Source organism: Mesorhizobium sp. M5C.F.Cr.IN.023.01.1.1, assembly GCF_003997585.1.
Classification (GTDB): Bacteria; Pseudomonadota; Alphaproteobacteria; order Rhizobiales; family Rhizobiaceae; genus Mesorhizobium; species Mesorhizobium wenxiniae.
Window position 1 is genome coordinate 1 of sequence record NZ_RZSU01000005.1, and the last position, 57,671, is coordinate 57,671.

Below are 57,671 nucleotides of genomic sequence, written 5' to 3' on the forward strand. Positions count from 1 at the left end.
ACCTGAATCAATGAACAGGGACGGTCGAAGCGGCCGCTCATGATCGCGTGAAATACCTGCTCACGATCAAATGAAATGAGCGCTCACCATCGCGTGAAATGGCTGCTCACAATCAGCGAAATGCGCATCCTTCCGCCAGAAGACGAGGCAAACGATCCAGAACTCTATGGCGCGATCACCGCGGAAGCGATCGCCCGCGCCGAGGTGCAGGCGCCGGAGCGCCGCCGCGCGATCGCAATGGCTGTGACAAGCGCCAGTCCGGCGCGTGGAAGGCCCACATCGTGGTCTGCCGCTATCGACCAACTCTGTTTCGAAGAGGAACAGCGACGCTTGATCGTTCTCTCTGCCGGCAACATCGGCGATGACCTCATGCCGGCCGAGCATTTGACGCGCAACGATCTGGAAGCAGTCGATGATCCTTCTCAGGCCTGGAATGCGCTGACGGTCGGCGCTTTCACAGAAAAGGTCGATATCATTGACACCGACTTTGCGGGCTACGCTCCGATCGCGCCGGTCGGCGAGCTCTCGCCGCGCAGTCGCACTTCGGTCGTTTGGGACAGGCAGTGGCCGGTGAAGCCCGAGGTCGTCTTCGAAGGCGGCAATCTCGCCCATGACGGTGTGTTGCCTGGCGAGCCGATCGACGATCTGCAGATATTGACCACTTTCTATCGACCCGAACTGCGCCACTTCACCACCCTCGGAGATACGAGCGCGGCAACGGCCCATGCCGCACGGATGGCGGGACTAATTCTATCAGCGCGCCCCGAGCTGTGGCCTGAAACGGTTCGCGCCCTGATCGTCCACTCGGCCGAATGGACTCCGGCGATGCGCGCACGCATCGATGCGTGCAACGGAGCGAAGGGCGAGATCCAGGCGCTCGTGCGGCGCTATGGTTATGGCGTGCCAGATCTTGGGCGCGCGCTTCTGTCAACGGTGAACGACCTCACGCTTATCGTTGAAGATGAGCTTCAGCCTTTCCAGCGCGAGGGCGGCGCGGCTGCCAAAACGCGTGACATGAAGCTGCATCGCCTGCCTTGGCCGAAGGAGCAGCTCGCGGCGCTCGGCGCTGCCCAGGTCGAGCTCCGCGTCACGCTGTCCTATTTCATCGAACCCAACCCCGGTGAACGCGGATGGACCCGCCGGCATCGTTACGCGTCCCATGGTCTTCGGTTCAGAGTAAAGTCAGCGACCGAGACAGTCGACGAATTCCGAGCCCGCATCAATCAGGCCGCTCGGGACGAGGAGGAAGGGGCGCCTGCTGGAGGCGGAGAAGAGTGGCTGCTCGGCACCTTCCGCGATCGCGGCTCGTTGCACGCCGATTTCTGGTCGGGCAGCGCCGCCGATCTCGCCGAGCGTGACGCGATCGGCGTGTTCCCGGTCGGGGGCTGGTGGAAGGAGAAGCCTTACCTGGAACGCGTCGACGCTCTGGCTCGGTACGCCCTGATTGTGACGATTCGGGCGCCTGGGGTCGATGTTGACATCTTCACACCCGTCGAAGCAGCCCTGACTGTCGAGACGTCGGTCGAGACCTGATGCAGCACTGTCCAAACCGGCCAACAACGGAGGTTTGACCAGCCTCTGGTGCCATGGCGGCTGGTGCTGGATCATCACGTCGGCAAGGAGGTGTCAGGGATCATGCGCGGAGGACGATAGGCGGGCAAAGGAGCGGGCCAAGCGTGTCATAATGGCGCCCATGGTCACGCCCACAAGCCGCGCCCCCTGCGTCCACGGAGAGGTGCGCGTCTGCTTAGGCGGCCGAGACATCGCTTACCTGATCAACGGGCTCGCCGTATTTGCGCCTGTAAGCGGCAATGAAATCGTCGTCGCTACAGATGCAGCGGCCGCTGGAGTCCTTGGCCTTCGGATCGTGCAAGTGAGAGCCAAGGGGGCGCAGAAGATTCACCCGAGTGCTCGTCGTCGGGCTCATGGGAAACCCCGCACTATGTTTGACCAAATCCGCGGCAAGCATAATCCCGGCAAGCACCGACTGAAAGGCCATCGGAACGACAGTTCGAACGCGGCGACTTCCTTCGCTAAGCTGGAACACCAGACCGCCGCAGATAGCCTGCTGATAAAAGGAGCGCAGGGGCTGGCCGACAAACGGGGCTAGCGGTTCAAACGGCACAGCCATCGCTGTAGCCACGCGAACTACAAAGTCGTTGGGAACTCCGGCATTGGTCTGCAGGAGCGTTTTCACCTGCTCGTGTGCTTCCGGTATTCCGAGTTCCTCGGCAATCAGCTGGTGCTCGTCCTTGGATTTTCCGGATGGCAGGTACATGCAACAAAGGCAAGCCTGGCCGTCATCGAAACCATGCCGGGAGATACCGAGATCGTGCTCCTGCGTCCAAGCGTTTGCGATCCATCGCGGCAGTGCACCTTGGACAGCCAGACGGTCGGCGGCGGTGTCAAGCGCCACACCCACTTGGTCGAAGACCCAATTGCCCCGGCGCGCAACATATTCTGCCCACGTCAGAGGGTGCGCCTCGACCTCAAGGGCAGTCGATCTAAGGGCGGTGGCTGCAAGAACCGCCTTGGACATACCAATCTCCGCCTGGCCGGCCAATGCGTAGCGCTGCAGGTTTGAGAGTTCGATCGCTTCGTGATCGATTACATGCAGACGACCCTTGAGATCGGGTTGTCTCGCTAGCGCCCAAAGCGAGCCATGGCCTATCGCACCGAGCCCAACGAGGTGGGTTTCGCCAAGGTCGACTGGAAAGTCGATCGGGCCAGCCTCCCCGGCTTTGGTCTTGTCGTAGCTGCATAGCGAGAGGTCGATGGTTTCGTCCAACTCGGCGCCGGTCAACTGGGCGGCGAAGATAGTTCGAAAGACGTTGGCGGCGCCGAAGCAACTGGCGGCGCCAGCTCCATAAGGCAGCAGACTTGGGCCAGAGCCCACCGGGTCCGTACGCGACAGCTTTGCCGCCCAACCGTCCGATCCCACGAAAAAGATCGGGCACCGGAGTGATGGGCGCGTTACCCCTGCAACGACGCAGACGGTGGCAGACTTGCCGGAACGCCGGATGCCGACTTTTGGATTGATCGACTTTGCCAAGCGCTCCAGCGCTTGGGCTTGAGAGCTCGCCGCGCTGTCCAGCGGGAGTATCGCCAGAACCGGGTAGAGCCTAGCGAGCAATCTCACCGCAAGATCTAATGTCGCCTGGCCTTCGGCGCAGGAAGCGGCCTGATGGTCGAAGGCGACTGCCACGACCTGCTTTTCAAGAGCTGCTTTGAAGTCTCCCAGATGAAAATCGGCCAGGACCTGAGATGCCGCCGTGGCGGCGCGATCGATGAAGTTAGCGAATGCCATTGTTCAACTCGATATCATGATCATTCGCGACAGTGCCGCGGGAGGGAGCGCATTCCATTTGGCCTTTTCGTCAAGCCGATAGGCGGCGACCCGAGCAAAATCGAAAGGCTCGCGGGCGAAATTCGGCACCACCAGCGACAGACACCCAACCGTGGTAGCAACCGCATAAGCGTCGTCCGTCGTCGAATGGTAGGCGCGGCCCGGATGGCTGTGAATCTGGGCCAAGAGTTTCAGGCCGCTTTTGTAGAGCCAGACATTGAGCCGGTGCAGTTCTTCGGCCGCAACGATCACGCAAACGCCATCGTTTGTTCGAATGTGACGCTGCGCCGGGATAACCGTCTCTGTTACGGCAAAGTGCCGGTCTTCCTGAACGCCGACCCAAAGTGCCATCCCCTCATTGCCCTCGCGACCAACTGAGCGCAGATGCCCATGCGTGGTCGAGATGCAGCCGCGCGGGAGAGTCACGATCGTTACATCTCTCAAACCAGTCATTCTTGTATCGCCTGAGGGGATACCACCATTCCTACGATTGTCGGTTGGAGTTGAATCTGCAACTGCTCTATAGGAACGATTCCGTACTTGATGATCTTGTCCAGGATGAAGGCCAAACAGCCTTCGCCAGAACCCCGATGAAGTAGCCATGGATCACCTGAATGGGCTGGATTGTCGTGGTATTCCCGGACGCCCGCCATGCACAGGAATGGTTCGTCCTCGGGACTGTTGGCCTGGATGAAGTCCGTCAGCGGCACGGCGTTCTGCTGGATGAGAGCTCCTATCATCTCCGGCGGCGTTCCGGGCAGCGGCGGACGTCTAAGCATTTTCAGGTATAGATCTTTCCGGGCAATCGGATCACGCGTAAACGGATCGACGAAGACCACGGACGGTGGTCTTAAGTCGTAGTCGGTGAAGTCGACCTCGCTCGCTGCGCTGACCACCCGTGGCTTTAACTTGGGGCTGGCGAAAATGAAGAAAGCGCGCGGAAAAGTCGCCTCGATCAAGAAGCAGCCCTGAGCCCGATAGACATCAGCATATGGCCGGAACCGGCCGATCTCCCGATCAAACTTCGCTCGGGAGACCTCCGGATCCACACTTTGGGGTTTAGGCACCTGCGACGCCCGCCTTCAGGCTGAGGAACAGGGTCACAGTATTCGGGAAACCGAAATCGCCAAGCTTCTTGTCGACGTCGAGCAAGTTGCCGGCCTCATCCTTGAATTCCCAATTCTCGGCTGGTTGGGCGACATTCTGCGTGTTCTCAAGGGCTTTGGTACGAATGACGTGAAGCGGCTGGTTGGGATTGGCTTCGACCTGCGTGGGCTGGCCGTTCACCACCACCGTGATCTCGATCTTGCCCGGTCCGCCGCCGTGATTATCGCCCTTACCCGAATCCTTCGACATTGTCCTACTCCTGTGGCTTGCCAACCGCCCCACGCCCTGGCACCCACCTGCGAGTGAGACCGGCGGTCTTCAATCGTTCACCCGGCGCCACGGCCGCGAGTACGCGAAAGACAGGGGATAAGCTACCGAATCGGTGCTTGCCTTCTTTTATGGGTGACTTGAGCCGCAAGTAAATGGTCTCAAATTGCTCCTCACAACTATAATCGATTAGAGCAATGCGAAAATATTGGCGACACGCCTATTCATCTGCTCTCTCACTCGCCTGCTCCGTGCTCGGCAAGGGGAGCTTTGATCTGCGTCACGCGTCCCCAAGCAGCTGATTGCGCCGGCAGCGCCATAGGAACCGTCGTTCAGAGTCTTCACCACTCAAGCACCCGCATGGATGCATGCCGACGCTCGTCTCCACAAAACAGCGCAAGTGGTGCCTTGTTGGATAAGGTCGCCTCGTACCTGGTGCAGCATCTCTCGGAACGCATGCCGCTGCGAGACCAGGCCTCATCATCGCGTCACATAGGAGCTGAAGCTTTCCGGATCGGGTATCCAATCGGCATCCAGTTGCTCGGCGATATGGTTGAATTCTGCCCTCAGGACAAGAGTGAGTAGAGCAGCCCCGCTACGAAAATCCCATCCTGGTTCGTTTGACGCATCGACTATTCAGATTGATTGGCGTGATACCCGGCGCGGCCGCAACACGCGAGGCCGTCAACCGCTGAGCAGAAAACCAGCCTTCGCCTTCCGCGGCGGCGGACCTCGTCAGCCTCTCGAAAGCTTGCCTGAGTAGGTTGCTCATGTGATCTGTGGAAGTGAGGATAGCGTGCACCCGTACAAACTAGACATTCATCGTGGCAGCTTGGCTGCAGGTGCAGCACGCCGTACCGCACGAGCAAGCGGACAGGCCGGCCAAGCCGGTTTTGAGCAGCACTTGGGCGAACTGCAGGCGGCGGACGAGTTGATGGGTGCGCCAGGCGAGGAGGTCCTCGTCAATGGCTCGCATGGTAAAGGTGAGTTGAGACCAACGAAGAGGCAGAGGATCCAAAGCAATCTGCAGCATGCTGTCACTGAGCGGCAACCAGGTGAGGTTGGCAACTCAGGCGCTCGCGTGATGATGCAACTCCCCACCCATCAGGTGGGTACATCGGAACGGGAGGCGCAACTTGTGATGCAGGGGGACGAGCACGAATACACCCCAGCACCGCATCTCGACGGGTCGATGCCCTCGACAGTGCAGCCGGATCGTCCAATTGTGGTCCCCGACGGTGCCGACAAGCGTCCTGTTTATTCCAACGATGCCACCGCCATCGAAGGGCTGAAGTCAGCACTCCTTGCGGGTAAAGCCAGGCCGGACACGGTCACTCGCAGCACAAATTCTCTTTTCGGCTTTAGTCGTTGGCTCTTTCAAAACAACAAGCCAGGGCTTGCTGCTCGGCTTTACCATCCGTCGCTGAGCCAGGATCTCGAGGAGTACGAGAGTAGGGGTGGTTCCTCCACCGTGGCTGGCGCACTGCGTCAATTGATGAAGTCGATGGGCGGAGCCGGCCCGATTGTGGGTCGCGCTGTCCTGAACCCCCATCCTGACGACGCCGCGCTCACCAGACATTTCAGATCCGCGAGCGGCTACGCAACTGCTCTTAACCATTTCAGTCATTACCTACGTCAAAATGACAAGCTCGGAATTGCGGGTCGCATTTACGATAAATCGCTGGATAAAGATGTTGAGAGCTACAAGGCCGCCTCCTCTAATGGTGGAGCTCCGATCGAATCTGCGCTGGTTTATCTCCGCAAGAACCCGCCGCGCGTTATACTCGGGAATCATCTGGAAAACGCGGTCAGCATGGAGGCTCGTCCCCGTGGCGACGCTGCTCAGCATACCGCACCACAGCAGGGATTCGATTGGCCAGAGGAGCTCCTGCCGGTAGGTTATAAGGAGGGCACCGATCTACCATTGTCTCTCGCCCCAACCGCACACCAACACCAAGCGCCCGACTTTGGAGAGGCCGTCCCTCACTTGAACTGGCGCCACGGCGACCAGGGCGCCCCGGAGGAGCTGGTAGCTGCACGGGACAGGAGCAGCCCGCTGCCAAGCGAGGCGGTGCCACATAAATCTGGACGGGGACTCGCTACGCAGCCCAGATTGTGGGCGGAGAAATCCGCCTCGCCAGAGCTCTTTCGACGGCGGGCGGAGCAGGCTCTGCCGGCGTCCGCCAGAGGTGTGGAGACATCCTCCGCGGTTGATGAAGCCGCGCAGGCCGCTCGCCAAGCTTTGGCTTGGTTGCAGCAGGAGATGGAGGGGATCGAACCGATGCAGGATCCTCATAAGGTGGCTACACCGGAATGTGAGGCGCAGCTCGTCAGGCAGAGGGATGAGCACGAATCCACCCCAGCACCGCATCCCGGAGGTGGTGGGTCGATGCCCTCGACAGTGCAGCCGGATCGTCCAATTGTAGTCCCCGACGGTGCCGACAAGCGTCCTGTCTATTCCAACGATGCGACCGCTATCGAAGGGCTGAGGGCAGCATTCCACGCGGGTAAGGCCAAAGCGAACACGGTCACTTACAATGTAAATTCTCTTTTCGGCTTTAGTCGGTGGCTCCTTCAAAACAACAAGCCAGGGTTTGCTGCTCGGCTTTACCATTCGTCGCTGGATCAGGATCTCAAGGAGTACGAGAGTACGGGTGGTTCCTCCACCGTGGCTGGCGCACTGCGTTACCTCAAGAAGTCGACAGGCGGAGCCCAGATTATGGCTCGCCCTGTCGTGATCCCCTATCCTGACGATGCCGAGCTCATTAGAAATTACAGAGCCGCTTCGACCAAGGAGTACCTGGCAGCGCCTGCGACCGGACGGAATCCAGATACCGTGGGCGGCTATACAAATTTTCTTAGACATTTTAGTCAGTACCTGCGTCAAAATAACAAGCTTGGGATTGCGGCTCGGATTCACGACAAATCGCTGGATAAAGATGTTGAGAGCTTCAAGGCTGTCTCCTATGGTAATAGGCTAAGTATCAGTTCTGCATTGGCTCACCTCCGGGATATCCTGCCGCGCATTGTGCTCGGGCGCGAAACTGTCCTTTCTGCTCATCCGGCAGACGCAGTCACCAGGCGCGTTGGGGCCGCTGCTGAAGCTGGGCCAGCGGCACCGGCAAGAGCTCCCCAACCCGCCTCGCCAGCAACCGCTAGGCTGCCAGGCACCTACCGCGGCCTTCCACTGGTTGATGTGACCACACTGACTACCAGTTCCTCTGGGGCTCAGATCGGGGCGCTCGATCCGACAGCCCCGTCCAACGTTGCAACGGGGCGGGTGCTCGGCGCCGCCGAATGGCTGAGCGACGCCCATATCCAGAGAGATTACAATTTGCTGGAGGGGCAACTGCAGGGGATCAATCCGGCGCTCGCTGCCCGGACTCGGCTGGTGGATCCTTCCGTATCCCATCTACTGCGACACACGTCGCCGCAAGACGCTCGAGGCATATTGCAGTCCATCTATAATCAAAACAACGCCACAGCCGACTTCCTGTTCTTGCCAGTGAATAATGGCACGGCTACTAGCCCCGGCACCCATTGGTCGCTGCTGCTCGTTGATCGCCGCGACCCGGAAAGGCGGTTCGCCTATCACTACGACTCCCTCCAGCGAGAGGGATATAACGACGTGCCTGCAAAACAGCTCGCAGGACTGCTGAATGCCACCTTGGCGCCAGCCCCCATGGCCAGACAGACGAACCATTATGATTGCGGCGTATTTGTCCTGGAGGGCACGTGGGCGCTGGTTGAACGATTGGTGAAAGGGCAGCGGCCAGACCACGAGCCGCTGCCCCTCGACAACCTCGTTGCCGATCGGCAGGCGCTGCAAGACCGGCTAAGGAGGCGCTTGCCGCACGAGGAAGAGCCGCGGCAGCTGCTGGAGGATGAACCCGCCTCCCCACCGATGATGGCATTCGAGCCAGGGGAACTGCGGCAACTGTTGGAGGACGAGCCTGCCTCCCCACCAATGATGGCGTTCCAGCCAGGGGAACTGCGGCAGCTGTTGGAGGATGAACCCGCTTCCCCACCGATGATGGCGTTCGAGCCAGGGGAACTGCGGCAACTGTTGGAGGATGAACCCGCTTCCCCACCGATGATGGCGTTCGAGCCAGGGGAACTGCGGCAACTGTTGGAAGACGAGCCTGCCTCCACTTGGGCACAAATCAATTCGACCCCACATGCGCGAGCGGACGGTGTTCATCAGCCAGCCCAGGCGCCGTGGCTCCCTGAACGCAGAAGATAACTTTGCGGAGGAGCGGTCACGCAACTGTCGGCGGCGCCGGGCCTCAGGGTGAATGGAAAGGATGGAGTGGCGGATGGTGTCGCGTGAAGGCGCAACACGCGTGCTGACCGACCTGATACGTAGGAAGTCGTTCATTGCTCCCAAATCGTATGTGAGGAACATTCCTGTCCCGGCTGCGCCGCGCGATGCTAGGTCGCGTTGTTCAGCGGGCCAAGCCGATGACACCTACGAAGCTACTGATCGGGCAGATCGCCGTTGTGTGCGCAATTGTCATTATCGGCGTATGGACGGCAACCCAATGGTGCGCTCAAATGCTGACCTACCAGACGCCTCTCGGCGCACCATGGTTTCTCTTCGCCGGCTGGCCAATCTACAAGCCGTGGAAGCTGTTTGAATGGTGGTTCCACTTCGATGCTTATGCGCCGGAGGTCTTCGACAAAGCCGGTACGCTTGCAGGCGCCAGCGGATTCCTGGGCTGTGCCGCCGCAATCGCTGGCTCGCTTTTGCGCGCGCGACAGCGCGGGTCGGTTACGACCTATGGGTCTTCACGGTGGGCCACGACTCATGAGGTCGAGACGGCAGGGTTGTTACGGCCGGCGGGCGTTTTCCTCGGTAGGCTGAACGATCGCTATCTGCGCCATGACGGCCCGGAGCACGTCATGGCATTTGCGCCGACGCGTTCGGGCAAGGGCGTGGGGCTGGTTGTTCCAACGCTACTTTCCTGGACCGGGTCTGCCATCATTCATGATATAAAAGGCGAAAATTGGCAGTTGACCTCCGGCTGGCGGTCGAAATTCTCGTACTGCCTTCTGTTCAATCCGACCGACCCGAGATCGGCACGCTACAACCCGCTGCTGGAGGTACGCAAAGGCCCAGATGAGATCCGAGACGTTCAAAACATCGCCGACATCCTCGTCGATCCCGAGGGCGCGCTGGAGCGACGGAACCACTGGGAGAAGACCAGCCATTCACTCCTAGTTGGCGCCATTTTGCACGTGCTCTACGCTGAAGAGGAAAAGACGCTGGCCCGCGTCGCCACCTTCCTGTCGGACCCGCAACGCTCGTTTGCCGCAACGCTACAGCGGATGATGACGACAAACCATCTCGGGACGGGGCATAACCCTCAGGTCCATCCCGTAGTGGCCTCGGCGGCTCGCGAACTCCTGAACAAGTCGGAGAACGAGCGCTCAGGCGTCCTCTCGACCGCCATGTCCTTTCTCGGGCTTTATCGTGATCCAACGGTCGCGACGGCCACTTCGTCCTGCGACTGGCGCATCGCTGACCTAGTGGATGGAGAGCGACCGCTGTCGCTCTATCTGGTCGTGCCGCCTTCGGATATCTCGCGCACCAAGCCTTTGGTGCGACTGATCTTGAACCAGATCGGCAGGCGGTTGACGGAGCGCCTGGAGGGGGACCCGAAGAAGAGCCGTAAGCATCAACTGCTCATGATGCTGGACGAGTTTCCGGCGCTCGGTCGCCTCGACTTCTTCGAGACGGCGCTCGCCTTCATGGCAGGTTATGGCATTCGCTCCTATCTGATCGCACAATCTTTGAACCAGGTTTCAAAGGCCTATGGCGAGAACAATGCTATTCTCGACAATTGCCACGTGCGAATTGCCTTTTCCTCCAATGACGAACGCACGGCCAAGCGCATCTCGGATGCCCTCGGCACCGCAACCGAACTTAGGTCGATGCGCAACTATGCGGGCCATCGGCTTGCGCCCTGGCTTTCGCATGTCATGGTGAGCCGCCAGGAAACCGCGCGCCCGCTCCTGACGCCAGGCGAGGTGATGCAATTGCCGCCGTCAGACGAATTGGTCCTGGTTTCTGGGTTGCCGCCGATCCGCGCCAAGAAGCTGCGCTATTATCAGGATCAGAATTTCACAGACCGGGTGCTGCCTGCGCCGGTGCTGCGCGACGGTCCCTATGCGGACTGCCCTGCATCACGCCCGGACGGCTGGACTGGACAAGTGTGCAGCGTCGATAGCCGACTTGCTGCGGACGACGAAAGCGCCGACGCGCCAGTTGAAGACGAGGGAGGCGTTCAGCAGCAACGCCATCCAAGCCTGCCCGTAGAAGACGTTGTTGTCTCTCAAGAGCCCGATCAGGCCGATCTGTTGAAGCCCGCAGACGATGACAGCGAAGCGCTCGCGGACAAGCGTGTCATGGATCGGATTTCCACTGCGGCCCGCGCCTACGGTATCAACGAGGGCAGGGGCGACGACAAGGATGTCATTCCCGGCTTCTGAAGTCCGCTGAGTTGCAGAGCGCATCTCAGCGTAGATAACGGCCATAAGCAATTTTGAGCGTCTGGCCGATCCTTCTCCCGTCGCCGGCGCAACGCCGGGCCGTCGGAACGAGCCGCATGAAGCCCCACCGCATTCGCCATCAGTTTCTGCTTGAGCCGGAGCTCAGCGAGAAACTGGACAACCTCAGTCGCGATCCGTCAACGACCAAATCAGCGATCGTGGCGAAGGCGGTCGAGGCGTTCATCGAGCGGCGTGGCGAGAACGAGTTCGATCGGCGCTACGGCGTAAGGCTTGACCGGCTCTCCCGCGACCTTGCCCACGTCAGGCGCGATGCCGAGGTGATCCTGGAGAGTCTGGCGCTCTTCATCCGCTTTTCGATCACGCTTCATGCCCACACGCCTGTGCCGGACAGGGCGACCCAGGCGATTGCCCAGGAGCGTTTTGACAAATTCGTTGAGCAGGTCGGCCGCCAGATCGCTTCCGGCAAAAGGTCGCTTAGCAAAGACAATGGTGGGGGAGGGGAAGGATGAGCTCTCATCCCGAGGCCGACCACCGGCGGCGTGTCATGCTGCGCACCGCCCTGGGTCCGGCAATCACCGAAGCCCTTGCCGATCCGTCCGTCATCGAGGTGATGGTCAATCCCGACGGTGCGCTGCGGCTCGACCGGCTGGGCGAGGGCCGAGTCAATACGGGCGTGCATCTGCACCCGTCCGAGGCGGAACGCATCATCCGCCTGGTCGCCTCCCATGTGCGGGTCGAGGCGCACGCGGACAATCCGATTGTCAGTGCCGAACTGCCGTCGGGCGAGCGCTTCGAGGGTCTGCTGCCGCCGGTCGTGCTCGCGCCATGCTTTGCCATCCGTAAACCAGCGGCAAAGCTCTACACGCTGGCCGACTATGTCGCGGACCGGATCATGCTGCCGCTGCAGGTCGATGTGCTCAAGAGGGCAGTCCGCGAGCGGCGCAACATCCTGGTCGCCGGCGGCACGTCTTCGGGCAAGACAACCCTTGCCAATGCGCTGCTGGCGGAGGTCGCAGAATGCGACGAGCGGGTGATCCTCATCGAGGACACGCGCGAACTGCAGTGCGCGGCCAGGGACTGCGTTGCCCTGAGAACGAGGCGGGGCTCGGTCACCCTTGCCGATCTCGTGCGCTCAACGCTGCGGCTCAGGCCCGACCGCATCATCGTCGGCGAAGTAAGAGGTGCGGAAGCACTCGACATGCTGAAGGCATGGAACACCGGGCACCCCGGCGGCATCGCCACGGTTCACGCCAATTCGGCGCGCTCCGCACTCTACCGTATCGAGCAGCTCGCACAGGAAGCAGTCGTCACCGTTCCCCGCCGCCTCATCGCCGATGCCGTCGACCTGCTCGTCTTCATCGCCGGCCGCGGCTCGTCGCGCCACATCGACGCAATCGCCGAGGTCACCGGTCTCGACGGCAGCGGCGATTACGCCGTTGCCCCGCTCACGCTTTCGCAACTCCAGCAGCTTTGAAAGGCCTTCCTCATGCGCAAGAAGCTTCGCTTTCTTTCGTCCACAGCGCTCGCGTTTCTTATCACGGCCCCCGTTTATGCGGCCGGCTCCGGCATGCCGTGGGAGCAGCCGCTGCAGCAGATCCTGGAGTCGGTGCAGGGACCGGTCGCCAAGATCGTTGCGGTGATCATCATTATCACCACCGGCCTGACGCTTGCCTTCGGCGACACCGCCGGTGGTTTTCGGCGCCTGATTCAGATCGTCTTCGGTCTGTCGATCGCCTTCGCGGCATCGAGCTTCTTCCTCTCCTTCTTCTCCTTCGGTGGTGGGGCGCTCGTCTGATGGCCGCCGGGGAGCAGCATATCGAGGGCTTCGCAGTACCGGTCCACCGGGCGCTGACCGAGCCGATCCTGCTCGGCGGGGCTCCGCGCGCGGTGGCGATCCTCAACGGTACAGTGGCCGCGGCCATTGGCTTCGGCTTGCAGCAATGGATTGCTGGTCTGGTGCTTTGGATCGCGGGCCACTCGTTAGCGGTCTTTGCCGCAAGACGCGATCCGGACTTCGCCAGCGTGCTTGTGCGCCACCTTCGTCTGAAGGGGTGGCTTGCATGCTGAACCTTTCGGAATATCGAAGCAAAGCCGACCGGCTTGCCGACCATCTACCCTGGGCTGCCTTGGTGGCGCCCGGCATCGTGCTCAACAAGGACGGCAGCTTTCAGCGGACGTTGCGGTTCCGCGGCCCGGATCTCGAAAGTGCGACGGAGGCTGAACTCGTCGGCATTTGCGGCCGGGCGAACAATGCTCTCAGACGCCTTGGCTCTGGCTGGGCATTGTTCTTTGAGGCCGAGCGCATAGAAGCGCTGGGCTATCCGAACTCGCATTTTCCTGACGCCGCGTCGTGGCTGGTCGACGAAGAACGCCGCGCTGCTTTCGAGGGGAAGGTAGCGCACTACGAGAGCCGCTATCATGTGACCTTAGTGTTTATGCCACCGCCCGACGCCCAGGCGCGCGCGGAAAGCGCGCTCGTCGACTCTCATTATTCCCAAGGAGAAAGAGACTGGCGCCAGGATCTGGCGAGGTTCCGTGACGAGACCAACCGCGTGCTCGATCTCTTCTCGGGCTTCATGCCCGAAGTACGCGTCCTCGATGATGCTCAGACGTTGACCTATCTCCACGGCACGATTTCGCCTCGACGCCATCCTATCATGGTCCCGGAAACGCCGATATATCTGGATGCCATCCTGGTCGATGCGCCGCTTGCCGGTGGCCTGGAGCCGATGCTGGGTGAGCAGCATCTTCGCACACTGACCATCCTCGGCTTTCCGAACCTCACCCGGCCCGGGATTCTCGATGCCCTCAATCATCAGGATTTCGCCTATCGCTGGATGACGCGCTTCATTCCGCTCGAGAAAACGGAAGCCACGAAGACGCTGACGCGGTTGCGCCGGCAGTGGTTTGCCAAGCGCAAATCGATCGTGGCAATCCTACGCGAGGTCATTACCAACGAGCCGGTCCCGCTTGTCGACAGCGATGCCGACAACAAGGCGCTCGATGCCGACGAAGCCCTTCAGGCATTGGGCGGCGATCATGTGAGCTTCGGCTATCTCACCACGACCGTGACGGTGTGGGGCGAGGATCGCCAAGCCGCTGCAGAGAAGCTTCGCGCGGTCGAGCGCATCATCAATGGGATCGGTTTCACCACGATCCGAGAAGGCGTCAATGCGGTCGAGGCTTGGCTCGGCTCATTGCCTGGCCATGTCTACGCTAACGTTCGCCAACCGCTCGTTCATACTTTGAACCTTGCCCATCTCATGCCGCTGTCGTCGGTTTGGGCCGGTCCTGCGACAAACGAGTATCTCGCGAAAGTCACCCAAACCGAAGCGCCACCGCTTCTCGTTGCCGAGACCAGCGGGTCGACACCGTTTCGGCTTTCCACCCACGTCGAAGATGTCGGCCACATGCTGGCTGTTGGTCCGACCGGCGCCGGCAAGTCGGTTCTGCTTGCTCTGATTGCTCTGCAGTTCAGGCGCTATGCCGGCGCCCAGGTTTATGTCTTCGACAAAGGCAATTCGGCCCGTGCTGCAACACTTGCCATGGGTGGAGAACACCACGCGCTAGGAGCGGACGGTTCCCTTGCCTTTCAGCCACTGCGCAGCATCAACGACCAGGCTAGCCGAAGCTGGGCGGCCGAATGGATCGCCAGCCTTATTGCCCACGAGAACGTCACCGTCACGCCGGAGGTGAAGGAGGCTATCTGGTCAGCGCTGGCCAGCCTTGCCACCGCGCCGGCGCAGGAACGCACACTGACCGGCCTTTCGGTCCTGCTTCAATCCAATGCGCTGAAGTCCGCATTGATGCCCTACACGCTCGACGGTCCCTTCGGCCGCCTGCTCGATGCCGATCATGATGGGCTGGCCTTGTCGGATGTGCAGTGTTTCGAGACCGAGGAGCTGATGCACAGCCAAGGCGCTTTGCTGCCGGTGCTTACCTATCTGTTCCAGCGACTTGAGGAACGGTTCGACGGACGGCCCACGCTGATCATGCTCGACGAGGCGTGGGTCTATCTCGACAATCCGCTGTTCGCCGCCCGCATCCGCGAATGGCTGAAGGTGCTGCGAAAGAAGAACGTGTCGGTTGTCTTCGCTACGCAGTCGCTGGCTGATATCGCGGGCTCTGCCATAGCGCCGGCAATCATCGAAAGCTGCCCGCAGCGCATTTTCCTTCCCAATGATCGTGCCGTGGAACCCCAGGCGCGCACAGCCTACGAACGCTTCGGTTTAAGCGAGCGGCAGATCGAATTGATCGCCCGCGCCACGCCGAAGCGTCAGTATTATCTGCAATCGCGCCGCGGCAACCGTCTGTTCGAGCTCGGGCTTGGCCCCATCGCTCTTGCGCTTTGCGGTGCTTCCGATCCGGCCACGCAGACTCTGATCGACAGGATCCTGTCCGAAGACGGGCAAGGCAGCTTTGCCTCGCAGTTCCTGATCGCGCGCGGCCTCGATTGGGCCGGCGAACTTCTCAAGCAATTCCCTCAACCAGACAAGGAGCAATTAGCATGATGCGGCGACGCCTTCTCTCCGGCCTGATCACCGTTTCCCTGATCGCCAAGCCTATGGCCGACTATGTGCAGCCCGCCTACGCCCTTATCGTGTTCGATCCGTCCAATTATGCGCAGAACGTGCTGACGGCCGCGCGCGCCCTGGAGCAGATCAACAACCAGATCCAGTCGCTGCAGAATCAGGCGACCATGCTGCAGAACATGGCGCGCAATCTTCAGCGTCTGGATTTCTCTTCCGTTGGCCAACTCACCGGTTCGCTCCATCGCATCGACGGCTTGATGGACCAGGCGAGTGGCCTCAGCTTTGATCTGGGCAAGCTTCAAGACCAGTGGCGCAGCCAATATCCGGAAAGCTACGACGCCACGATCAAGGTCAGCGATGTGGCGAGTGCTGCGCGCGAGCGTTGGCAAAGCGCCATGCAGGCGTTCCGCCAGACCATGGGGGTCCAGTCGCAAATCGTCGAGAACGTCCGCGCCGACGGCGATCTGCTCGCCGATCTCGTCAACCGCAGCCAAGGGGCGGCCGGTGCGCTTCAGGCAAGCCAGGCCACCAACCAGCTGATAGCGCTTTCGACAAAGCAGCAGATGCAGATCCAGACGCTGCTCGCAACGCAGTTTCGAGCTGAGGCCGAGGATGCCGCCCGCAAGGCCCAGTCAGAGGAAGCCGCCCGCGAGATGACGAAGCGATTCTTGGGTACCGGCTCGGCTTATCCCGGCAATTAATCACGAGTTCATCACGACGAGGAAGGCAGCGGCATGAACGACCTTGGCGTCATCGATCGCTTCATGGAGACCTTCATCCGCTACATCGACAGCGGGTTCGGTCTGCTCTCGGGCGACGTCGCCTTCCTCACTACCATTCTGATCGGCATTGACATCACACTTGCCGGCCTGGCGTGGGCGCTCGGCGAGGAGACCAGCGTTCTCGGCCGGCTTGTCCGCAAGGTGCTCTATGTTGGCGTCTTCGCCTTCATCCTGAACAATTTCAAGAACCTCGCCGATATCATTTATCGTTCTTTTGCCGGTCTCGGGATTAATGCGTCGGCCGGCAATCTGTCGGCAGACAATCTCCTGCGCCCGGGCCGCATTGCCGCGACCGGTTTCGAAGGTGCTTGGCCAATGCTTGACCAAGCCAGTCAGCTCCTGGGCTTCCCGGAAATCTTCGGCAACGCACTGACCATCTTCGTGCTGCTGATGGCCTGGTTCCTGGTCATCATCGCCTTCTTCATCCTTTCCATCCAGCTTTTCATCACCATCCTTGAGTTCAAGCTCACCACGCTGGCAGGTTTTGTTTTGGTTCCATTCGCACTTTGGAACCGTTCAGCGTTCCTGGCCGAACGCGTGCTCGGCCATGTTATCTCGTCAGGCATCAAGGTGATGGTGCTCGCCGTCATTGTCGGCATCGGCTCCACGCTCTTCGGGGAGTTCGCTTCCGCATTGCAAGGCAAGGAGCCGGATCTGGCCGCTGCCATGTCCCAGGTACTGGGCGCACTGGCACTGCTTGGCCTTGGCATTTTTGGGCCGGGGATCGCGTCGGGTCTTGTCTCAGGCGCACCGCAGCTTGGCGCGGGCGCCGCCCTCGGCACGACCGCGGCGGCAGCGGGTGTATCACTCGTTGCTGGAGGCACGGCATTTTCTGGCGCGCGTATGGCAACCAGCGGCGGTCTCGCCGCCATCCGCGCCGGCACAACAATGGGATCGGCTGCTTCCACGTCCTGGCAGATCGGGCGCGCAACCTCGCCCGACGTTGGCCTCTCCGGTGTGGCTGCTGGAATGCATGGTGTAACCAGTGCCGCTGGCGGCGCCGCTATACGCGTAGCGCGATCCGCCACTGCAAGTGTTGGGCGCAACGCCGATGCCGGGCGCGATGCCGCGTGGACCGCGACCGGCGGCACGCCGACCGCGTCAATGACCGAGCGCTCTGCCGGTTCGGCCACTGTTTCGGCGCCGACGTGGGCAAGGCGCCTACGTTCTGAACAGACCGCCCGTGCACATCGCCACGCTGCCATGCAAGCTGTCCGAGACGGAGACCGGCCGGGAGGCAGCGCCAACCCCTCTCTCAACGACAAGGATGACTAGATGCTCTTCAAGCGACCCGTGCACCGTTACGGCAAAACACCCGAACCGGTCACGCCGTATCAAAAAGCCGCCCAGCTGTGGGACGAGCGCATCGGCTCATCTCGACTGCAGGCCAGGAACTGGCGGCTCATGGCCCTTGGGTGCCTGGCCTTGGCGACCGGACTTTCCGGCGGCCTCGTATGGCAGTCGATGCAAAGCCGTGTCGTGCCTTACGTCGTCGAGGTCGATGGCTTCGGCGAGACGCGCGCCGTCGCGCCGGCAATCCGGAATTATGAGCCCTCGGATGCTCAGATCGCCTGGCATCTCGGCCGCTTCATCCAGAATGTCCGTTCCGTTTCCACCGATCCGGTTTTGGTACGGCAGAACTGGTTCGCAGCTTACGACTTTGCTAGCGATCGCGCAGCGCTCTTCCTCAACGAATACGCCAAGGCGAACGACCCCTTCGGTCAGATCGGAACGCGCAGTGTCTCGGTACAGGTCACCAGCGTGGTCAGGGCCTCCGAAAGTTCATTCCAGGTCAAATGGACCGAGCAGGTGTTTGAGCGCGGAAGCCTTGCCAGCACGATGCGCTGGACTGCGATCCTCACGATCGTGATCCGCTCGCCAAGCAATACGGATCAGCTGCGCAAGAATCCGCTCGGCGTCTTCATCAACGCCATTGACTGGTCACGCGAGCTCGACAGCGCCGTCCCACCCCCCCTTTCTCCGACGGAGTCCACCAATGAAAGATAAAATGTCACCGATTCGTGCCGTGCTGATCCTATCGGTGTCGGCAGCGGTCGTTTCCGCTTGTGCATCGAAGAAGGTGCCGCCGCCTGAGATTTCCTATGACGCTGCTGACTTCAAACCGGCCGCGATCGAGAAGGCGCCGGAGAGGCCGATTAGAATTGTCGAGGTGCCAAAACCACTGCCGCTGCCTGGCCAATTGCAGCCCGAGTCCGGCAAGGCCGAGGACAAGCGCCCCCCTGAAGAACGCGTCGCTGATGCCAACAAAGCCGCGACCCAGCAACCCACCAAGTACGGGTATGTTAATGCCGTGCAAGTCTACCCCTTCACCGATGGCGCGCTTTATCAGCTCTATGCCGCGCCGGAGCGCGTGACCGACATCGCTCTGCAGCCGGGCGAGAAACTAACCGCCGTGTCGGCTGGCGACACCGTGCGCTGGGTCATAGGCGATACCGCAAGCGGCACCGGTGACAATCAGCGCACCCATGTTCTGGTGAAACCCTTCGCGCCGGGTCTTGCCACCAATGTCGTCATTACGACGGACCGGCGGACCTATCATTTGCAGCTTCAAAGCACCGAGAAGACAGCAATGGCGGCAATCTCCTGGACCTACAGCCAAGACCAGATCATCGCGCTTCGCCAGCGCAATGCTCAAGCCGAGGCAGTTACACCGGTCGCGTCGAATATCGCGCTCGAAAACCTTCGCTTTCGCTACTCGATCAGTGGCGACACACCGCCCTGGAGACCGACGCGAGCCTTCGACGACGGCAGCAAGGTCTATATTGAGTTCCCTCGTCGCATAGATCAGGGCGAGGCGCCACCACTCTTCATCGTCGGCGCAGATGGGAGCAGCGAGCTCGTCAACTATCGCGTGCGCGGCAACTATTACATCGTCGATCGGCTCTTCGCCGCGGCCGAACTTCGCCTCGGCACCAAGCAGCAGCAGGTGATCCGCATCAGCAGGATTGACGACAGGCAACCGCTACGGCGGATCTCGCTCTTTTCGCGTTCCAGCCGGTGAGGTGAGGGCTCATGATCGAAAATTCCCGCTCTGGCATCCCGCCGAAACTGGATCCCGAGGAACTGCAGCTTCGGGCCTCTCCCCGCCGCGTGGTGCGGTTCAGGCGCGGTGTGATCATCGCGATCGCAGCGCTCGGATCCGGCGCTGTGTTCGGCGTTGCCATGATGGCGCTCCAGGGGCCGGCCCTTCGCATCAGGGATCAGGCGGAAGATCCCTACAGCACTGAGCGCAAACCAACCGTCGAGGGACTCGATACGCTTCCCCATGACTATTCCGGCATGAAGCCGAAGCCTCCCGTCCTTGGGCCACCTTTGCCGGGCGACCTCGGTCGCCCCATCCTCGAGCGGCAGCGCCAGCTCGGCATCGTGCCGGGTCAAGACATCTCGGCCGAGGAGCAGCGTCTAGCGCAGCAGGCGATCGAAGCGCGTGAATCGCAGGTGCTTTTCCGCGTCGAAAATCGAGCTCAACAGACAGATGTCGGTGAGAGCGTGCAAACTGCTCAGCATCCATTTGAGGCACTTCCCCAATCCGAAGCAGCACGCGCGTCAGCCTCGGTGGCGCCGGCGGAAGGCGACCAGAACAATCAGCAGCGAAAGCTTGATTTCCTCAGCCAGCGGAGCACTGGCGGGATCTACAATCCGCATGCGCTGCAGACGCCGATCTCGCCGTATCAACTGATGGCTGGCAGCGTGATTGCCGCCAGCCTGATCACCGGCATCAATTCCGATTTGCCGGGCCTTGTCGTCGCGCAAGTCACCGAGAATGTGCACGACACGGTCACGGGCAACATATTGCTGATTCCGCAGGGCTCACGTCTTATCGGCGTCTACGACAGCGTCGTCGCGTTCGGGCAAAAGCGAGCGCTGCTGGTCTGGCAGCGCATTCTGCTGCCCGACGGCTCGTCGGTCGAAATCGACAATCTGCCCGCGAGCGACACCGCCGGCTACGCAGGGCTGGAAGACAAAGTCGATTTCCACACCTGGCAGCTGATCAAGGGGGTGGCGCTTGCCACATTGCTCGGTGTCGGCACGGAATTCAGCCTCGGCGAAAACGAGAGCGATCTGGTCAAGGCGATCCGGGAATCAGCCCAGCAGAACGCCAGTCGAGCCGGCCAGCGCATCACCGAAAAAAACCTCAATATCCAGCCCACCATCATCGTCCGCCCAGGTTGGCCACTGCGCGTCATCGTGCACAAGGACATCGTGCTGCGGCCATACGCGAGTTGAGCAGGAGTTACCATGGCTGACCTGAAACTTGGAAAGCTTCCAGACCGAACAGCTTCGAAGATCACCATTACCGTCAGCGCGGAGCTGGGCCAAACACTCAAGGAGTATGCTGCACTTTACCGTCAGACCTATCGTCAGTCTGAAACCGTGGCAGAACTCATCCCTTTCATGCTGGCGGCGTTTCTGGAAGGCGACCGAGCCTTTGCCAAGGCCCGAAAAGAAGGTCTGCCGACGGAGCTTGCCGAAAAATCGTGACTCCTCCGCTAGAGGCAGCTGGAACATTGCCTAGCTGTCGCGGCCTACCTGCTCCTCGCGAAGCATAGGATCAAACACCTTGGAATGCAGGTATGCGTAAGAGAGGATGTGGAAGGAAATACCGCGCAACAGCCTAAGTTTGCATTTTCGATTGGATGCGGTAGTCGCCTATGAGCGGTCAAAATGAAACGCAGCTGGTTCGCGATCGACCAAACGGCGAGCGCACTGTGCTTTGCTCAGACCGCCACCGAGTGCCTCGCCGTTCCCCCTTTGAAATATGTATCGAACTTGGCCGCGATGGTTCGAACGAAGGGGCGACTTTCAGCCCGTACGACGAAACTGTCGCCATCGAATTCAAGCGCTCGGGCAGGATCGTGGAGGGCGATGGACCTCGAGCGATGAAGGAGCTTCTCGCCGGCTTTGCCGAACCGCTCCACCAGATCGACTGCCGAGAAGGCAAAATCACACATCAGCCGCTCGATTATCCAGCCACGGACGCGATCGTCGTCGGAAAGGGCAACGCCCCGGACGGCAGCCAACCCGCCATCCGCAACCATGCGCCCGTACCCGGCAGTCGAAGCCATGTTCTGCACGTAGCCTTGGCGAAAACGACCGATGGACGAAGGGCCAAGTCCGATCAGTGTCGGGCAGCGATCCTCGGTGTAGCCCTGAAAATTGCGATGCAAAACCCCTGCGCGGGCCGCTATGGCCAGCGCATCGTCGGGCTTCGCGAAATGATCGAGTCCTATTGCCTCATATCCCTTGGCGACAATTGCCCGCGCCGCGAGTTGAGATTGGGCGAAACGCTCGGTGGGACTCGGCAGCCATGCCTCGTCGATCATCGTCTGATGCTTCTTGAACCAGGGCACATGTGCGTAGCCGAACAGAGCCATCCGGTCTGGTTCCAAGGTCAGTGCCTGCGCCACCGTGGAACAGATCGTCTCGCGTGTCTGATTCGGGAGCCCGTAGAGCAGGTCCAGATTGACCGATTCAACGCCCCGCGAACGAACCCCGTCGACGACTGCCTTGGTCTGCAAAAAACTTTGCTCACGATTAATTGCTTTTTGCACTTGCGGATCGAAATCCTGCACGCCGAGGCTCGCCCGCGTTACGCCGATTTGAGCAAGCGCATCAAGGCGCGCCTTGTCCATGTCGTTGGTTCCGATTTCGATGCTGACCGTAGCATCCGGGAGAAGGTCGAAGCTGTCCCGCAAGGCCGCTCCAAGAGCAACCATGTCATCGGGCCTCAGCATCGTTGGCGAACCGCCACCGAAGTGGATTGCACGGACATGTGCCTTGCCGCTCACCAGACCGGCAATCGTGACGATTTCGGCATTCAGCGAGCGCAGATAAGCGGCCACCGGCTCATATTGGTGCGTCTGCTTGGTGTGACAGGCGCAGAACCAGCAGAGCTTGTCGCAGTAAGGAATGTGCAAATACAGCGAGATTTCGTCGCCACTTTCCAGCGCCTCCAACCAGCCACGGTAAATGGCAGCATCGACCCCGGAATGGAAATGCGGCGCCGTCGGATAGCTTGTGTAGCGTGGGACGTTCTCGCTGAGTTTGACAGCTATTTCCGATTGCATCTCGCGTTCACCGTGTTGCCCGCCGAACACTGCACGCATCGCTGAAGCAGACCCTGATCTCGATCAGCCGCGCGCATGGACAAACCGCCGCAGGACTTCTCTACCCTGGATGGGTATCCTGCCGGCAGTTAGGATCGGGTAAAGCGAACGCATGACCTTTCGGCAAGACATTCATACTTCCGGCATTCCTGTTCTTTGCCTCCCTTGCGAGGCACGGCGTCGCGGTGTCTGCGGTGCGCTCGATCCAGACAATTTGGTTGGGCTCGCCAAGACTTGCTCGCGTCGCCGGATCGAGTCAGGAATGGAGTTGACCGGCGAGGCACAGAACGTCGACAGCTACTCGAACGTGCTTTCAGGCGTGGTAAAGCTATCAAAGAGCCTGTCGGATGGGCGCCAGCAGATCGTCGGTCTCCAGTTTGCACCGAATTTTCTGGGACGTCCTTTCAAGGTGGAAAGCTCGATCAATGCGGAAGCGGCAACAGCAGTCACGCTGTGCTCGTTTCCGCGAGCGGCCGTCGAACGGATGATGAAGGCGTCACGGGAATTCGAGCATCGCCTGCTCAAACAGACGCTGAATGAACTCGATGAGGCGCGCGAGTGGATGGTGACGCTGGGGCGCAAGACAGCTCCGGAAAAGGTGGCGAGTTTTCTCCTCATGATGGCCCGGAATATCGATTCCAGTCTCGACGCGGCTTCCAGGTCAGCGTCCTTCGATCTGCCGCTGACGCGTGCCGAAATCTCTGATTTCCTTGGAATTACCAACGAAACCGTGAGCCGCCAACTGACGCGATTGCGGGCTGACGGGGTGATTCGGATTGAGAACGCACGCCATGTGACGGTGGACAGCATAAGCCGTCTGGAGAAGCGCTGTGGCGGCGGACGCGAGCGGCCCTAAGCGGCGAGGCCCATGTCGCATGGCTCCGGGGCGGGCCGTGCTTGCCTTCTAATGCGATGTCGCCGCGCCTTCGAAGAAGCGGCGTCACGGTCGAGACAGACAGCTTTCGGGCTTTGATAGGGACGACGACCAATCGCCAGGTGTGTTTCGGCACATACCGGCGAAGCACGGTCCTTAAGCTGCCACGGCTCGGCCGAACGATCGCGTTCGTTTCCAATGGGATCCGAACAACGTTTGGCAGGGCATCGGCAATAGCATCCAACGCGTCGCAGAGCCTCAGCTTTCGCCTCAATCGATCGCGTCTGCGCCCGCCCAACCCAGGGAACGCCTTCCATGAGGGGGTGAGCCCGCGCTGCGTTCCTCGTTCATTCGCCACCTGCTGATTGCGCCGCCGACACAAAATCGTGCGGCCTGACATAGATCAGGGCGAGGGGGCGGCGGCTGCGCAATTAGTGCGCTGCGGATTTGGCATCCACCAGATTCGAGATCGGGATCTGCAATGAAATTCGGCACAGAGATCGTCCTTCTAAGCGTGTTCGCTTTTGCGGCCCTGGTGGCCGCCGGCTTCGGCGTGGATGAACCTTTCCGCCGACATATGTGGGTGTTGTTCTTCGCAGTGGCTGGTTTCACTGCGATCCTGTTGCGCAACACGGAGTTCAAGCCAGCAGCTCCGATTGACCCATCCGCTTACATGGATGGTCCGATCCGCTACGGCGCGATCGCCACCGTGTTCTGGGGTGTCGTCGGGATGCTGGTCGGCGTGGTGATCGCGCTTCAGCTCGCCTATCCCGATCTCAACATCCAGCCCTGGTTCAATTTCGGCCGTTTGCGGCCGCTGCATACATCCGGTGTCGTCTTCGCCTTCGGTGGCAACGCGCTGCTTTGCACGTCTCTGTATGTCGTGCAGCGCACCTGCCGCGCCCGCCTCTTCGGCGGTGATCTCGCCTGGTTCGTCTTCTGGGGCTACCAGCTGTTCATCGTCATGGCCGCGACCGGCTATCTGCTCGGCATCACCGAGGGCCGCGAGTACGCCGAACCCGAATGGTATGTGGATGTCTGGCTGACCATCGTCTGGGTCGCCTACCTCATTCTGTTCCTTGGCACGATCCTGAAGCGCAAGGAACCGCATATCTACGTCGCCAACTGGTTCTACCTGTCGTTCATCGTGACCATCGCGATGCTGCATGTGGTCAACAACCTGTCGATGCCAGTCTCGTTCCTGGGCTCCAAGAGCTACTCCGCCTTTTCCGGGGTCCAGGACGCGCTGACCCAATGGTGGTACGGCCACAACGCGGTCGGCTTCTTTCTCACCGCCGGCTTCCTTGGCATGATGTATTATTTCGTGCCCAAGCAGGCGAACCGGCCAGTCTATTCGTACCGGCTGTCGATCGTCCATTTCTGGGCGATCATCTTTCTCTACATCTGGGCTGGCCCGCATCACCTGCACTACACCGCCTTGCCAGATTGGGCGCAGACGCTCGGCATGGCGTTCTCGATCATGCTGTGGATGCCGTCCTGGGGCGGCATGATCAACGGCCTGATGACGCTGTCCGGCGCCTGGGACAAGCTGCGCACCGATCCGATCATCCGCATGATGGTGATGGCCGTCGCCTTCTATGGCATGTCGACCTTCGAAGGCCCGATCATGGCGATCAGGGCGGTCAATTCGCTGTCGCATTATACCGACTGGACCATCGGCCACGTCCATTCGGGCGCGCTCGGCTGGGTTGGCATGATCTCGTTCGGCGCAATCTACTACATGGTGCCGAAGCTCTGGAACCGTCACCGGCTCTACTCGCTGCGGCTCGTCACTTGGCACTTCTGGCTGGCGACACTCGGGATCGTCGTCTACGCCTCGGTCATGTGGGTGTCAGGCATCATGCAGGGCCTGATGTGGCGTGAATACGACCAGCAGGGCTTCCTGGTCTATTCCTTCGCCGAAACCGTCGCTGCCATGCACCCATACTACGTCATGCGCGCCATCGGTGGGGCCATGTACCTCTCCGGCGCCCTTATCATGGCCTGGAACATCACCATGACCATCCTCGGCCACCAGCGCGAGGAGGAGCCGATGCCGAGCCCCGTCGCCATCCGACCTGCGCGATCAGGAGCCAGGTAATGGGCTTGATGGACAAACACGCAATCATCGAGAAGAACGCCACGCTTCTTCTCGTTGGCTCGCTGCTCGTGGTGACGGTCGGCGGTATCGTCGAGATAGCGCCTCTCTTCTATCTCGACAATACGATCGAGAAGGTGGAAGGCATGCGCCCCTATTCGCCGCTCGAACTTGTCGGGCGCAACATCTATATGCGCGAGGGCTGCTTTCTCTGCCATAGCCAGATGATCAGGCCGTTCCGCGACGAAGTTGAGCGCTATGGCCACTACAGCCTGGCTGCCGAGTCCATGTACGATCACCCCTTCCAGTGGGGATCGAAGCGCACCGGGCCGGATCTCGCCAGAGTTGGCGACCGCTACTCGAATGCATGGCATGTCGCGCATCTTACCGACCCGCGCTCGGTGGTGCCGGAATCGATCATGCCGAGCTATGGGTTCCTGAAAGACACGCCGATCGACGTGAAGGATTTCTCGACGCATCTGGTCGCCAACAGGCGTGTAGCCGTCCCTTACACCGATGACATGATCGCGCACGCCAATGCGGATCTGGCGGCGCAGGCCGATCCCAATGCCGACACATCAGGCCTTGAGGCGCGTTACCCCAAAGTCAAGATCGGCGACTTCGACGGCAACCCGCAACAGGTCACCGAAATGGATGCCCTGCTCGCCTACCTGCAGATGCTTGGCACACTGGTCGACTTCAAAAATTACGACGAAGCCGCCGGCTACCGCTGAGGAGAACGCTGATGACCTACAATTTGATGCGGGCGTTTGCCGACAGCTGGGGCCTGGTTGCGATGGCGCTGTTCTTCGTCGGGTGCATCGCCTTTGCCCTACGCCCCGGCAGCCGAAGGCTGGCCGACGAAGCTGCCCGCATTCCGCTCGAGGACGAGTGATCATGAGCGACGAGCACATCGATGAGGTCTCCGGCGTCTCAACCACCGGCCATGAATGGGACGGCATCAGGGAGCTCAACAATCCTCTGCCGCGATGGTGGGTGATTACCTTCTACGTCACCATAGCGTGGGCGCTCGTCTATACGACCGCATACCCGGCATGGCCGATGCTGACCTCGGCAACCAAGGGCATGCTCGGCTATTCAAGCCGTAAGGACGTCAAGAACGACCTTGCCGCGGCCGAGGCCGCCAAGGGCAAGTATGTTGCAGCCATCCAGGCAAAGAGCGTCTCGGAGATCTTGACCGACGATGCCTTGCGCGAATTCGCGGTCGCTGCCGGGGCTGCCGCGTTCAAGGTCAACTGTACGCAATGCCACGGCTCCGGCGCTCAGGGGTCGAAGGGCTTTCCCAACCTGAATGACGATGACTGGCTCTGGGGCGGCAGCCCCGACCAGATCAAGCAGACGATCACGCACGGCCTCCGCTTTGCTTCCGATCCGGACACGCGACTGTCAGAAATGCCGGCCTTCGGCGACATCATCACCGCCGACCAGATCGCACAAGTCAGCGCCTACGTGGCCAGCCTTTCCGGCAAGGTCCGCGATGCAAGTCTGATCCAACCCGGCGCCAAGGTCTTTGCCGAGAACTGCGTCGCTTGTCACGGCGACAATGCAAAAGGCAACAGGGAATTCGGCGCCCCCGACCTGACTGACGCGATCTGGCTTTACGGGTCCGGCGAGACGGCCATCGCCGCCCAGGTTCGTGCGCCAAAGCAGGGCGTCATGCCGGCCTGGGTTGGCCGTCTCGGCGAGATCAAGGTCAAGGAACTTGCAGTTTATGTCCATTCGCTTGGCGGCGGAGAATAGGAATGGAAGCCCTATTCTTCGGTCACCCCTGCCAAGCGGACGAGGCCCGGCGCGAGCCGGGCCTCGACACCATTCCTAATGCGATCTGCACAACCCGGCAAGGCTGTCCTACCGCGAGGCTTTTCGACAGGTGCCCCTGACATTGGCTGGGAAAGTGGAGTTGCACGTGCGTGACAAGACGCAGTTGACACGGCTCGAAACAGAAACTGTCAATGCCGCCAAAACCCGCAAGCCCCTTTATGCCGCGCGTCAAAAGATCTTTCCGAAGCGCGCCTCGGGCAACTTTCGCCGCTTCAAATGGCTGGTGATGACGATCACACTTGGCATCTATTACCTGACTGCGTGGCTGCATTGGGATCGTGGCCCATTTGCCCCGGACCAGGCCGTGCTGCTCGATCTCACCAATCGGCGCTTCTACTTTTTCTTCATCGAGATCTGGCCGCAGGAATTCTTCTATGTGGCCGGCCTCCTGGTCATGGCCGGTGTTGGACTTTTCCTGATTACCTCTGCTGTCGGCCGTGCCTGGTGCGGCTATGCATGTCCGCAGACCGTGTGGGTCGATCTGTTCCTTGTCGTCGAGCGTGCGATTGAGGGGGACCGCAACGCCCGCATGAAACTCGATGCCGGCCCCTGGACCGCCCGCAAGCTGATGCTGCGGGTCTCGAAACACGCCATCTGGCTTGTCATAGGGGCGGCGACCGGTGGCGCCTGGATTTTCTATTTCGCTGATGCACCAACACTTGTGGGCGAGCTTTTCACCGGTACCGCCGCACCTGTCGCCTACATCACCATCGCCGTGCTGACGGCGACGACCTACACCTTCGGCGGCCTGATGCGCGAACAGGTCTGCACCTATATGTGCCCATGGCCGCGCATCCAGGCAGCCATGCTCGATGAGAATTCGCTCACCGTCACCTACAATGACTGGCGCGGCGAGCCGCGATCGCGCCACGCCAAGAAGGTGCAAGCCTCGGGGCAGTCCGTCGGCGACTGCGTCGACTGCAATGCCTGCGTCGCGGTCTGCCCAATGGGAATCGACATTCGCGACGGCCAGCAGCTCGAATGCATTACCTGCGCGCTGTGTATCGACGCCTGCGACGGCGTCATGGACAAGCTCGGCAAGGAGCGCGGGCTGATCTCCTACGCGACGCTCTCCGACTACAACGCCAACATGATGCTGGCGACCGCAGGCGGCTCCAGTTCAATCAATCCGTCGCTGGTCAGGACTGCTGTCGGCACCTTCTCCGATCAGGTGGCGCATTTTCACATTCGCAAGATCTTCCGGCCGCGCACCTACGTCTACATGGGCTTGTGGTCGCTGATCGGGCTGGGCCTGCTCTATTCGCTGCTGACGCGCGATCGGCTCGAACTGAACGTGCTGCATGACCGCAATCCGCAATTCGTCACACTATCCGATGGCTCCATCCGCAATGGCTATAGCGTCAAGCTGCTCAACATGATCCCTGAGCCAAGGACAATCGTCGTCACCATGCAGGGTCTGGAGGGTGCCGACATGGTCGTCGTCGGCGACGACATCCCGGCCGGCCGGTCTTTCGCCATCCCGGTCGAACCCGACCGCCTGAAAACGTTGAAGGTCTTCGTTCGCCAACCGGCGGACCAGATCCACGCCCCGGCACAGACCTTCAAGTTCCGTGTCGAGGATAAGGCGAGCTTCGAGTCGAACGAGTACGCCGCCACATTCAACGCGCCAGAGGCCGCCAAATGACCGCCAATGCCCAAAAGCCTCGCGAATTCACCGGCAGGCACATGCTGGCCATCATTCTCACCTTCTTCGGGGTGGTCATCGCGGTCAACCTGACCATGGCCACGCTCGCCAATACGAGTTGGACCGGCCTCGTCGTCGAGAACACCTATGTGGCCAGCCAGCAATTCAACAAGGAGGCCGAGGCCGGCCGCGCTCAAGCAGCGCTCGGTTGGACCGGCAAGCTGACCATCGCATGGGGCGAAGTCCGCTACAGCCTCTCCGACGCTGCAGGCAAGCCGGTTCCTCTGCACGGCGTCAAGGTGCTGTTTCGTCATCCCGCCTACGAGAAAGAGGACAAGTCCGTCACGCTCGCCCTCGCCTCCGGCCAGGAGTTCGCCGCCCAGCATATGCCGAAGGACGGCGTCTGGATCGTCGAAGTCGACACCGATGCCGGCCTGACACGACCCTATCGCGACGTCCGCAGGATTATGATTTCTCATGGAGCGCTGCAATGAGCTGTTGTGCACCGGGCGCTGAAATGGCGCTGGATCTGAACGGCGCCACGTCGGTCCTGCCATCCAGCCAGGAGATCAGGTTGGCGAGCCGATCGCTTGGCGATGATCTTCGGCAGACCGATCTTTCAGTGCCGACGGTTCATTGCGCCGCCTGTATCCAGACGATCGAGGCGGCACTTGGAAAGCTCGATCACGTCGAAAGCGCGCGCGTCAACCTGTCGACGAAGCGGGTCGCGGTCCGGTGGCGAGGAGACGAGGTGCCACCCTTCGTCGCCGCGCTTGGCAGGCTGGGCTACGAGGCGCATCTGTTCACACCCGAGGTCGATGACAAGGACAAGACGCTTGCCGAACTGATCCGCGCTGTCGCTGTTGCCGGCTTTGCGGCGGGGAACATCATGCTGCTTTCGGTCTCTGTCTGGTCCGGCGCCGAAGGTGCTACCCGCGACCTGTTTCACTGGGTCTCGGCGCTGATCGCCATTCCTGCCCTCGCCTTCGCCGGCGGAATCTTCTTCCGTTCGGCCTGGAATGCTTTGCGCCATGGTCGCATGAATATGGACGTGCCCATCGCGGTCGGTGTTTCGCTCGCCTATGCCATGAGCCTCTATGAGACGATCAATCATGGCGACCACGCCTATTTCGACGCGTCGGTATCGCTGCTGTTCTTCCTTTTGATCGGGCGCACGCTGGATCATGTGATGCGGGAGCGTGCCCGGACTGCCGTGAAGGGCCTGTCTCAGATGGCCGCGCGTGGCGCAATGGTGATGCGCGGCGACGGCGCGCGCGACTATCTGCCGGTCGGCGAGATCGAACCAGGCATGCGGTTGTTGATCGCGGCCGGTGAGAGGATCCCCGTCGACGGCAAGATCATCCAGGGAACGTCGGATCTCGACTGCTCGCTGGCCTCAGGCGAAAGCACGCCGAAAAACGTGGCGCCGGGCGAAGCAGTACAGGCCGGCGTGCTCAATCTTACCGGCCCGCTGACGATCCAGGCGACAGCCGCCGCAAAGGATTCGTTCCTGGCGGAGATGGTTCGGCTGATGGAATCCGCCGAGGGCGGTCGCGCGCACTATCGCCGCATCGCTGATCGCGTGTCGGCACTCTACGCGCCCCTGGTTCATCTCACCGCCTTCGTGACATTCCTGGGCTGGATGGCGGCGACCGGCGACTGGCACCGGGCGATGACGATCGCCATCGCTGTTCTCATCATCACATGCCCCTGCGCGCTCGGCCTCGCCGTGCCGATCGTCCAAGTGGTCGCGGCGCGGCGGCTTTTCGAGAGCGGTATCATGGTCAAGGACGGTTCGGCCATGGAGCGCCTCGCGGCGATCGATACTGCCGTGTTCGACAAGACCGGCACGCTCACGCTCGGCCAGCCCCGGCTGGTCAATGCGGACTCGATTGATCCGGGCATGCTGGCAATCGCCGCCGACATGGCCGCGCATTCGCGTCACCCGTTTTCAAAGGCCATGACCGGCTTTGCCGCTCCTGGCGGGCAACACAAATTCGATGCCGTCACAGAGCATCCGGGGTTCGGGATCGAAGCCACTGTCGCCGGAAGCACCTGGCGGCTGGGTCGACGCGGATGGGCTGGATGGAAGGCCCGGACCGGAGGTGAAGGCAAACATGGCTATGGTGGAACGGCCCTGACAAAAGACGGGTTCATTGTCGCGACCTTCGATTTCGAGAATGCGCTGCGCGCCGACGCGGCGGCGGCGATCAAGCGATTGAACGATGCCGGGGTGTCGATGCAAATGCTGTCGGGCGATACCGCCGCAGCCTGCGCCGAAGTGGCAAAGCTGCTGGATATCGACGACTTCGTTCCGTGCCTGCTGCCATCGGGCAAGCTCGAACGCATCGAAACCCTCGCGAAAGTTGGGCACAAGGTTCTGATGGTTGGCGACGGCCTCAACGATACGCCGGCCCTGAGCGCGGCGCATGTCTCGATCGCACCGGCCACCGCCGTCGACATTGGCCGCAACGCGGCAGACTTCGTCTTCCTGCGCGAAAGCCTCCTGGCGGTGCCGCTCGCCCTGGGCGTCTCGCGCAAGGCAGGAAACCTGATCCGGCAGAACATCGCAATCGCAATCGTCTACAATGCGGTGGCAGTACCAATCGCCATCCTCGGGCACGTCACGCCTTTGATAGCGGCGATTGCCATGTCTGCCTCATCGCTGCTTGTTATTGGAAACGCATTGCGCTTGCACGGCTTCATGGCGAATGCGACGGTGCAAGTTATTCAAAAAGTCAGACGCTCCGCAGTCGGCTATTCGGCACAATCCTCGTGACGACCTTGCTCTATCTCATACCAGTGGCCCTTTTTCTGGGTGCACTGGGCCTGTCCGGCTTCGTCTGGGCATTGCGAAGCGGTCAATACGAAGATCTCGACGGAGCCGCCGAGCGGATACTAATTGATCGGGACGACAAACCGGGACGCTGATTTCAATCCGCTGTGCATAAGATGCGCGGATCCCGCTCGTCAGTCGAGCCGGCTCAGTCGGGAACAAGCTGTCCATGCTCCATGACCAGCTTGACCTAAGCTGGGCACTACATTGATTTGTGAAAATCCACTGTCGTGCGAAGGACTGCCTTCCCATGCACCCAGTATGAGGCGGCTGATGCCGCGAGAGTACCTCGCGCGGCCGGACGAGCTTCGCACTGTGCGCACGGGTAACAAGTTGAGCGTCGCGATCGATCACCCGAGCGTGAACTACCAGTGCCGGTTGATCGTGCCCTGGCTGATCCAGATCAGGGTCATATTCGCATCAGTGGTGCTTTATAGGCCAGTCTTCGAAGGAGAATGCATGACTTATGTATCGCGGCCAGACGCGTCCACCTCTGATGGGTTGCATGCTTCATTGCCGATCCATGCCAATTTCCGGCCCTGCGCCTTGCAGCAATGCGGTCACCGAAACTCAGCGCAGATCACGGTGTTCCGCACGTGGTATCCACTCGTCACGACGATAATAATAGGCAGAATCCCATGAGCGCCGTTCACATCATCGACTGCCACAACGCGAATGACTACTTCGCCGACAGGGCGGACGGACCGATCACACAGAAGATGCTAAAGACTGTCAACATCCGCGCGGAGCTCCACATTGCTTTGGACCGAAAGCATTTTCGTGAGGCTGTAGTCCAAGCGAACAAGGCGAAGTGCGACGTGCTTCACATCGCTGGGCACGGCAATGGAGACGGGATCGCTTCGTCCAGTGGGCGAGGTAGCCTTCTTTGGGCTGACTTCGTAGAAATGTTCCAAGGCTCGGATCCAGCGCCGAAGATCCTCGTGATGTCAATGTGCTGCGGAGCATCATACGCGTTGGCGGCGGGCACGGAGCTCAGCGGATGTCAGTCGGCTCAGTTCCACCGTTACACGAGGATAGCCGACGGGATGGCGGCACGCTGATGGGCTCTGACGACAATTTTGACATCGTTGTCGTTGGAGCCGGGCCGGTCGGCCTTTCGTTCGCTGCGTCGCTTGCCCAAAGCGAACTCAAGGTGGCAGTTGTTGAACAGAACACATTCGATAGTCTGGCGAATCCGGCTTTCGATGGTCGCGAAATCGCGCTGACCAACGCTTCGATCAGAACCCTTCGCGAGCTCGGCGCCTGGGATGTCATCCCGGCTTCGGACAAATCAGCAATTCAAGGCGCGCGCGTGCTCAACGGCTCGAGCGCATTCGCTCTTCGTTTCGATCCTCCCAGCAACTCTGGAGAACCGCTGGGGGTTTTGGTTCCAAATTGCCGGATCCGCGAGGCGCTGTTCAAAATCGTCCGCTTGCAGGATCGCGCCCGGCTGTTGTGCGGCCACTCGGTCGTCGATGCAACAAACAGCCAAGAAGGAGCAGTCGTAACGCTCTCTAATGGCGCGCGTTTAACTGCTCGGCTTGTTGTTGCCGCGGATTCGCGTTTGTCCGCCACGCGTGATCTGCTGGGCATCGGCGCCGATATCAACCGGCTTGGCCACTCGATGCTGATTTGCCGAGTGAGGCACGAGCGCGCCCACCACCAGATCGCCATCGAATGGTTCGATCACCATCAGACGATAGCGATATTGCCCCTCGCGGAGGGCGTGTCGTCGCTGCTGCTCACATTGCGCTCAAACGAGGCCTATAGACTGCTTGCCTTCGATGACGATTTGTTCCTGTCGGAGTTGACGAAACTGTGTCGAGGGCGCCTTGGAAAAATGACCTTGGCAAGCAAGCGCCATACCTATCCGCTGGTCACGACCTGGGCGCACAAATTCCGGGCCCCGAGCGCCGCACTCATCGGCGACGCTGCCATCGGCATGCACCCGGTGACCGCTCACGGATTCAACATCGGTCTCAGCAGCCAGAAGCAACTCGCCCGTGGAATCATGACTGCGTGCCGCGACGGCCGCAATGTTGGCGACCCCGACATGCTGCACATATACGAAAGGCGGCTGCGCCTGTCGGCGGCGCCGCTCTACCATGCAACGAACATACTGGTTGGACTCTACTCCAGAGACCACCTGGCGGCACGGCTTGCAAGGCATCTGGGGCTTCGCTTTGCCCAACATGTTCCCCTTGTCCGGCATGGGATTTCGGCGGAGCTCCAGCGGTGATACTGCACCAGCAGTTGCATTTTGCGCGATGTGCTGGGCGAGCGATGGGAGAGAGTGCATCATGCGCCGGAGTAATCCTGCTCCCGACGCTGATCTCCGATTGAAGAATTAACCCGTCCTTCAGGGGGGCTGCATAGGCTGCGGACAAGCAGGAGTAAGCAAGCTGACCCGTCCAGCCCTGGAAAAAGAAGATCCGCTGGAGGCGAGAATCCTTCAGGACCAGCTCGCTGATCTGAGGGCAGGCCTTTTCGTCTCAATGCCGATAAGCATTGTGCTGTCCGGGCTGATTTTGACCGTGCAGGCCCTTTCCGGGAACGGTCTTGCTGGCGCGGCCTGGTTTTCGGTCGTTAATGCGATAAATGCCGCCCGCCTTGCACTCGCCCGTCATCAGCTGAAGGAACCCGGAGTCCAGGATGATCTGACACGGGTTTGGCTGCGGCTTCGCTGGTTTGGCAGGCTTGCTCTTCTGGCGGGATTCACCTGGTCATTCCTTGCCGTCCTAACGGCTGGGTACACGACGTCTCAAGCATCGCTGCATCTAATAATTCTGGCGGGCATTTCAGCTGGCGCGGTCACGTACGGCAGCTCATATGCTGCGGCAGCGATATACTTCATCACACCGCCACTCCTCATTGCCGCCGCATGCTTGCTGACGAAGGGAACCCTGGAAAACTACATTCTGGCTTTTGCCGTCCTGCTTTTCGAGGGCGGCCTGGCTCGAGCCTCGTTCGTTGGACAAGCGCGCTTCCGTGACGCGAGCCGCCTGAGACATCAAGCCGAGCGGCTTGCCGCGGAAATGGAGCGCAATTCCAGGGAGGACCATCTTACCGCGCTCCTCAACAGGCGCGGCCTCGAACATGCAATCGATCAGTTTGAGAACACTGATGGGCCCTTTGTGGCCATGCTGATTGATCTGGATGGGTTCAAATCTGTCAACGATACCTACGGTCACAGAACGGGTGACGAGCTGCTTGCCAGGATCGCCCGCCGAATAGAGGAAGAAGCACCGGAGGGCTCAACGCTCGCCCGCATCGGTGGCGATGAATTCGTGCTGGTTTTTTCCTCGCTTAGAAATTCGCCTTCTCCCAGCAATCTCGCATCCAATCTCATATCCAAGCTTGCTCGCCCCTATCCTGGCGTCGCCTCCGTCCGGATCGGGGCATCCATAGGAATATACTCGGCTAAAAACCCGGGGCTGACGGAAATGTTGTTGCGGGCGGACATCGCCCTTTACACAGCTAAGCGCCGTGGCAGGAACGAATCTTGCCTGTTCGATGCCGAGCTCGACCGGGAACTGCAACGCCGCCAGTCAATCGAACGCGATCTTCATTCGGCGATAAAGACGAGAAGCTTGGGCCCTTGGTTCCAGCCAATCGTAAGACTCGACACCGAAGCTGTGATCGGTTTTGAAGGGTTGCTAAGGTGGTCCCATCCGATTCACGGTTCCATCTCTCCGCCCGAAATCATGACAGCGGCACGCGAAACCGGAATGCTCCAGCTGCTAACTCAAGCTGTATTTTCCGAATGTTGCGCTTTTATCGACGCCTTGGTGAAAGCTGACTGTCGTGATGTTCGTGTGACGATGAACGTTTCACCGCGCGAATTGGAGGCCGGCGATATCGACGAAATGGTTCTGAATGGTCTGGCGGCAAAGGACCTCCCTGCAACGATGTTCGAAATTGAGATAACAGAAGAATCGCCCGTGGACCCGGACAGGGTCGATGAAAAGCTCGGACGGCTTTCACATGCCGGCATTTCCATCGCGCTCGATGTCTTCGGCACCGGCTTTTCCACGTTGGCATCGCTCAAGGACAGTCGGATAAGGAAGGTGAAAATAGACCAGGGCTTCATTCGCGGTTTAGCCAAATCGCGGGAGGATCGGCTGCTTGTCAAAACCGTGATCGATCTTGGTCGGACGCTCGGGATCGAGGTCATGGCCGAGGGCGTCGAGACAGAGGCGGATCGGCAAACTCTGCACAAGCTTGGCTGCAAAACCGCTCAGGGCTTCCTGTTCTCCAAGGCGGTGCCACTCAGCCAAGCGCTTGGTTTGGCAGTTAAAGAGCGCCAGGAGTTGTGACCGGCATCCGCCATTCGCTCACGCGCGCCACCTCGCCGGGTTCAGCGGTATCCTGCAAGTGGATGGCTACTCGGCCTATACCAACCTGGTCAAGGCACGGGACAAAGCCGGCAGCAATGAAACAATCCGGCTCGCCGGGTGCTGGGCTCACCTGCGGCGCAAATTCTACGACCTGCACATCAGCGGGATCTCGCAGGGCCGCGACGGGTTCGATCACCGCCATGACCGAATTGTGGAAGGTCGAGACAAGGTTCGTGGCAAGGATGCTGGAAGCCGCGCCGCGCTGCGTCAGGAAAAGTCCGTGGCCATTGTCGCGAGCCCCTTCGATCTATGGGAAGCGGAACTGGGCAAGGTCTCGGGGAAATCCAAAACCGCCTTGCGGGGCTGACCTTCCATCTGGTCCGTGGTTAGCTGATAGGCGGTTTATTTGTCGTGCAACGTGCTCTTTCAGCCTAAGCTGCTCCACGCGTGGGGTACCAAATGTCAGACTTTCACCACTAGGAAATCGCGAACGGGCGCGGCGCTTACTGGCCGCATTGCCGCAAAATAGCGTCGGAAGGTGGGATCGGCGTGACGTTGTTACTCAGAGTGAGTGGTCCCGAGAGTTGAGGGCAGAATCGAAATTCGCGTGTTCCTATAGCGCATCTCCGATCGGGGGCCATCGCCACGAGCAGCAGATGAGGCAATGCGAAGCTTGGTCGATCGACAGAGTGATGCGGCACGACATCCATTTCCTACCAGCCCATTCCCCCCGATACAGCCGCGCGTCTACTCGAACCTAGAGCTGTCGAGCATGAGCAAACACCGTCCTTGTTGTGTTCTGAGAACTCCAGCTTTACCTCGCCGAATGGCAGCTCGCAAATGATGCAATCAAAAGTGTGCATACCGCGGCAGCGACCACATTGTTTCAGTCTTTTCAACAGCGTAAGAATCTGACGGTATTTTTGACGGTACTCACTGGTTGTGTGACTTAAATTAAGTAATTGAAACAATCAGGTACGGCCTTAATTGATGATTGAGTGGGAGTGACGGGGGAGTACCATGGAGTGGTATCGGATAGCAGAGGACACTCGGGCGAATCCTAGGCCATCGACGGCAGTCGATAGGTTCTCGGGCCAAATCACACGGTCGTAGATCGATTACTGCTCCTTCTTGAACAAATCCTGGAAGATGAGCTGGCCCCAAGTGCGGCCGCGTGCGTGCACCAGCGCGCCACCCTCGTTGAGCTTTCCCAGCTTGACGGGTGCGAACCCGAGTTGTTTGGCCAAGGCCGCCACGGGACCGGTCGAGCCCTCGTCGTCGCTCGACAGAAAGATGACCCGGTGGCCGCCCTCGACGATCGGATCGGCAGCCAGGGTGGCCGCAATCAGGTGATTGAAACCTTTCACGAACTTGGCGCCGGTGAACGCCTTCGCAACGCAGGCGGAGGACGGGAGACCATCCAGCTCTTCAGGGACTGGAAACGCGTTCGTCGCGTCGATGACTGTCTTGCCTTCCCAGCTCGGCAGGGCCTTCGCAACCTCGCGATGCTCCCCGAACGGGACCGCCAGGATGATCGTGTCGGCCTCGAGTGCATCCCGCAGTGACTTGGCGACGACCGTGGGTCCGATCGCCCCAGCCTGCGCCACCAACGCCTCGGGCGGCCGGCGGCTCGCGACGGTCACGTCGATGTTTTTACGGGCGAAGGCGTGGGCGAGAGCCTGGCCTATCTTACCGAATCCTACAATCGCATAGCTCATAATACTTCTCCGATCCGTGTTGATATTGATTCCCGGCCTTCAACGGCGCTGGGTTATCCGTTTCGCTGTGTGGCGACCTTCGCGTAGACGTCCCGCCGTGAATGACTTCCGCGCGGCCGGACTGACCGTTCAGCGCGGAAGTCGTTCCACCGTGGACACGCTAGTTCCCGCCGGTCAGCCGCTTCCCGCGATCCGGCGCGATTTCAGATGGCCGAGAAGCCGCCGTCGACAGACAACTCCACCCCATTCACGAAGCTCGAATCGTCTGAAGCAAGAAACACCGCGGCCGCCGCAATTTCCTCAGGACGCCCCATCTTTCCCCGCGGGATCAGGGATTCGAACATCTGCTTCGCCTCCTCGGTGAGAACCTGGTCCTGCATCGGTGTGGCGATCGGCCCCGGGTGCAGCACGTTCACCCGGATATTCCTGCCCTTCAGTTCGTTGAGCCAACCGCGTGCGAATGCGTGCAGCGTCGCCTTGCTCGCCGCATACACGCTGTAACCAGGAAAACCTTTGATCGAAGCAACCGACCCGGTCATGAAGATCGATCCGCCATCGTTGAACAGCGGCAACGCCTTCTGAACCGTAAACAGCGTGCCGCGCGCATTCAGGCCGAAGGCCGCATCGAAGTGCTGCTCGGTAATCTCGCCCAGTGGGACGGCTTCGCCCGTGCCAGCGCTCGCGTACAGTACGTCGATCTTGCCCTTTTCCCGCTTGATCGTGTCGAACAGGCGGTCGAGGTCGTCGAGATTGGCCGCGTCGCCGCGCACGCCGGTCACGTTCCGGCCAATCAGCTTGACGGCCTCATCGAGCGCCTCCTGTCTCCGGCCCGTGATGAAAACATAGGCCCCCTCTTCGACGAACAGTTTCGCCGTCTCAAGTGCCATACCGGAGGTACCACCCGTGATGACTGCAACCTTACCCTCAAGCTTTCCCATGACTTCTCCTTTCGTGGTGTCGGGACAGCATCTGCCTCCGAGAACCTCGAAATGGGTCCGTCGGCGTCATTTGTTGAGTGCGGAAGCGCGCACATCGGTGGTGCGAAATCGATCCGGCTGGACGAGTGACGCCAGCCGCGCGATCGGTGTCCGCCGTTTGGAATTGGGCCGCGCTCGTGGACATAGGCTATGATGACCGCCCGTACTGCTGTTCGATGTTTAGATACGGGCTTTGGAAGGCGCACCCCGCGGTGCGGGATTGCACCATGATCGACTGGGACGACGTTCGCTACTTTCTTGCTGTCGCGCGTGGGGGCTCGGTCCGAGCCGCCGCCGAGCGCCTCGGGGTGAACCACACCACAGTGCTGCGGCGCATTGCCCAACTGGAGGAGCGGCTGGGGGCGCACATGTTCGAGAAACTGCCCTCGGGCTACCGCCTGACGGCTGCGGGCGTGGAGGTCCTCGAGTTCGCGGAGCAGATGGAAGCGTCGTCGCACCAGTTGGAGACGCGAATTTTCGGGCGCGACCAGGGCGTACGCGGACTCTTGCGGGTGACACTGGCGCCGACCCTCGCGACTCACTTGCTTATGCCCGACTTCGCTGAGTTTGCGCATCTGCATCCGGACATCGAGATGGAAATCTTGTCGTCCGGCGAGCTGGCAAATCTGACCAACCGAGAGGCCGATGTCGCGATCCGCGTCGTTTACGACCGCAAAACCCTGCCGCTCAATCTTCACGGCCTGAAGGGACCGGAGCTGTTCAGCGGCGTCTACATGTCTCGCGATCGACTAGCCGCGTGGCGTGCGGGCGCGCCGGATCCCATCCGGTGGATCGTCATAAGCATTCATGGCATCCCGGACTGGGCCCGCGAGGGTGAGGTTCGTCCCACAGGGGTTCCGTTCAGGACCACGGACGGCGAGGCGCAGATAATTGCGGTACGGCAAGGGCTCGGGATGACGACACTGCCGTGCTTCGTCGGAGATGCCGACCCCCTACTGGCGAGGGTGCCGGGCACCGACCTGCACATGCATGGAACGCTCTGGCTTCTCACACAGGGGGAGACACGCAAGACGAAGCGCGTGCGGCTCTTCACTGAGTTCGTATCCCGCAGGCTCGCCGCCTACGCTCCGCTTCTCGCGGGGCTGTCTGTATCGGGCGACTGACGCCCGGCAGGTCGCCGGCGACGCTTGCCGTAATCCGGTCGGAAGCCGAGCTGTCATCGCTTGAAGCGGCGTCGTTCAATCCGCGAATGTTTGCGGGGTACTCTGGCGCACTATGGAGTGCAATTGGGAGGCTCTCAGAGCCCTTCAGATGTCGCCGAACGAGGGCGCGGTTAGATCCAGCCGATAGGCGATGACCTGCTTGTCACCCGACGCCCTTTCCCAGGTGAAGATATCAGATGCGAGCAGGTCCTATCTGGGGCAGCGGACAAAGCCGCTTCTCTCATACTGGTGGCACGCGACCTTCATAACGGCGGCCGTATGGATGCTCACGAGCGCCACGACGGCTGGGCGCCTTGAGGCATCTATTCAAAAGCAGACGGCCGAACCCGCGGCCGCGCATCTCCGGCTGGGCCGCAAGCGTGCGGTCGCCTCCCCAGCCATTGCGGAAGGCCAAGCCCTTGCGCGCGCTCGTTTCCATCGATTCATGGAGAGTCGCAGCGACGTAGCCTGCGTAGCCCAACAGATATTCACAAATTTGCTCACGCGACCTGCGGAGTTGTTCTACAATCTCTGGGCAGGCCCTATGACAGGGACGGCGAAGTCGCCTCCAAGGGCAAGGTCGATGACATGCTGATGGTGAGACTGAAGGAGCACGACTTCTTCAAGCGGCCGATCCCGCGGAGCGCCTGGCGTCGCGACTTCGGCTCCTCCTGTCACGAGCGTAACCGAATATGCGGCTTAAGGAGTCGAGCCAACCTGGCCTTGATGGAGGATCGGCGGAAGGACAGGCTTACGGCTCGAAGACCACAACTGTCAGGAGGGGAACCGCCAGGCGAAAGACACGGCTAGCCTACCGTCTCCGGGCCCAATGATATCTATGTCCTTGAAAAGGCATTGGACTCAATGACATCAGGGTGAGCGAACCAACAAAGGGAGGAAACCAATGTACCACGTTGGAAAAGTTTTGAGCCCACTCCTTCTTGGCGCAATGGCCATGGCCGGCGTCGCGGCGAGCGGGCCTGCGGCAGCGCAGAAAATGTATGACGGCGTCACGGTCAGGATCATGACCCGACCCGGACCGGTTATTGCCCAGCGTCTTGTCGAGCGCGGCAAGGAATTCACCGAGATGACCGGGGCGAAGATCGAGGTCGCCGAGGTCCCGTTCGCGGAGCTGTTCCAGAAACTTCTCACCGACTGGGCGACCGGCACCAACTCCATCGATGTCGGCGTCTTTGCTTCGAGCTGGGCGCCCGAATATGTCGACGCCGGTCTACTCCAGGACCTGACCGACTATGTCGCGAAGGACACCAAGATCGAAATCAACGACATTGCTCCGTTCTTCCGCGAATATAACCAGAAGGTCGGCGGCAAGACCTACCTGATCACCGTCGATGGCGACTTCCAGATGGTCTATTACCGCAAGGACATTCTGGACCAGATGGGCTTGAAGCCGCCGCGCACGTGGGACGAGTATCATGCGGTTGCTGCTGCGACCGACGGCAAGGACCTGAACGGCGACGGCACGCCGGATTTCGGCTCTTGCATGTTCAAGAAGCGGAACGCGCAGTCATACTTCGCCATCATGTCGATCGCTGCCGCCTACGTTCAGACTCAGGGCACCGCTGAGGGCATGTTCTTCGATCCCGCGACCATGAAGCCCTTGGTCAATAACGAAGCCTGGGCTGAGGCCTTCAAGATCTACAAGAAGAACGGCGAATACGGACCACCCGATGAGCTCAACCACGACATCGGTGACACCCGGGCACTCGTCACGACTGGTCGCTGTGCATTGGCCATCGACTGGGGCGACATCGGCCCCCTGTCTCTCGACCCAGGCGGCGAGGCCATCAAGAACAAGATGGGCGCCACCGTCATGATGGGCACCAAGAAGGTGCTCGACAAGGCCACCGGCAAGCTCGTCGACTGCGATGCCACCCGTTGCCCGCATGCGATCGACGGCATCAACTACTCGCCGTTCGCGGCGTTCGGTGGCTGGACCGGCGGGATCAACGCCAAGGCTGACGACAAGGTGAAACAGGCCGGCTATGACTTCCTGTCCTACATGAACCAGGCGGCCCAATCGAATGTCGACGTGACGATCGGCTGGACTGGTTACAACCCGTACCGCAACTCGCAGCTAGACAATCTCGAGCCGTGGATCAAGGCCGGGTTCACAGAGGAGTCAGCCAAGAACTATCTTGGCGCCATCAAGGACAGCCTGAACAACCCGAACATGGCCTCGGACCTCAAGATCCCGGGGACCGCCGAGTATCAGGGTGTCGTGCTTGACCGCGAGCTCGCTCGCTTCCTTGCCGGCGAGATCACGGCTGAGGAGGCGGTGGCGAACGTCGAGACCGGCTGGGAAGAGATCACAGAGCGTTTCGGCCGGGACGAGCAGAAGAACCTGTACAAGTCTTCGCTCGGCATCACAAACTGAGGGTTGAGGGTCAGTGACCTCCGGTACCGGAGCAACGACAACCAGTCGGCTGGGGCGTGTCGCCCCGGCCGGCCTCAATGCTTCCGTCACGACGAGGGCGAGGCTGAACGAGTGGCTCGACCGCCAGTCGCGCCAGCTTTTCATCGCTCCCGCCGTGATCATGATTCTCATCTTCTCAGTGTTCCCGACGATAGCGTCGCTGGTGCTCGCCTTCTCCAACATCCGCCTCAGGGCCGGTTCCTATCAGGTCCAGTTCGTCGGCCTGAGGAACTTCCGGAAGCAGTTCTTCGGCACCGAGCAGTTCCATTTCCTCGGGACCTTCACCAGCATCAGCCTGCTCGGCTGGATCGTCACGATCGCGAGCGCGGCCAGCCTCATCTGGTGGCTCTACCGCTATGCCAAGCGAGACTTCACGATCCTCGGCTTTATTGGCCGGCTGATCACCGCCAGTATGGGATTCGGACTGGCGCTTCTCTTTTCCGCGACGCTGTTCAGCGGCAATCCGTTCGGCACGCTCGGCGTGACCATCTTCTACGTGATCGTCGGGTGCACCATCCAGTTCCTGATCGGCCTTGGCCTCGCCGTTCTTTGCGCACAGCCGATCAAGGGCCGGACTTTCTTCCGAGTCGTCTTCTTCATCCCCTTGATGATCACGCCGATCGGCATCGGCTACAGCTTCCGCATGCTGGCGGACACGACCAAGGGTCCGTTCTCGCCGGTTTGGCAGTGGATCGGCCTCGGTGACTTCGGCTGGGCTAACCATGCCTGGACTGCCCGCTTGTTCATCGTGATCGGCGATTCCTGGCAGTGGATCCCGTTCATCTTCGTCATCCTGCTTGCGGCGCTTGAGAATGTTTCCCGTGATCAGGTGGAGGCCGGCCAGGTCGACGGTGCCAGCGGTTGGCAGGTGTTCAAGGAAATAACCTGGCCGCAAATTGCGCCGGTTGCCGCCACGGTGATGCTGATCAGGATCATCGAGGCCTTCAAGCTTGTCGACCTCCCCAACATCATGACGTCCGGAGGCCCCGGCATTGCGACCGAGTCAATGACGCTTCATTCATTCTTTGCATGGCGGGCGCTGAACCTCGGGGATTCTGCGGCGATCGCCTACCTGCTTCTGTTCGTGACGGTGGTGTTGTGCGTCTCCTTCTTCAATCTCCTCGTCCTCAAGCGATTGAGGCCGGCATGATCACGCAAAACATCCGGATGTCACCCCGGAGATCCCTGCTCAGGCGGTGGTTCGAGCCGAAGTCAATCAAGAAGATGGCGCCGGCCACGGCCGTCATCGTCTACGGCCTTCTGATCCTTTGGGCGGTGTTTGTCCTGTTTCCGCTCTATTGGCTCCTGATCACGTCGTTCAAGTTGCCAGCCGACGTCAACGCCGGCCCGGTCTACCTGCCCTGGATCGACTTCACGCCGAGCCTGCATGCATGGCGCGAGTTGTTCGTCTTCGATTACGAGGACACGCTGAGGGCCTACATCAACTCGATCATCATCGCGCTTCTCGCCACAGTCCTTTGCGTCACCATCGGCTCGATGGCCGCCTATGCCTTGGGGCGTATTCAGTACAAGCCCAAATTCGCGACGATCGTTCTCTTCGTTCTCTGCTTGGTCGCGATGGCGGTGGTGGTCGGCCGTTGGGGGGTCGATTGGCGCCTGTCGCTTGCCGTCGCGCTCGCGGTCTTCTTCGTTCTCGCCCGCGCCGTTGGTCGCCATTTCAAGGCCACGCTGGGGAATGGAGATATCCTCTTCTGGATGATCTCGCAGCGCATCCTGCCGCCGATCGTCGCCGTCATTCCGATCTACATGATGTTTCAGAGCGTTCGGCTGCTCGACACCCACATCGCGCAGATCCTGGCCTACGCGGTAGTCAACCTGCCGATCGTCGTTTGGCTGATGCACGACTTCTTCGTCACCATTCCGACCGACCTCGACGAGAGCGCGCAGCTCGACGGCGCCACCCGCTTTACCACCTTCGTCGAGATCATTCTGCCCTTGGCGAAGCCCGGTCTCGCGGCGACGACGCTGCTGGTGCTGATCCTGTGCTGGAACGAGTATCTGCTGTCGCTGTTCCTTTCGACGTCCAATGCGCAGACCATGCCTATCCTGGTCGCCGCCATGAATGCGGGCGAGCGCGGCATCCTGTGGTGGAGCATGGCGGTGGTCATCATCGTCATGATCTTTCCGGTCGTACTGATGGCGCTCGTCCTTCAGCGCTTCATTTCCAGGGGGATACTGTTGGGGGCGGTGAAGGGATGAGCGTGGAAGAGAGGGGCATCGACACCGGTCATCGGGCGCAGCGGCTGTCGCTGCGCGGTCTGAACAAATCGTTCGGTGCGGTGCACGTCGTCAAGGATCTCAGTATCGACGTTGCGCCGGGAGAGTTTCTGGTGCTGCTCGGGCCCTCCGGTTGCGGCAAGACCACCGGGCTTCGGATCATAGCCGGCCTGGAAACCGCCGATTCGGGCCAGGTGGTGCTCGGCGATACCGACGTCACCGACATGCTGCCGAAGTACCGCGACGTGGCGATGGTGTTCCAGTCCTATGCCCTCTATCCGCACAAGACCGTCGCCGAGAACATTGATTTCCCGCTGAAGGTCCGTGGTGTGTCGAAGCAGGAGCGGGAGCTCGCTGTCCGCGACGCTGCTGCGCAGGTCCATATGGAGGACCTCCTCGACCGCTACCCGCGCCAGCTGTCCGGCGGCCAGCGTCAGCGCGTGGCCCTGGCAAGGGCCATCGTGCGACGGCCCTCGGCCTTCCTGATGGACGAGCCGCTTTCCAACCTCGATGCGAAGCTCCGCGGCTTCATGCGCGCCGAGCTCAAGCGCATGCAGCACCAGCTCGGGGTGACCACCGTCTACGTCACCCACGATCAGGTCGAGGCCATGACCCTTGCGCATCGCGTTGCGATCATGGACCACGGTGTGCTGCAGCAGATCGGCACCCCTCGCGAGGTCTATGATCGCCCGGCGAACCTGTTTGTCGCCGGTTTCATGGGCTCGCCGCCGATGAACTTCCTGCGCGGGCGGATCGAGAACAATCGCTTCGAGAGCCAAGGCGTGAGCCTGCCGGTGGCACCAGATAGGGAAACCATGGCCAAGGATGTGGTCATGGGCTTCCGCGCGGAAGACGCCGACATCGTCAAGCCCGGCGCTGGTCTGTTCGATGCTACGGTCTACGCCGCCGAGCCTACCGGCGACGTGACGTTGGTCACGCTCGTGGTGGGCAAGGAGAGCCTGTCGGTCAAGATGCCGAAGGATTACGACATCGACTTCGACAAGGCTGTCGCCGTGCACTTTCCGCTCGATCGAGGCTTTCTGTTCGACGCCCATTCAGGTGTGCGCCTGGCGGCGCGGCTCGTGTCCGTATCCTGACCGATTCTTGCAGGCTCCAAGCCTGCATCTGGTGAACTAGTCTAAGTGCCAGGCGTTGACGGCTACCCTTGGCGTCAAAACCATTTCTGACGGTATGTTCTGGAGCATCCAACAGGGGCCGGGCCACATACCGCCAGGTGAATCAGCGTGCTGACGGTATTTTCCAACGGCTTAAGCTTTGAAACTATGAGAAAAATGCAGTTCAAGGAGCGATGTCTCCTCTGACCGTATTTTACTGAAGTCCATAGTATTCTGGTTGCCGCGGATCGATCACAGATCAAGGCGACCGCAGGCTGCGGCGCCGCCTGAAGCTCCTTCGGAGCTACGGCTACGAGCGCAATTGGTTGGCGGTGAGCCTAGTTGGTCTTCAACTGGCCGATGCGGTTTTCGGCGATCCATCGTGCGGCGAGCACAAGGGCGCCCATGCTGAAATCCTTGCCGTGCTTGGTCACCATTTCTTCTGACAGTTTGGCGAGCCGTTCGAAAAATTCGTCCTTGCTCTCATCCTCGGGGGTGGCTTCGGTTTGCATTTTTTCCTCCTGTTGCATGCGCCGTGCCTTTGCTATTTGAACATCTGCGCGGGAAAGGTGACGATCGCGGCGGTGCCGTCGACGGCGCCCACCGCCAGATGACGTCCGTCGCCGGACCAGGCGAGCGCGGTGACTGCGCTGCCCAACGGCCTGATGAGAACCTCCTCGGGTGATCCGATCTGGGCGATGGTGATACGGCCGTTGGCATAGCCCGCCGCAATCAGCTTCTTCTCCGGATGTGCCGTCACCGCCTCGACCAGGACCAGCCCGGCGCGACCTGTCTCCAACGCGCCCGAGGTTTCGCCGCCAACCGGCGGGGCGGCCATCGACCAGCCGGCTATCCGGAAGGCGCCCGAAGCAAACAACGCATTCGCGGTTGGGCTCCAGCAGACTGTCCGAACCGGCGATGGAAATCCCGCGACAATGGCGGAGTGGCCATCGGCCATGCTGACCAGGGCAAAGCCCCCTGTTTCGAGCCCGCAGGCCAGCCATGTGCCGTCGCCGCTCCAGCGGATCGACACCGGGCGCGCTGGAAAACCGACATCGCGTATCAAGGCAGCGTTGCCTTCGACCGCACAGATTGACACTCCCTCGCCACGGCCGCAGGCAAGACGCCGCCCGCCCGGCGAGAAGGCAAGTGTGCCGGTGGACGATGTCGTTGCATGTCTCAGCTTCACTGCATCGCCTTGGCCGCGCGACAGGAAGACGTCATGCCCATTGCTGACCGCTATCGTGTCCGCTCGGGCGCTGTGGTCGATGGCCACGATTGGTCCGTCGATCATGACCAGGGGCTCCATGCATTCACCCCCAGGGGTCAGATGCCGCACTTCTCCGCTGGTCGAGCCGACCAGAAAGCCGGAATTCAGATGGGCAGCGAGAGGAACATCGCCATCTCCGAATGCCGCCGTGGCGATCAAAGGCACTGGAGACCTCTCTCTTGGTCGGATCGACGTCTGTCCGAGATCATTGCTTACCCTGATCCGCGACTCCGGCGGCTCCTGGTCCGCGACCGCAGCTATCGCGACCGTTCCGTCGACGCATGCGAAGGCGACAGTCGAGCCATCGGCGCTGAAGCGCAGATCGGCGACCGCCGACGGACGACGCCAGCTTCGCGCCAGCAGGTCGAACAAAGTCAGGTTCTGTATCGCGTGCTGGTTCATGGCCATTCCTTTCGTCAGTTTCCATCCGTCGCCGCGAGGCTGCTGTCGACGTCCTTGATGTCGCCTTCCGCAGCGACGATGCGTTCCTCGCACGCCGCACATTCGTGCATGATTGCCGCGCCTCTCTCTTCGGCTTCATGCAAGTCCTGCACCAGTTGCGCGCTGCCGCCGCTCCTGCCGATCTCACGTTCCAGGCGCAGCACGTCCATCTCGATACCGGCGCGTTTCTGATTGAGCCGCAGCGCCTCGGCAGTGAGCGCGGAGACGTCGGCGACAAGATCGAGCCGGCGGGCGAGCAGCGCGTCACGCCTGGCAGTATGGGATTCTCCTGTCATTTTTCGCTTCCCAGGGGTCCGAGCGGTTTTTCGAAAGCCGACAGCAATTTGGGCAATGTGCCGGCTTGTGACTGAAACTGTTTTTCGGCCGTTTCGATGTGGCTCTTGAGCTGATCCCAGATGTCGACGCGGATCATCGATGTCGTATCGCCGGTGAGGCGCTCGATCTCGTCGACGCGAAACTGGCGTGACAGCGAAACGCCGGAAAACACGAAGTCCCGCAACAGGATCGCATGGTTCTCGATGAACAGATGGATCATCGGATGCGTGTCCGTGGTGACGCCGCCGGCGGCAAGCTCGGCCCGGATGAAGTCCTGGAAGTGGCTCTGGAGGCGATATTGGCTCTCGCCTATGAAGCGCATGACAAAGACCAGATCCCGGGACATCAGCCTGACAAGATCACCGGTGACGCCGTCGGCCTGGCTGGACATTGGCTCGGACGGTGCCCGGCGGCCTTTATAGTTTGGCATGTTTTTTCTCCAGTGCGAGGCCCGTCCATGGCCCGTGCCCTTCAAATAGTAGAGAAAGACGAACAATTGAATAGATGATATGTTTTTCGTGTTTTGCTGCATTTGCTAACTAAGCATATTGCGTATGCGAATAGACGTTAAATATTACAGGCGTAGATTACAATTGTAAAAGAACGTTACAGTTGGTTCGCTGCTCATGGGCCCAAAGAGCAGCGATTTTGTTTTGAGCGGCAGCCATGGGGGCTGTTTTCAAGTTGGCACGGCGCTTGCTTTGTTCATTTCCACAAGAAGCCCATCGCGTTTGACGCGGTACCAAAAGAACGAAGGAACGGAGGAAGCAGGTGACGCCCGCTTCGATACGCCTATCGCAAATGCGGTTGGCGCCGCGGTGCCTGCCAGACGACTCCAACACCTTTGCCGCGATCCACTTGAATGGCCGGACCATGAGTCGCGCCTGGACGGCGCAACCCTTTGTCGTGCCGTTCGCGCTCTCACTGGCGGCGCTGTGCGCCGCTTCACGCCGGGGTCAAGGGACCTGCGGCTTAAACCTGGTGGAGGCTTATGACCATGACGTCTCTGACGCTCAACAAGATTACCTCACAACGCGGAATCTCCGTGGGCGAGGCAACCAAGAAGATTGCCGATCTCGGCTGGAATCCTTCCTACGTCCAGGAAGCGATGACGTTTCCGACGGACTACAAGATCAACAAGACGCCGCGCGACCCGATGAAACAGGTTTTGCGGTCGTACTTCCCGATGCAGGAAGAGAAGGACAACCGGGTCTACGGCGCGCTGGACGCGGCGCTGCGCGGCGACATGTTCCGCAACGTCGAGCCGCGCTGGGTCGAGTGGATGAAGCTCTTCCTGGCCATTATTCCCTTCCCGGAAATCTCCGCTGCCCGCTCAATGGCGATGGTCGCCCGTATCGCGCCTGGCGAGGAACTCAGGACCGGGTTCACCATGCAGATGATCGACGAGTTCCGCCACTCGACGATCCAGATGAATTTGAAGAAATGGTACATGGAGAACTACATCGATCCGGCCGGCTTCGACATCACCGAGGAAGCCTTCGGAAAATGCTATGCCACGACCATCGGCCGGCAGTTCGCGGAAGGCTTCATCACCGGCGACACGATGACCGCCGCCTGCATGTACCTGACCGTGGTCGCTGAGACCGCCTTCACCAACACGCTGTTCGTCGCCATGCCTTCGGAAGCGGCCCGCAACGGCGATTATGCGCTGCCCACCGTCTTCCTGTCGGTGCAGTCCGACGAGAGCCGGCATATCGGCAATGGCCACTCGCTTCTGATGGCAGCGCTCAAGGAGCCGGAAAATCACCTCTTGCTCGAGCGCGACCTGCGATACGCCTTCTGGCAGAACCACGCGATCGTCGATGCTGCCATCGGCACCTTCATCGAATACGGCACCACCAACCGCGACAAGAACAAGGAGTCTTACGCGGAAATGTGGCACCGCTGGATCTATGAGGACTACTATCGCACCTACATGCTGCCGCTCGAGAAATACGGCATCAAGGTCCACCACGACGACGTCCAGGCGGCCTGGGAACGCATCACCAAGAAGAACTACGTCCACAAGGTCGGACAGTTCTTCGCGGTCGGCTGGCCGGTCAACTTCTGGCGCATCGAGGCCCAGACCGACAAGGACTTCGAATGGTTCGAGCACAAGTATCCGGGCTGGTACGCCGAGTTCGGCGACTTCTGGAAGTGGTACGCCAAGCTCAGCCACAAGGGCGAGAAGGTGCTGCTGTTCAACAGCGACGTCGGCTACGTCTACCCGCACCGCTGCTGGTCCTGTCTCGTACCCTGCCTGATTCGCGAGGATATGGTTGTTGGCGAGATCGACGGCCAGCTGCACACCTTCGCCCACGAACTCGACAAGTGGACCGCCACCGTGGCGTTCGCCGACGAGTATCAGGGCCGTCCGACGCCCGCCATGGGCCGTTTCAGCGGCAAGCGCGAATGGGAGACGCTGTATGACGGCTGGGATCTGGCCGATGCCATCAAGGACCTGAACTTCGTCCGCTCCGATGGCAAGACGCTCGTCCCGCAGCCGCATATGCGCTTCGACGACAAGGAGATGTGGACGCTGGACGACGTGCGCGGCAACACGCTCGGGTCGCCACTCAACGCGCTGCGTGCCATGTCGCCCGCGGACCGTGAGAAGCACCTGGCCGAGTACCGGGCCGGCTTCACGATCAACCCCTGCAACTGATCAGACCAAGGGGCGGGCTCGTCCCGCCCCTCTTTTTCACTGGAGGTCCGTATGTCGGAAACCCACACGGTCAGGCTCAGCCCGGTCAATGTCGAATTCGACGTCGAGCATGGCGAAACGGTGCTCAACGCCGCTTTCCGCCAGGGCATCGCCCTGCCGCACGGCTGCAAGGAAGGGCAATGCTCGGCCTGCAAGAGCGTGTTGCTCGATGGCGAAGTCGACATGCTCAAATACTCGACCTTCGCGCTGAACGACATGGAGAAGGAGAGCGGCCACGTGCTTTTGTGCCGCTGCATCGCCTACTCCGATCTGGAAGTCGAGCTTCTCAACTACGACGAGGAGATTTTGGCGAAAGCGATCGCCGTGAAGACGTTCAAGGGCCGGATTGCTCTGATTGAGCACCTGACCCACGACATTCGCGGCATCGAGATCGAACTCGGCTCGCCGATAAAGTTCTGGGCGGGGCAATATGTCGACATCACGGTTACCACGGAAAAAGGGGAGACGATTACGCGCTCGTTCTCCATGGCAAATACGCCGGACCAAACCCAAAAACTCTGCTTCATCATCAAAAAATATCCTGAGGGAAAATTCTCCGGAGAACTCGATTCCGGAGGAATCAAGGTTGGAGCCAAAGTCACCGTCGTTGGACCCTACGGAACCTGTTTCCGTCGGGAAGAACGGCAAGGACCCCTAGTCCTGGTGGGCGCCGGCTCGGGCATGTCGCCGATCTGGTCGATCCTCAACGACCATCTGAAGAGCGGCGAGAAACGTCCGGTCTATTTCTTCTACGGTGCCCGGACGCGCAACGACCTGTTCTACCTCGATAGGATCGCCGAGCTGGTCGGCCAGCATTCGGAAGTCACATTCATTCCCGTGCTGTCGCACGCGATTGATGATGCCGAATGGCAAGGCGAGCGCGGCTTCGTACACCAGAGTGTCGACGCCAAGCTCAAGCACCTGGCGGTCGACGGACAGGGCGATGTCCATGCCTGCGGCCCGCCGCCGATGATCGATGCGCTTCAGCCGGTTCTGTTCATGAACGGGTTCGAGACGGAGCGGATCTTCTTCGACAAGTTCACCACATCGACAGGTGCTACGCCGACCCACTGAGGGGGCCGTCACGCAACTGCAACCACAACTGCAACAAGGGAGTGAAGACTATGCCAGCTATTTCGAGTTCAGTCGGATCCGGAGCCGCCGGCGCGGCGATCTTTGCCGACTCCGACAGCCGGAAGTACCGCTATTTCGACCCGAAGGGCCAGCGCGCCACCCACTACGAAGACATGACGGTCGACGTGCAGCCTGACCCGGAGCGTTACCTGATCCAGGACTGGATCATCTCCTTCGCCGACGGCAAGGGCGCATATGTCAAGCAGAACACCGCTGCGCAGAGCTCCAACTGGCATGCCTTTCGCGCCCCCGATCAGGAGTGGGAACGCACGCACTACCAGCGCCAGTCGAAAATCGAGACGATGGTGCAGAGCGTCATCAACAACGCCCGCAAGTCGGGGGCGCCTAAGACCTTCGACAAGGCCTGGGTCAAGATCCTGCAGACGCAGCTCGGAGCCTGGAAGCACGCCGAATTCGGGCTCGGCACCTCGTTGATGCAGGCACAGCGTTACGGCTACACCCAGATGATCAACAACGCGACGCTGACCAACTCGTCTTACAAGCTGCGGCTTGCCCAGGACATCACGCTCTACCTTGCCGAGATCGGCATGGATTTGCCCGGCTGGGACGACGAACTTGGCAAGAAGGCATGGCTCGAGGACAACAACTGGCAAGCTACCCGCGAAGCGGTCGAAACCATCATGGGTGCGACCGACTATCTCGAACAGTATTTCGCCATCAACATCGTCTTCGAACCGCTGGTTGGGGAAGTATTCCGCTCAGGCTTCCTGATGCAGATCGCTGCCGCCAACCATGACTTCATCACGCCTGCGGTGATCTCGGCAGCCGAGGCCGACTACGAACGCAACCTCGCCAACACGATCGACCTCATGCACATTCTCGTCAACGACGAGAAACACGGCGCGGCGAACAAGAAGCTCTTCCAGGGCTGGGTCAAGAAACACGGCGTGCTCGCCGACAAGGCAGCCACCGCCCTGCAGCCGATCTGGTCGATGCCGCATTCCAAACCGGTCGCTTTCGCCGATGTCCGCGCCAAATCCGAGGAACGGATTGGGCAGATACTCGGCGAACTTGGCCTCAAGCGCTGACACAGGAGAAACTGTCATGTCAACAGCAGCACGCGACGCATCGCAATCCAACATCTTCAGGTCGATGAAGGACATCACCTTCGAACAGACGATTTCGCATCAGTGCGGCGTCACCATGAACGACTCCGTGGAAGCCAGGGCCATCGCTGAATTCATGGGTCTGAAGCCGAATGTGATCGTCACCTACCAGCCGGCCATGATCCGCATCGATGGCAGCGGCAAGCTGATCTTCAAGATGGACGAGATCAGCGAATATCTCGGCCGCGAGATGACGGCGGAAACCTTCGAGGTCAACAGCTCCACCCACTACGGGCGGATGGTGCGCATCGACGACAACACGGTGATCCTGTTCGGCAACATGGACGAGATGTTCGAGTACATCGAATAGACGCCAAAAAATCAGACGCGCCGCCCGGTTGCGGCGCGCCGAACGATCAAACGCCATCTGTGGAGGTAAGAATGTTTAGGACACCGGAAGGCAAGGACATTTTCGTGGTCGATGGCCACACCCATTTCTGGGACGGCAGCCCGGAGAACCAGAAGAATATTCACGGCAAGCAGTTCATCGATTGCTTCTATGCCTATCATACTGGGCTCAGCCCCAAGGAACAGCTTTGGGAGAAGAGCAAGTTCGAGAAGTACTCGGCCGAGAATCTCTACAACGATCTGTTCATAGACGGGCCGGATGACGTCGCGATTTTCCAGACCACGTCCCTAAGCGATTTCTACAAGAACGGCTTTGGCTGCATCGAGCGCACTTCGGAGATCGCCAAGAAATATCCAGGCCGTTTCATTGTGAATGGGGCGTTCGATCCGCGCGATGGCGAAAAGGCGCTCGAATACATCCATTTCATGAAGGAGACCTACGACATCAAAGGGGTGAAGATGTACACCGCCGAGTGGAATGGCGCGTCGAAAGGCTGGCGGCTGAACGACCCTGAGGCCTACAAATGCTTCGAACTCTGCGAGAAGCTCGGCATCAGAAACATCCACGTCCACAAGGGGCCGACGATCATCCCGCTCAACAAGGATGCATTTGACGTACACGACGTCGATCATGCTGCTACCGATTTCCAAGGCCTCAACTGGATCGTGGAGCATTGCGGCTTGCCGCGCCTGGACGATTTCTGCTGGATCGCGACGCAGGAGACCAATGTCTATGCCGGGCTTGCGGTGGCACTGCCCTTTATTCACTCGCGTCCGCGCTATTTCGGCGAGGTGATCGCCGAGCTGCTGTTCTGGATCGGTCCGGAGAAGATCCTGTTCGGTTCCGACTACGCGATCTGGACGCCGCGCTGGCTGGTCGAAAAGCTCTGGGCCTATCAGATCCCTGAGGACATCGCCGCCGAACGCGGCGTGCAGTTGACCGACGAGATCAAGGAAAAGATCCTCGGCCTCAACGCTGCCCGCCTCTACGACATCGACATCGAAGCCCGGAAGGTGGAATTCGCCAATTCGCCTTTTAGCATCGCTGCGGAGTAGGAACCATGGCAACCGCCAGCGTTTCCGGAAGCCGCGAGAAAGAGCTCTGGCGGCGCCTTGGTGAGGTCAACGATCCGGAGCTCGACGAACCGATCACCGAGTTGGGCTTCGTCGAGCACGTCGCAGTCGCCGATGACGGCGGCGTGCAGGTTGACTTTCGCCTGCCGACCTACTGGTGCTCGCCCAACTTCGCTTTCCTCATGCTGGACGGCGTCCGAAAGGCGCTCGACCAGCTCTCATGGTCGCCTGCCTGTCGCGTCAAACTGCACGACCACATGTTCGCAGAAGAGGTCAATCGCGGCATAGAGGCTGGGAAGGCTTTCGGCGAGATCTTTGGCGAGCTTGCTGGCGCTCTCGACCTCGCGGGTCTGAAGGAAACGTTTGCGATAAAGGCGTTCAAGCGGCGCCAGGAGGCAGTCTTACGCGGCCTCCGGCAGCACGGTCTGACAGATCGGGAAATCCTCGCCATGGACCTGCCGGCGTACGACGTCGCGCGGTTCGAACCGGGTGAAGCGGCCAAACAGAAGCCGCGGTACAGGGCGGCTCTGCTTGAGCATTTCCCCGACCGCCAAGCGGATGATCCTGTCTTCGTGACCTGGGAAGGGCAGAGCATACCGGTCGGCGCACTCGGTGCCCATCTCGCCGAACTGCGCGGTGTGCGCGTCAACATGGAGTTCAACGGCGCGCTGTGCCGTGGGCTCAAGCAGACCAGATACAAGGAACTGAATGTGGTCGACGGCGAACCGACGCTGGTCGATTTCATCATGAATCGCGTGCCGGCACGAGCCGCGCCGACCGCCTGAAGCAGAGCCGAAACAACGGCCTCCCTCGCACGAGGCCCCTAACCAACAACCCGCCCGTAAGGCGGAAGGAGGAATCATGCCCAAAATAATGCTTCACAATTCCGAGGCCCGCCGTGCTCTGGCCCGTGGCGTCTTTCGGCTGGCCGCTGCCGTCGAGCCGACGCTCGGCCCCAAAGGCATGAACGCCATGATCGACAGGCCGATCGGAACGCCGATGGTGACCCGCGACGGTGTCAGCATCGCCTCCGAGATCGAACTCCACGACCGTTTCGAAAACATGGGCGCCCAGGTCGTTCGCGAAGTGTCGATGCAAACCAACGAGGTCGCCGGCGACGGCACCACGACTGCCATCGTGCTCGCCAACGCGCTCATCCAGGGCGGTGTAGAGGCGAATGAGCGCGGCGCGAAATCCGTCGATCTGTGCAAAGGCATCGACCTTGCCGTGGCGGCGGTGGTGGCGGCGCTCAAGGCTTCGGCCAAGCCCGCGAAGGGCAACGGCATTCTCGCTTCGGTCGCCAACATTGCGGCGACGGATACCAAGCTTGGCGCGCTGGTGGCGGAAGCCCATCAGCGGGTAGGGGCCGAAGGCGTCATCACCACCGATTTCAGTGTGACCACCGAAACTACACTCGATGTGGTCGAGGGCATGTCGTTCGAACGCGGCTACCTCTCGCACCATATGGTGACCGATCAGGAGAAGATGGAGGCGGTTCTCGAACGGCCTTACATCCTGATGACCGACCTTAAGATCAAGGAGCCCGAGGCGCTGGATGTGGTTCGCCGCATTGCCGACGAGGATGGTCGGCCGCTGCTGATCGTGTCCGAGGAAATGTCGCCGGAAGTTGTGGTGACTCTGCTCGGCAAGCAGGGACCGGGAAAATACCTCGTGGTCCACCCGCCGGAATATGGCCATTGGCGCAAGGCCATGATGGAGGATCTGGCGATCATCACCGGCGGCAAGGTAATCGCGCGCGATCTTGGCGGCCGGCTGGAGGACATCACCGCCGACGATCTCGGACAGGCTGACCGGGTAAAGACCAGTTCGTCCTACACCTCGATTATTCGCGGTGGTGGCGACCATGCGGCAATCGCATCGCGCCGCGCCCAGGTACAGCGGCAGTATGAAGCCTCGCCGCCGAACATCGATCAGGACAAGCTGCGCGAACGCCTGGCCAAGCTTTCTGGCGGCACCGCGATCCTTTATGCCGGCGGTGTCACGCCGGTCGAGCAGAAGCGAACCATTCAGCTCATCGAGGATTCGCTAAATGCGGTGCGCGCCGCAACCGAAGAGGGCGTGGTCGCCGGCGGTGGCTCGGCGCTTGCCCAGATCGCGCCGCTGCTCGACAATGTGGCGGTCGGCGTCGACGGGGATGTCGCCGAAGGCGTGCGCCTGGTGCGGTCGGTGCTCTCGCGGCCGCTCTGGCGTATCGCCGCCAATGCCGGCGCCGATCCCGAAGCAGTCGTGGCGGAAGTCACGCGCATCAACGGCGGCTACGGCTATAACGCGTCTGCCGCCAGCTATGAGAACATGTTCGAGGCAGGGATCATCGATCCAGTCCGCGTCACCTACACAGCACTGGCCAATGCAGCTTCGGTGGCGACGCTGATCCTGACCACCGAAACGCTGATCGGCCATCTGGCCGAGGACGAGGACCCGACGGCCGGACCGGCTCGCGGTGGCGGCTCCGAAAAGCTCGGCCGCGCCTGAAGCAATCCGAACGATCTCGACATTGAAAGGATACGAGGATGAAAGCTGCCAGACTGTACGAATACGATCCGCATATGAACGTCCAGCTCAGGATCGAGGAGGTCAAGGCGCCGACAATCACCGCCCCCGACGAGGTGATCGTGCGGGTAGGTGCCGCCGGCCTCTGCCGCACCGACCTGCACATCATCGAGGGTGTGTGGAAGCCGACAATGGATCCCGAAGGCACGCTGTTGCCCTACATCATGGGCCACGAGAATGCCGGTTGGGTGGAGGAGGTCGGCAGCGGCGTCCGGTCAGTCAAGCGCGGTGACGCCGTGATCTGTCACCCGTTTCGCTCGTGCGGCATCTGCCTCAACTGCCGGCATGGCGAGGACATGTATTGCGACAATGGTCAGTTCCCCGGCCTTGGCATGAATGGCGGCTTCGCCGAGTATTTCATCACCAGCGAGCGTTCGCTGATCAAGCTGAACGCCAACGTCACGCCGATTGAGGTGGCGCCGCTGGCCGATGCGGGCATCACCGCCTATCGCGCCGCCAAGCGCGCCGCAAAACTCTTGCGGCCGGGGAGTTACTGCGTACTGCTCGGTATTGGCGGGCTCGGCCATATCGCACTGCAGTCGCTGCATGCGATTTCAGGCTGCCGCATCATTGCCGTCGATCGCGAGCCAGCCGCGCGCGTGCTTGCGAAGGATCTTGGAGCCGACTTCGTCCTCGATGGCGGGTCGAATGTCGTCGAGGAGGTCAGCCAGATCACCGGTGGCGGCGCCCATGTGGTCATCGATTTCGTAG

General features: G+C 60.6%; 50 protein-coding genes and 1 pseudogene (1 of these 51 running past the window's edge). 40 read left to right on the plus strand and 11 right to left on the minus strand.

The window, feature by feature from the left end; translation table 11 throughout:
* Positions 1-120: 120 nt before the first annotated feature.
* Positions 121-1,533 (plus strand): annotated as a pseudogene (locus tag EOA78_RS03390) (S8 family peptidase); the annotation flags it as partial.
* 214 nt (positions 1,534-1,747) lie between these two features.
* Here the strand turns inward: EOA78_RS03390 and EOA78_RS03395 are convergent.
* The 4 genes from EOA78_RS03395 to EOA78_RS03410 are packed head-to-tail and all read right to left on the minus strand — an operon-like array spanning position 1,748 to position 4,702.
* Positions 1,748-3,307 carry an E2 ligase fold family C protein gene (locus tag EOA78_RS03395; protein ID WP_091595803.1) on the minus strand — a complete coding sequence of 520 codons (1,560 nt, stop codon included), beginning with the start codon at positions 3,305-3,307 and terminating at the stop codon, positions 1,748-1,750.
* 3 nt (positions 3,308-3,310) lie between these two features.
* A complete protein-coding gene (locus EOA78_RS03400; protein ID WP_091595801.1) occupies positions 3,311-3,799 on the minus strand; it encodes a Mov34/MPN/PAD-1 family protein in 489 nt (162 codons plus the stop codon).
* The gene (locus EOA78_RS03405; protein ID WP_091595799.1) at positions 3,796-4,413 is read right to left on the minus strand and encodes a putative metal-binding protein; all 618 of its coding nucleotides are present in this window, start codon (positions 4,411-4,413) and stop codon (positions 3,796-3,798) included. Before EOA78_RS03405 ends, EOA78_RS03400 begins: the two co-directional genes overlap by 4 nt.
* Positions 4,406-4,702 carry a DUF2604 domain-containing protein gene (locus EOA78_RS03410; RefSeq protein WP_024505654.1) on the minus strand — a complete coding sequence of 99 codons (297 nt, stop codon included), beginning with the start codon at positions 4,700-4,702 and terminating at the stop codon, positions 4,406-4,408. Before EOA78_RS03410 ends, EOA78_RS03405 begins: the two co-directional genes overlap by 8 nt.
* Positions 4,703-5,624: 922 nt before the next feature.
* Between EOA78_RS03410 and EOA78_RS03415 the strand changes: the two genes are divergently transcribed.
* The 13 genes from EOA78_RS03415 to EOA78_RS03475 all read left to right on the plus strand — a co-directional run bounded on the left by EOA78_RS03415 (position 5,625) and on the right by EOA78_RS03475 (position 21,050).
* Positions 5,625-8,963, plus strand: a complete 3,339-nt coding sequence (locus tag EOA78_RS03415; protein ID WP_245477329.1) for a Ulp1 family isopeptidase — start codon at positions 5,625-5,627, stop codon at positions 8,961-8,963.
* A gap of 218 nt (positions 8,964-9,181) precedes the next feature.
* Positions 9,182-11,212, plus strand: a complete 2,031-nt coding sequence (locus tag EOA78_RS03420) for a conjugal transfer protein TraG (protein ID WP_091595898.1) — start codon at positions 9,182-9,184, stop codon at positions 11,210-11,212.
* A 116-nt stretch (positions 11,213-11,328) separates the two neighbouring features.
* Positions 11,329-11,742: a CopG family transcriptional regulator gene (locus EOA78_RS03425; protein WP_029354930.1), complete on the plus strand. Its 414-nt coding sequence runs from the start codon at positions 11,329-11,331 to the stop codon at positions 11,740-11,742.
* A complete protein-coding gene (gene trbB / locus EOA78_RS03430) occupies positions 11,739-12,707 on the plus strand; it encodes a P-type conjugative transfer ATPase TrbB (RefSeq protein ID WP_091595797.1) in 969 nt (322 codons plus the stop codon). Before EOA78_RS03425 ends, trbB begins: the two co-directional genes overlap by 4 nt.
* 12 nt (positions 12,708-12,719) lie before the next feature.
* Positions 12,720-13,028: a TrbC/VirB2 family protein gene (locus tag EOA78_RS03435; protein ID WP_024502851.1), complete on the plus strand. Its 309-nt coding sequence runs from the start codon at positions 12,720-12,722 to the stop codon at positions 13,026-13,028.
* Positions 13,028-13,300, plus strand: a complete 273-nt coding sequence (locus EOA78_RS03440) for a VirB3 family type IV secretion system protein (protein ID WP_024502852.1) — start codon at positions 13,028-13,030, stop codon at positions 13,298-13,300. Before EOA78_RS03435 ends, EOA78_RS03440 begins: the two co-directional genes overlap by 1 nt.
* Entirely contained in the window at positions 13,294-15,744 is a 2,451-nt protein-coding gene (gene trbE, locus EOA78_RS03445; protein WP_029354937.1) for a conjugal transfer protein TrbE, read from the plus strand. The genes EOA78_RS03440 and trbE overlap by 7 nt, the downstream gene beginning before the upstream one ends.
* Complete coding sequence (gene trbJ, locus EOA78_RS03450; RefSeq protein WP_091595793.1) at positions 15,741-16,466, plus strand: P-type conjugative transfer protein TrbJ; 726 nt, start codon at positions 15,741-15,743, stop codon at positions 16,464-16,466. Before trbE ends, trbJ begins: the two co-directional genes overlap by 4 nt.
* Before the next feature lie 33 nt (positions 16,467-16,499).
* Positions 16,500-17,822: a P-type conjugative transfer protein TrbL gene (gene trbL / locus EOA78_RS03455; RefSeq protein ID WP_091595791.1), complete on the plus strand. Its 1,323-nt coding sequence runs from the start codon at positions 16,500-16,502 to the stop codon at positions 17,820-17,822.
* Positions 17,823-18,554 carry a conjugal transfer protein TrbF gene (gene trbF, locus EOA78_RS03460; RefSeq protein ID WP_095520370.1) on the plus strand — a complete coding sequence of 244 codons (732 nt, stop codon included), beginning with the start codon at positions 17,823-17,825 and terminating at the stop codon, positions 18,552-18,554. It begins immediately after the preceding gene.
* A 1-nt stretch (position 18,555) separates the two neighbouring features.
* Complete coding sequence (trbG, locus tag EOA78_RS03465; RefSeq protein ID WP_164746653.1) at positions 18,556-19,569, plus strand: P-type conjugative transfer protein TrbG; 1,014 nt, start codon at positions 18,556-18,558, stop codon at positions 19,567-19,569.
* Positions 19,570-19,580: 11 nt separating this feature from the next.
* Positions 19,581-20,795 carry a TrbI/VirB10 family protein gene (locus EOA78_RS03470; RefSeq protein WP_091595787.1) on the plus strand — a complete coding sequence of 405 codons (1,215 nt, stop codon included), beginning with the start codon at positions 19,581-19,583 and terminating at the stop codon, positions 20,793-20,795.
* A 12-nt stretch (positions 20,796-20,807) separates the two neighbouring features.
* Complete coding sequence (locus EOA78_RS03475) at positions 20,808-21,050, plus strand: DUF2274 domain-containing protein (protein WP_029354949.1); 243 nt, start codon at positions 20,808-20,810, stop codon at positions 21,048-21,050.
* 236 nt (positions 21,051-21,286) lie between these two features.
* On the opposite strand, the gene hemN is transcribed toward EOA78_RS03475, so the two are convergent.
* The gene (gene hemN, locus EOA78_RS03480) at positions 21,287-22,636 is read right to left on the minus strand and encodes an oxygen-independent coproporphyrinogen III oxidase (RefSeq protein ID WP_091595897.1); all 1,350 of its coding nucleotides are present in this window, start codon (positions 22,634-22,636) and stop codon (positions 21,287-21,289) included.
* Positions 22,637-22,787: 151 nt separating this feature from the next.
* Between hemN and EOA78_RS03485 the strand changes: the two genes are divergently transcribed.
* From EOA78_RS03485 to EOA78_RS35830, 13 genes are all read left to right on the plus strand, one after another.
* On the plus strand, positions 22,788-23,531 hold the full coding sequence (locus tag EOA78_RS03485; RefSeq protein WP_091595785.1) for a Crp/Fnr family transcriptional regulator: 744 nt from the start codon (positions 22,788-22,790) through the stop codon (positions 23,529-23,531).
* A 499-nt stretch (positions 23,532-24,030) separates the two neighbouring features.
* Complete coding sequence (ccoN, locus tag EOA78_RS03490) at positions 24,031-25,650, plus strand: cytochrome-c oxidase, cbb3-type subunit I (protein ID WP_091595783.1); 1,620 nt, start codon at positions 24,031-24,033, stop codon at positions 25,648-25,650.
* On the plus strand, positions 25,650-26,381 hold the full coding sequence (gene ccoO / locus EOA78_RS03495; RefSeq protein ID WP_091595781.1) for a cytochrome-c oxidase, cbb3-type subunit II: 732 nt from the start codon (positions 25,650-25,652) through the stop codon (positions 26,379-26,381). Before ccoN ends, ccoO begins: the two co-directional genes overlap by 1 nt.
* A gap of 11 nt (positions 26,382-26,392) precedes the next feature.
* On the plus strand, positions 26,393-26,542 hold the full coding sequence (locus tag EOA78_RS03500) for a cbb3-type cytochrome c oxidase subunit 3 (RefSeq protein ID WP_024502864.1): 150 nt from the start codon (positions 26,393-26,395) through the stop codon (positions 26,540-26,542).
* Between the two features lie 2 nt (positions 26,543-26,544).
* Positions 26,545-27,408: a cytochrome-c oxidase, cbb3-type subunit III gene (ccoP, locus tag EOA78_RS03505; protein ID WP_029354960.1), complete on the plus strand. Its 864-nt coding sequence runs from the start codon at positions 26,545-26,547 to the stop codon at positions 27,406-27,408.
* A 166-nt stretch (positions 27,409-27,574) separates the two neighbouring features.
* Positions 27,575-29,134, plus strand: a complete 1,560-nt coding sequence (gene ccoG, locus EOA78_RS03510) for a cytochrome c oxidase accessory protein CcoG (RefSeq protein WP_029354962.1) — start codon at positions 27,575-27,577, stop codon at positions 29,132-29,134.
* Positions 29,131-29,628 carry a FixH family protein gene (locus EOA78_RS03515; protein WP_091595779.1) on the plus strand — a complete coding sequence of 166 codons (498 nt, stop codon included), beginning with the start codon at positions 29,131-29,133 and terminating at the stop codon, positions 29,626-29,628. The genes ccoG and EOA78_RS03515 overlap by 4 nt, the downstream gene beginning before the upstream one ends.
* Complete coding sequence (locus EOA78_RS03520; RefSeq protein WP_091595777.1) at positions 29,625-31,913, plus strand: cation-translocating P-type ATPase; 2,289 nt, start codon at positions 29,625-29,627, stop codon at positions 31,911-31,913. Before EOA78_RS03515 ends, EOA78_RS03520 begins: the two co-directional genes overlap by 4 nt.
* On the plus strand, positions 31,910-32,065 hold the full coding sequence (ccoS, locus tag EOA78_RS03525) for a cbb3-type cytochrome oxidase assembly protein CcoS (protein WP_084831491.1): 156 nt from the start codon (positions 31,910-31,912) through the stop codon (positions 32,063-32,065). Before EOA78_RS03520 ends, ccoS begins: the two co-directional genes overlap by 4 nt.
* 543 nt (positions 32,066-32,608) lie before the next feature.
* The gene (locus tag EOA78_RS35825; RefSeq protein ID WP_164783627.1) at positions 32,609-33,031 is read left to right on the plus strand and encodes a hypothetical protein; all 423 of its coding nucleotides are present in this window, start codon (positions 32,609-32,611) and stop codon (positions 33,029-33,031) included.
* Complete coding sequence (ubiM, locus tag EOA78_RS03530) at positions 33,028-34,209, plus strand: 5-demethoxyubiquinol-8 5-hydroxylase UbiM (RefSeq protein ID WP_189350574.1); 1,182 nt, start codon at positions 33,028-33,030, stop codon at positions 34,207-34,209. Before EOA78_RS35825 ends, ubiM begins: the two co-directional genes overlap by 4 nt.
* A 256-nt stretch (positions 34,210-34,465) precedes the next feature.
* The gene (locus EOA78_RS03535; protein ID WP_245477342.1) at positions 34,466-36,286 is read left to right on the plus strand and encodes an EAL domain-containing protein; all 1,821 of its coding nucleotides are present in this window, start codon (positions 34,466-34,468) and stop codon (positions 36,284-36,286) included.
* Positions 36,252-36,674 (plus strand): transposase, encoded by a 423-nt coding sequence (locus tag EOA78_RS35830; RefSeq protein ID WP_259979747.1) that lies wholly within the window; start codon positions 36,252-36,254, stop codon positions 36,672-36,674. The genes EOA78_RS03535 and EOA78_RS35830 overlap by 35 nt, the downstream gene beginning before the upstream one ends.
* Positions 36,675-37,425: 751 nt before the next feature.
* Here EOA78_RS35830 and EOA78_RS03545 read toward each other — a convergent pair.
* Together EOA78_RS03545 and EOA78_RS03550 are read right to left on the minus strand one after the other, a co-directional pair.
* Entirely contained in the window at positions 37,426-38,025 is a 600-nt protein-coding gene (locus EOA78_RS03545; RefSeq protein ID WP_127313893.1) for an NAD(P)-binding domain-containing protein, read from the minus strand.
* 203 nt (positions 38,026-38,228) lie between these two features.
* On the minus strand, positions 38,229-38,963 hold the full coding sequence (locus EOA78_RS03550) for an SDR family oxidoreductase (protein ID WP_127313894.1): 735 nt from the start codon (positions 38,961-38,963) through the stop codon (positions 38,229-38,231).
* 266 nt (positions 38,964-39,229) lie between these two features.
* Between EOA78_RS03550 and EOA78_RS03555 the strand changes: the two genes are divergently transcribed.
* From EOA78_RS03555 to EOA78_RS03580, 5 genes are all read left to right on the plus strand, one after another.
* Entirely contained in the window at positions 39,230-40,126 is an 897-nt protein-coding gene (locus EOA78_RS03555) for a LysR family transcriptional regulator (protein ID WP_127313895.1), read from the plus strand.
* A 943-nt stretch (positions 40,127-41,069) separates the two neighbouring features.
* Positions 41,070-42,563 carry an extracellular solute-binding protein gene (locus EOA78_RS03565; protein ID WP_127313896.1) on the plus strand — a complete coding sequence of 498 codons (1,494 nt, stop codon included), beginning with the start codon at positions 41,070-41,072 and terminating at the stop codon, positions 42,561-42,563.
* Positions 42,564-42,576: 13 nt separating this feature from the next.
* Complete coding sequence (locus EOA78_RS03570; protein ID WP_127313897.1) at positions 42,577-43,752, plus strand: sugar ABC transporter permease; 1,176 nt, start codon at positions 42,577-42,579, stop codon at positions 43,750-43,752.
* Positions 43,749-44,822, plus strand: a complete 1,074-nt coding sequence (locus EOA78_RS03575; protein ID WP_095520362.1) for a carbohydrate ABC transporter permease — start codon at positions 43,749-43,751, stop codon at positions 44,820-44,822. Before EOA78_RS03570 ends, EOA78_RS03575 begins: the two co-directional genes overlap by 4 nt.
* Positions 44,819-45,937, plus strand: coding sequence for an ABC transporter ATP-binding protein (locus EOA78_RS03580; protein WP_127313898.1), 1,119 nt, complete (start codon positions 44,819-44,821; stop codon positions 45,935-45,937). Before EOA78_RS03575 ends, EOA78_RS03580 begins: the two co-directional genes overlap by 4 nt.
* A gap of 356 nt (positions 45,938-46,293) precedes the next feature.
* Here EOA78_RS03580 and EOA78_RS35835 read toward each other — a convergent pair whose 3' ends face one another.
* The 4 genes from EOA78_RS35835 to EOA78_RS03595 are packed head-to-tail and all read right to left on the minus strand — an operon-like array spanning position 46,294 to position 48,432.
* Positions 46,294-46,467 carry a hypothetical protein gene (locus EOA78_RS35835; RefSeq protein WP_164783628.1) on the minus strand — a complete coding sequence of 58 codons (174 nt, stop codon included), beginning with the start codon at positions 46,465-46,467 and terminating at the stop codon, positions 46,294-46,296.
* Between the two features lie 32 nt (positions 46,468-46,499).
* Complete coding sequence (locus EOA78_RS03585; RefSeq protein ID WP_164783629.1) at positions 46,500-47,627, minus strand: WD40 repeat domain-containing protein; 1,128 nt, start codon at positions 47,625-47,627, stop codon at positions 46,500-46,502.
* Between the two features lie 14 nt (positions 47,628-47,641).
* Complete coding sequence (locus tag EOA78_RS03590; protein WP_127313900.1) at positions 47,642-47,962, minus strand: hypothetical protein; 321 nt, start codon at positions 47,960-47,962, stop codon at positions 47,642-47,644.
* Complete coding sequence (locus EOA78_RS03595; protein WP_127313901.1) at positions 47,959-48,432, minus strand: hypothetical protein; 474 nt, start codon at positions 48,430-48,432, stop codon at positions 47,959-47,961. Before EOA78_RS03595 ends, EOA78_RS03590 begins: the two co-directional genes overlap by 4 nt.
* Before the next feature lie 567 nt (positions 48,433-48,999).
* On the opposite strand from EOA78_RS03595, the gene EOA78_RS03600 reads away from it, so the two are divergent.
* From EOA78_RS03600 to EOA78_RS03635, 8 genes are all read left to right on the plus strand, one after another.
* Complete coding sequence (locus EOA78_RS03600; RefSeq protein ID WP_040584337.1) at positions 49,000-50,667, plus strand: aromatic/alkene/methane monooxygenase hydroxylase/oxygenase subunit alpha; 1,668 nt, start codon at positions 49,000-49,002, stop codon at positions 50,665-50,667.
* Positions 50,668-50,718: 51 nt separating this feature from the next.
* The gene (locus tag EOA78_RS03605) at positions 50,719-51,780 is read left to right on the plus strand and encodes a 2Fe-2S iron-sulfur cluster binding domain-containing protein (protein ID WP_065011874.1); all 1,062 of its coding nucleotides are present in this window, start codon (positions 50,719-50,721) and stop codon (positions 51,778-51,780) included.
* Between the two features lie 50 nt (positions 51,781-51,830).
* A complete protein-coding gene (locus tag EOA78_RS03610; protein ID WP_127313902.1) occupies positions 51,831-52,889 on the plus strand; it encodes an aromatic/alkene monooxygenase hydroxylase subunit beta in 1,059 nt (352 codons plus the stop codon).
* Positions 52,890-52,905: 16 nt separating this feature from the next.
* Positions 52,906-53,277 (plus strand): MmoB/DmpM family protein, encoded by a 372-nt coding sequence (locus tag EOA78_RS03615; protein ID WP_095520356.1) that lies wholly within the window; start codon positions 52,906-52,908, stop codon positions 53,275-53,277.
* Between the two features lie 71 nt (positions 53,278-53,348).
* Positions 53,349-54,371, plus strand: a complete 1,023-nt coding sequence (locus EOA78_RS03620; RefSeq protein WP_127313903.1) for an amidohydrolase family protein — start codon at positions 53,349-53,351, stop codon at positions 54,369-54,371.
* Positions 54,372-54,376: 5 nt separating this feature from the next.
* Complete coding sequence (locus EOA78_RS03625; protein ID WP_127313904.1) at positions 54,377-55,174, plus strand: iron-sulfur cluster assembly protein; 798 nt, start codon at positions 54,377-54,379, stop codon at positions 55,172-55,174.
* Between the two features lie 76 nt (positions 55,175-55,250).
* On the plus strand, positions 55,251-56,882 hold the full coding sequence (locus EOA78_RS03630; protein ID WP_127313905.1) for a molecular chaperone GroEL: 1,632 nt from the start codon (positions 55,251-55,253) through the stop codon (positions 56,880-56,882).
* 38 nt (positions 56,883-56,920) lie between these two features.
* Positions 56,921-57,671, plus strand: the 5' portion of a protein-coding gene (locus tag EOA78_RS03635) for an NAD(P)-dependent alcohol dehydrogenase (RefSeq protein WP_127313906.1). Its footprint extends 293 nt past the window's final position; only the first 751 of its 1,044 coding nucleotides appear in the window; it begins with the start codon at positions 56,921-56,923; the stop codon falls past the right edge of the window.

Bases quoted from the DNA above. Each gene is read 5' to 3' on its own strand.
- EOA78_RS03425 (WP_029354930.1), top strand. From the start codon at position 11,329: ATGAAGCCCCACCGCATTCGCCATCAGTTTCTGCTTGAGCCGGAGCTC.
- EOA78_RS03580 (WP_127313898.1), top strand. From the start codon at position 44,819: ATGAGCGTGGAAGAGAGGGGCATCGACACCGGTCATCGGGCGCAGCGG.
- ccoO (WP_091595781.1), top strand. From the start codon at position 25,650: ATGGGCTTGATGGACAAACACGCAATCATCGAGAAGAACGCCACGCTT.
- EOA78_RS03475 (WP_029354949.1), top strand. From the start codon at position 20,808: ATGGCTGACCTGAAACTTGGAAAGCTTCCAGACCGAACAGCTTCGAAG.
- EOA78_RS03435 (WP_024502851.1), top strand. From the start codon at position 12,720: ATGCGCAAGAAGCTTCGCTTTCTTTCGTCCACAGCGCTCGCGTTTCTT.
- EOA78_RS03420 (WP_091595898.1), top strand. From the start codon at position 9,182: ATGACACCTACGAAGCTACTGATCGGGCAGATCGCCGTTGTGTGCGCA.
- EOA78_RS03610 (WP_127313902.1), top strand. From the start codon at position 51,831: ATGCCAGCTATTTCGAGTTCAGTCGGATCCGGAGCCGCCGGCGCGGCG.
- EOA78_RS03535 (WP_245477342.1), top strand. From the start codon at position 34,466: ATGCCGATAAGCATTGTGCTGTCCGGGCTGATTTTGACCGTGCAGGCC.
- EOA78_RS35825 (WP_164783627.1), top strand. From the start codon at position 32,609: ATGAGCGCCGTTCACATCATCGACTGCCACAACGCGAATGACTACTTC.
- EOA78_RS03400 (WP_091595801.1), bottom strand. From the start codon at position 3,799: ATGACTGGTTTGAGAGATGTAACGATCGTGACTCTCCCGCGCGGCTGC.
- ccoN (WP_091595783.1), top strand. From the start codon at position 24,031: ATGAAATTCGGCACAGAGATCGTCCTTCTAAGCGTGTTCGCTTTTGCG.
- trbE (WP_029354937.1), top strand. From the start codon at position 13,294: ATGCTGAACCTTTCGGAATATCGAAGCAAAGCCGACCGGCTTGCCGAC.
- EOA78_RS03605 (WP_065011874.1), top strand. From the start codon at position 50,719: ATGTCGGAAACCCACACGGTCAGGCTCAGCCCGGTCAATGTCGAATTC.
- EOA78_RS03395 (WP_091595803.1), bottom strand. From the start codon at position 3,307: ATGGCATTCGCTAACTTCATCGATCGCGCCGCCACGGCGGCATCTCAG.
- EOA78_RS03550 (WP_127313894.1), bottom strand. From the start codon at position 38,963: ATGGGAAAGCTTGAGGGTAAGGTTGCAGTCATCACGGGTGGTACCTCC.
- EOA78_RS03410 (WP_024505654.1), bottom strand. From the start codon at position 4,702: ATGTCGAAGGATTCGGGTAAGGGCGATAATCACGGCGGCGGACCGGGC.
- ccoP (WP_029354960.1), top strand. From the start codon at position 26,545: ATGAGCGACGAGCACATCGATGAGGTCTCCGGCGTCTCAACCACCGGC.
- EOA78_RS03545 (WP_127313893.1), bottom strand. From the start codon at position 38,025: ATGAGCTATGCGATTGTAGGATTCGGTAAGATAGGCCAGGCTCTCGCC.
- EOA78_RS03520 (WP_091595777.1), top strand. From the start codon at position 29,625: ATGAGCTGTTGTGCACCGGGCGCTGAAATGGCGCTGGATCTGAACGGC.
- trbF (WP_095520370.1), top strand. From the start codon at position 17,823: ATGCTCTTCAAGCGACCCGTGCACCGTTACGGCAAAACACCCGAACCG.
- EOA78_RS03620 (WP_127313903.1), top strand. From the start codon at position 53,349: ATGTTTAGGACACCGGAAGGCAAGGACATTTTCGTGGTCGATGGCCAC.
- EOA78_RS03630 (WP_127313905.1), top strand. From the start codon at position 55,251: ATGCCCAAAATAATGCTTCACAATTCCGAGGCCCGCCGTGCTCTGGCC.
- hemN (WP_091595897.1), bottom strand. From the start codon at position 22,636: ATGCAATCGGAAATAGCTGTCAAACTCAGCGAGAACGTCCCACGCTAC.
- EOA78_RS03625 (WP_127313904.1), top strand. From the start codon at position 54,377: ATGGCAACCGCCAGCGTTTCCGGAAGCCGCGAGAAAGAGCTCTGGCGG.
- EOA78_RS03500 (WP_024502864.1), top strand. From the start codon at position 26,393: ATGACCTACAATTTGATGCGGGCGTTTGCCGACAGCTGGGGCCTGGTT.
- EOA78_RS03615 (WP_095520356.1), top strand. From the start codon at position 52,906: ATGTCAACAGCAGCACGCGACGCATCGCAATCCAACATCTTCAGGTCG.
- EOA78_RS03485 (WP_091595785.1), top strand. From the start codon at position 22,788: ATGACCTTTCGGCAAGACATTCATACTTCCGGCATTCCTGTTCTTTGC.
- EOA78_RS35835 (WP_164783628.1), bottom strand. From the start codon at position 46,467: ATGCAAACCGAAGCCACCCCCGAGGATGAGAGCAAGGACGAATTTTTC.
- trbB (WP_091595797.1), top strand. From the start codon at position 11,739: ATGAGCTCTCATCCCGAGGCCGACCACCGGCGGCGTGTCATGCTGCGC.
- EOA78_RS03565 (WP_127313896.1), top strand. From the start codon at position 41,070: ATGTACCACGTTGGAAAAGTTTTGAGCCCACTCCTTCTTGGCGCAATG.
- EOA78_RS03575 (WP_095520362.1), top strand. From the start codon at position 43,749: ATGATCACGCAAAACATCCGGATGTCACCCCGGAGATCCCTGCTCAGG.
- EOA78_RS03585 (WP_164783629.1), bottom strand. From the start codon at position 47,627: ATGAACCAGCACGCGATACAGAACCTGACTTTGTTCGACCTGCTGGCG.
- trbL (WP_091595791.1), top strand. From the start codon at position 16,500: ATGAACGACCTTGGCGTCATCGATCGCTTCATGGAGACCTTCATCCGC.
- trbJ (WP_091595793.1), top strand. From the start codon at position 15,741: ATGATGCGGCGACGCCTTCTCTCCGGCCTGATCACCGTTTCCCTGATC.
- EOA78_RS03515 (WP_091595779.1), top strand. From the start codon at position 29,131: ATGACCGCCAATGCCCAAAAGCCTCGCGAATTCACCGGCAGGCACATG.
- EOA78_RS03440 (WP_024502852.1), top strand. From the start codon at position 13,028: ATGGCCGCCGGGGAGCAGCATATCGAGGGCTTCGCAGTACCGGTCCAC.
- EOA78_RS03555 (WP_127313895.1), top strand. From the start codon at position 39,230: ATGATCGACTGGGACGACGTTCGCTACTTTCTTGCTGTCGCGCGTGGG.
- EOA78_RS03470 (WP_091595787.1), top strand. From the start codon at position 19,581: ATGATCGAAAATTCCCGCTCTGGCATCCCGCCGAAACTGGATCCCGAG.
- EOA78_RS03590 (WP_127313900.1), bottom strand. From the start codon at position 47,962: ATGACAGGAGAATCCCATACTGCCAGGCGTGACGCGCTGCTCGCCCGC.
- trbG (WP_164746653.1), top strand. From the start codon at position 18,556: ATGTCACCGATTCGTGCCGTGCTGATCCTATCGGTGTCGGCAGCGGTC.
- EOA78_RS03600 (WP_040584337.1), top strand. From the start codon at position 49,000: ATGACGTCTCTGACGCTCAACAAGATTACCTCACAACGCGGAATCTCC.
- EOA78_RS03595 (WP_127313901.1), bottom strand. From the start codon at position 48,432: ATGCCAAACTATAAAGGCCGCCGGGCACCGTCCGAGCCAATGTCCAGC.